At 60.5% G+C, this 55604-nt stretch carries 42 protein-coding genes, 2 tRNA genes and 1 other RNA gene; 19 read left to right on the top strand and 26 right to left on the bottom strand.

Annotated features, from left to right (window positions below; genetic code table 11):
* Positions 1-561: 561 nt before the first annotated feature.
* The 9 genes from rlmB to HMPREF2842_RS00575 all read right to left on the bottom strand — a co-directional run bounded on the left by rlmB (position 562) and on the right by HMPREF2842_RS00575 (position 9034).
* On the bottom strand, positions 562-1548 hold the full coding sequence (gene rlmB / locus HMPREF2842_RS00615; RefSeq protein WP_005507146.1) for a 23S rRNA (guanosine(2251)-2'-O)-methyltransferase RlmB: 987 nt from the start codon (positions 1546-1548) through the stop codon (positions 562-564).
* Between the two features lie 94 nt (positions 1549-1642).
* Positions 1643-3061, bottom strand: coding sequence for a cysteine--tRNA ligase (cysS, locus tag HMPREF2842_RS00610; protein WP_070641845.1), 1419 nt, complete (start codon positions 3059-3061; stop codon positions 1643-1645).
* Positions 3062-3143: 82 nt separating this feature from the next.
* Positions 3144-3626 carry a 2-C-methyl-D-erythritol 2,4-cyclodiphosphate synthase gene (ispF, locus tag HMPREF2842_RS00605; RefSeq protein WP_049354501.1) on the bottom strand — a complete coding sequence of 161 codons (483 nt, stop codon included), beginning with the start codon at positions 3624-3626 and terminating at the stop codon, positions 3144-3146.
* An 88-nt stretch (positions 3627-3714) separates the two neighbouring features.
* A complete protein-coding gene (gene ispD / locus HMPREF2842_RS00600) occupies positions 3715-4458 on the bottom strand; it encodes a 2-C-methyl-D-erythritol 4-phosphate cytidylyltransferase (RefSeq protein WP_070641844.1) in 744 nt (247 codons plus the stop codon).
* Positions 4459-4473: 15 nt separating this feature from the next.
* A complete protein-coding gene (locus HMPREF2842_RS00595; RefSeq protein WP_005507150.1) occupies positions 4474-5157 on the bottom strand; it encodes a response regulator transcription factor in 684 nt (227 codons plus the stop codon).
* Positions 5158-5198: 41 nt separating this feature from the next.
* Positions 5199-6341: a sensor histidine kinase gene (locus HMPREF2842_RS00590; protein WP_246823123.1), complete on the bottom strand. Its 1143-nt coding sequence runs from the start codon at positions 6339-6341 to the stop codon at positions 5199-5201.
* Between the two features lie 167 nt (positions 6342-6508).
* Complete coding sequence (locus HMPREF2842_RS00585) at positions 6509-7246, bottom strand: phosphoglyceromutase (protein WP_005507152.1); 738 nt, start codon at positions 7244-7246, stop codon at positions 6509-6511.
* A 219-nt stretch (positions 7247-7465) separates the two neighbouring features.
* The gene (locus HMPREF2842_RS00580) at positions 7466-7783 is read right to left on the bottom strand and encodes a DUF2516 family protein (protein ID WP_049353395.1); all 318 of its coding nucleotides are present in this window, start codon (positions 7781-7783) and stop codon (positions 7466-7468) included.
* Between the two features lie 48 nt (positions 7784-7831).
* Positions 7832-9034 (bottom strand): trans-sulfuration enzyme family protein, encoded by a 1203-nt coding sequence (locus tag HMPREF2842_RS00575; RefSeq protein ID WP_070641841.1) that lies wholly within the window; start codon positions 9032-9034, stop codon positions 7832-7834.
* A gap of 160 nt (positions 9035-9194) precedes the next feature.
* On the opposite strand from HMPREF2842_RS00575, the gene tmk reads away from it, so the two are divergent.
* Together tmk and HMPREF2842_RS00565 are read left to right on the top strand one after the other, a co-directional pair.
* Positions 9195-9911, top strand: coding sequence for a dTMP kinase (gene tmk, locus HMPREF2842_RS00570; protein ID WP_083309191.1), 717 nt, complete (start codon positions 9195-9197; stop codon positions 9909-9911).
* Positions 9908-11047 (top strand): DNA polymerase III subunit delta', encoded by a 1140-nt coding sequence (locus HMPREF2842_RS00565; protein ID WP_070605025.1) that lies wholly within the window; start codon positions 9908-9910, stop codon positions 11045-11047. The genes tmk and HMPREF2842_RS00565 overlap by 4 nt, the downstream gene beginning before the upstream one ends.
* A gap of 131 nt (positions 11048-11178) precedes the next feature.
* Here HMPREF2842_RS00565 and HMPREF2842_RS00560 read toward each other — a convergent pair whose 3' ends face one another.
* From HMPREF2842_RS00560 to manA, 3 genes are all read right to left on the bottom strand, one after another.
* Positions 11179-12534 (bottom strand): PFL family protein, encoded by a 1356-nt coding sequence (locus HMPREF2842_RS00560; RefSeq protein WP_070641839.1) that lies wholly within the window; start codon positions 12532-12534, stop codon positions 11179-11181.
* A gap of 9 nt (positions 12535-12543) precedes the next feature.
* Complete coding sequence (locus HMPREF2842_RS00555; protein WP_070641837.1) at positions 12544-12813, bottom strand: ACT domain-containing protein; 270 nt, start codon at positions 12811-12813, stop codon at positions 12544-12546.
* A gap of 277 nt (positions 12814-13090) precedes the next feature.
* Complete coding sequence (gene manA / locus HMPREF2842_RS00550) at positions 13091-14278, bottom strand: mannose-6-phosphate isomerase, class I (RefSeq protein ID WP_070641835.1); 1188 nt, start codon at positions 14276-14278, stop codon at positions 13091-13093.
* A gap of 137 nt (positions 14279-14415) precedes the next feature.
* Between manA and HMPREF2842_RS00545 the strand changes: the two genes are divergently transcribed.
* A complete protein-coding gene (locus HMPREF2842_RS00545; RefSeq protein ID WP_070641834.1) occupies positions 14416-15822 on the top strand; it encodes a phosphomannomutase/phosphoglucomutase in 1407 nt (468 codons plus the stop codon).
* 155 nt (positions 15823-15977) lie between these two features.
* Here the strand turns inward: HMPREF2842_RS00545 and HMPREF2842_RS00540 are convergent, their stop codons facing one another.
* The 3 genes from HMPREF2842_RS00540 to HMPREF2842_RS00530 form a co-directional block, all read right to left on the bottom strand.
* A complete protein-coding gene (locus HMPREF2842_RS00540) occupies positions 15978-17159 on the bottom strand; it encodes an FAD-binding oxidoreductase (protein ID WP_070641833.1) in 1182 nt (393 codons plus the stop codon).
* 628 nt (positions 17160-17787) lie between these two features.
* A complete protein-coding gene (locus HMPREF2842_RS00535; RefSeq protein WP_005507162.1) occupies positions 17788-18258 on the bottom strand; it encodes an RrF2 family transcriptional regulator in 471 nt (156 codons plus the stop codon).
* A 371-nt stretch (positions 18259-18629) separates the two neighbouring features.
* On the bottom strand, positions 18630-20480 hold the full coding sequence (locus tag HMPREF2842_RS00530; RefSeq protein ID WP_005507163.1) for a phosphoenolpyruvate carboxykinase (GTP): 1851 nt from the start codon (positions 20478-20480) through the stop codon (positions 18630-18632).
* A 500-nt stretch (positions 20481-20980) separates the two neighbouring features.
* Between HMPREF2842_RS00530 and HMPREF2842_RS00525 the strand changes: the two genes are divergently transcribed.
* The 5 genes from HMPREF2842_RS00525 (at position 20981) to HMPREF2842_RS00505 (ending at position 25816) form a co-directional block, all read left to right on the top strand.
* Positions 20981-21056, top strand: a tRNA-Arg gene (locus tag HMPREF2842_RS00525).
* 353 nt (positions 21057-21409) lie between these two features.
* A complete protein-coding gene (locus HMPREF2842_RS00520) occupies positions 21410-22990 on the top strand; it encodes a DNA repair protein (protein ID WP_070641831.1) in 1581 nt (526 codons plus the stop codon).
* Positions 22990-24255, top strand: a complete 1266-nt coding sequence (locus tag HMPREF2842_RS00515; RefSeq protein WP_070641830.1) for a cell wall biosynthesis glycosyltransferase — start codon at positions 22990-22992, stop codon at positions 24253-24255. Before HMPREF2842_RS00520 ends, HMPREF2842_RS00515 begins: the two co-directional genes overlap by 1 nt.
* 293 nt (positions 24256-24548) lie before the next feature.
* Positions 24549-24869: a 2Fe-2S iron-sulfur cluster-binding protein gene (locus tag HMPREF2842_RS00510; RefSeq protein ID WP_005509285.1), complete on the top strand. Its 321-nt coding sequence runs from the start codon at positions 24549-24551 to the stop codon at positions 24867-24869.
* Positions 24870-24871: 2 nt separating this feature from the next.
* The gene (locus tag HMPREF2842_RS00505) at positions 24872-25816 is read left to right on the top strand and encodes a DUF4232 domain-containing protein (protein WP_070641827.1); all 945 of its coding nucleotides are present in this window, start codon (positions 24872-24874) and stop codon (positions 25814-25816) included.
* A 157-nt stretch (positions 25817-25973) separates the two neighbouring features.
* On the opposite strand, the gene HMPREF2842_RS00500 is transcribed toward HMPREF2842_RS00505, so the two are convergent.
* Positions 25974-26561, bottom strand: coding sequence for a malonic semialdehyde reductase (locus tag HMPREF2842_RS00500; protein ID WP_070634324.1), 588 nt, complete (start codon positions 26559-26561; stop codon positions 25974-25976).
* A 147-nt stretch (positions 26562-26708) separates the two neighbouring features.
* Here HMPREF2842_RS00500 and HMPREF2842_RS00495 point away from each other — a divergent pair, with 147 nt between their 5' ends.
* Positions 26709-32282: a DEAD/DEAH box helicase gene (locus HMPREF2842_RS00495; RefSeq protein WP_070641826.1), complete on the top strand. Its 5574-nt coding sequence runs from the start codon at positions 26709-26711 to the stop codon at positions 32280-32282.
* Positions 32283-32548: 266 nt separating this feature from the next.
* Here HMPREF2842_RS00495 and HMPREF2842_RS00490 read toward each other — a convergent pair whose 3' ends face one another.
* Positions 32549-33133, bottom strand: coding sequence for a TetR/AcrR family transcriptional regulator (locus tag HMPREF2842_RS00490; RefSeq protein ID WP_044150799.1), 585 nt, complete (start codon positions 33131-33133; stop codon positions 32549-32551).
* A gap of 608 nt (positions 33134-33741) precedes the next feature.
* Here HMPREF2842_RS00490 and HMPREF2842_RS00485 point away from each other — a divergent pair.
* The 5 genes from HMPREF2842_RS00485 (at position 33742) to HMPREF2842_RS00465 (ending at position 39386) form a co-directional block, all read left to right on the top strand.
* On the top strand, positions 33742-34875 hold the full coding sequence (locus tag HMPREF2842_RS00485) for a pseudouridine synthase (RefSeq protein ID WP_070641824.1): 1134 nt from the start codon (positions 33742-33744) through the stop codon (positions 34873-34875).
* A gap of 163 nt (positions 34876-35038) precedes the next feature.
* Positions 35039-36301: a glycoside hydrolase family 76 protein gene (locus tag HMPREF2842_RS00480; protein WP_070641822.1), complete on the top strand. Its 1263-nt coding sequence runs from the start codon at positions 35039-35041 to the stop codon at positions 36299-36301.
* A gap of 169 nt (positions 36302-36470) precedes the next feature.
* Entirely contained in the window at positions 36471-37409 is a 939-nt protein-coding gene (locus HMPREF2842_RS00475; RefSeq protein ID WP_070641821.1) for a Dyp-type peroxidase, read from the top strand.
* A 124-nt stretch (positions 37410-37533) separates the two neighbouring features.
* Positions 37534-38844 (top strand): tRNA guanosine(34) transglycosylase Tgt, encoded by a 1311-nt coding sequence (gene tgt, locus HMPREF2842_RS00470; protein ID WP_070641819.1) that lies wholly within the window; start codon positions 37534-37536, stop codon positions 38842-38844.
* 32 nt (positions 38845-38876) lie between these two features.
* Complete coding sequence (locus HMPREF2842_RS00465; RefSeq protein WP_070641818.1) at positions 38877-39386, top strand: SRPBCC family protein; 510 nt, start codon at positions 38877-38879, stop codon at positions 39384-39386.
* A gap of 146 nt (positions 39387-39532) precedes the next feature.
* Here HMPREF2842_RS00465 and HMPREF2842_RS00460 read toward each other — a convergent pair whose 3' ends face one another.
* The 6 genes from HMPREF2842_RS00460 to HMPREF2842_RS00430 form a co-directional block, all read right to left on the bottom strand.
* Positions 39533-40246 carry a hypothetical protein gene (locus tag HMPREF2842_RS00460; protein ID WP_070592999.1) on the bottom strand — a complete coding sequence of 238 codons (714 nt, stop codon included), beginning with the start codon at positions 40244-40246 and terminating at the stop codon, positions 39533-39535.
* A gap of 218 nt (positions 40247-40464) precedes the next feature.
* Entirely contained in the window at positions 40465-41589 is a 1125-nt protein-coding gene (locus HMPREF2842_RS00455) for a phosphoglycerol transferase (RefSeq protein ID WP_070605043.1), read from the bottom strand.
* A 111-nt stretch (positions 41590-41700) separates the two neighbouring features.
* Complete coding sequence (locus HMPREF2842_RS00450; RefSeq protein ID WP_049340311.1) at positions 41701-42213, bottom strand: acyl-CoA thioesterase; 513 nt, start codon at positions 42211-42213, stop codon at positions 41701-41703.
* 346 nt (positions 42214-42559) lie between these two features.
* The gene (locus HMPREF2842_RS00440) at positions 42560-44065 is read right to left on the bottom strand and encodes an amino acid permease (RefSeq protein WP_049350501.1); all 1506 of its coding nucleotides are present in this window, start codon (positions 44063-44065) and stop codon (positions 42560-42562) included.
* 226 nt (positions 44066-44291) lie between these two features.
* The gene (locus tag HMPREF2842_RS00435) at positions 44292-45746 is read right to left on the bottom strand and encodes an amino acid permease (RefSeq protein ID WP_049350500.1); all 1455 of its coding nucleotides are present in this window, start codon (positions 45744-45746) and stop codon (positions 44292-44294) included.
* 107 nt (positions 45747-45853) lie between these two features.
* The gene (locus HMPREF2842_RS00430) at positions 45854-46582 is read right to left on the bottom strand and encodes a queuosine precursor transporter (RefSeq protein WP_070605051.1); all 729 of its coding nucleotides are present in this window, start codon (positions 46580-46582) and stop codon (positions 45854-45856) included.
* A 234-nt stretch (positions 46583-46816) separates the two neighbouring features.
* On the opposite strand from HMPREF2842_RS00430, the gene HMPREF2842_RS00425 reads away from it, so the two are divergent.
* The gene (locus HMPREF2842_RS00425; protein WP_070634307.1) at positions 46817-47869 is read left to right on the top strand and encodes an alpha/beta hydrolase family protein; all 1053 of its coding nucleotides are present in this window, start codon (positions 46817-46819) and stop codon (positions 47867-47869) included.
* A gap of 108 nt (positions 47870-47977) precedes the next feature.
* Positions 47978-48673: a TetR/AcrR family transcriptional regulator gene (locus HMPREF2842_RS00420; RefSeq protein ID WP_005509262.1), complete on the top strand. Its 696-nt coding sequence runs from the start codon at positions 47978-47980 to the stop codon at positions 48671-48673.
* 121 nt (positions 48674-48794) lie between these two features.
* On the opposite strand, the gene HMPREF2842_RS00415 is transcribed toward HMPREF2842_RS00420, so the two are convergent.
* The 3 genes from HMPREF2842_RS00415 to ffs all read right to left on the bottom strand — a co-directional run bounded on the left by HMPREF2842_RS00415 (position 48795) and on the right by ffs (position 49755).
* Positions 48795-49118 (bottom strand): type II toxin-antitoxin system VapB family antitoxin, encoded by a 324-nt coding sequence (locus tag HMPREF2842_RS00415; protein ID WP_005507186.1) that lies wholly within the window; start codon positions 49116-49118, stop codon positions 48795-48797.
* Between the two features lie 120 nt (positions 49119-49238).
* Positions 49239-49327, bottom strand: a tRNA-Ser gene (locus HMPREF2842_RS00410).
* A gap of 331 nt (positions 49328-49658) precedes the next feature.
* Positions 49659-49755: signal recognition particle sRNA small type (gene ffs / locus HMPREF2842_RS00405), an RNA gene on the bottom strand.
* Between the two features lie 191 nt (positions 49756-49946).
* Between ffs and HMPREF2842_RS00400 the strand changes: the two genes are divergently transcribed.
* The 3 genes from HMPREF2842_RS00400 to HMPREF2842_RS00390 all read left to right on the top strand — a co-directional run bounded on the left by HMPREF2842_RS00400 (position 49947) and on the right by HMPREF2842_RS00390 (position 55483).
* Positions 49947-52673: a DNA polymerase III subunit gamma and tau gene (locus tag HMPREF2842_RS00400; protein WP_070641816.1), complete on the top strand. Its 2727-nt coding sequence runs from the start codon at positions 49947-49949 to the stop codon at positions 52671-52673.
* Between the two features lie 179 nt (positions 52674-52852).
* Positions 52853-53995, top strand: coding sequence for a recombination mediator RecR (recR, locus tag HMPREF2842_RS00395; RefSeq protein ID WP_070641814.1), 1143 nt, complete (start codon positions 52853-52855; stop codon positions 53993-53995).
* 192 nt (positions 53996-54187) lie between these two features.
* A complete protein-coding gene (locus HMPREF2842_RS00390) occupies positions 54188-55483 on the top strand; it encodes an aspartate kinase (protein WP_005507189.1) in 1296 nt (431 codons plus the stop codon).
* Positions 55484-55604: the final 121 nt, after the last annotated feature.

Here is a 55604-nt window from a genome sequence, read left to right as displayed (position 1 = left end):
GCGGCAACTCAATCAACTATACCAGCGTTTCGTTTGCCATGCAAATCCGTTTTCCGTGATTCACACCACAATGTTTCTTTCCTAAACTCCTCCAACATCACCATTCAGATGACCTGAGAATCTTCTAAGCAAGAAACCAAAACACTATACAATTGAAAGCCAGTCAAACCGCTTCTGACTAGGAGAAACACCGAAGAAGTTCTTCGTTTTTTCCTCCTCGCCGCGGCGACTCATACAACTATACAGACCCCCAAACACCCCTGCAACCCGAAAACGGGTGAAGTAGCACACAAAAAGGGCCTTGAAAGGGTCTCAAACACCCTCACAGATACCAAAACCCCTAGTCAACGCAGGATAAGCCTCCCAAAAGTTCTTTGAAAAAAGTTTAAAAACCTTCAAAAGAGCCCTAAAATCCCCTAAAACTTCCCCCCCCCGTATAGAAGAACCGGATAGAGGAAAGGGAGAAGAGATAGAAAAGAGAAAAGGAGGGCACCCCCTCACGGGGGCGCCCTCCTTGTACAAGCTACAGAGTACAGGCTGTAGCTCGCAAGCTTCAAAACTCTAGTTCGCGGAAGCGCGACGACGAGAAACATCGTACAGAGTAATGCCCACAGCCATCGCCGCGTTCAAAGACTCCATCGCAGAATCAATCGGAATCGACACAATCTGATCGCAGTTCTCAGTCACCAGGCGGGACAGGCCCTTACCCTCAGAACCAACCACCACGCACAGCGGCTCATTCGCAAGCTCCAGAGCCGGCAACTCAATATCGCCACCGCCATCCAGACCAATCACGAAAATACCCTGCTCCTTAGCCTGCTGAATCACGCGAGTCAGATTAGTCGCCATCGCAACAGGAATACGAGCAGCCGCACCAGCACTAGTCTTCCACGCACCAGCAGTCACAGCAGCCGAACGACGCTCAGGAATAATCACGCCATCACCGCTAAACGCGGACACGCTACGAATAATTGCGCCCAAGTTACGCGGATCAGTAATACCGTCCAAAGCAACAAACAGCGGCGGAGTCGACAGCTTACCCGAGTGCCAACGCTCCATAGTATCCAGCACCAGGTCAGTCGCGTCCGGGTACTTGTACGGCGGAATCTGCATCGCAACACCCTGATGCACAGAACCATCAGTCAAACGATCCAGCTCGCTACGCGGAATCTCCAGCATCGGAATATTGCGCTTATTCGCAATAGTCATGATCTCGCGAACGCGGTCATCCACCTCAACGCGGCTCATGATGTACAAGTGCTTCGAAGGAATCTCAGTACGCAGAGCCTCCAACACCGCGTTACGACCAGTCACCAGCTCATCGCTAGCGCGCTTACCGCCCAGACGAGTCTGGAACTTACGGTTCGTACCGGTAGCAGCACGACGCTCAGCCGCACGCTTCATCTTATACGCCTTGTGATAAACGCGGTCCTCAGCCTTCGGAGTAGGGCCCTTACCCTCAAGCGCCTTACGACCGTGACCACCGGTGCCCTTAGTAGCACCCTTCTTCTTGCTGGTAGCGCCCGGGCGCGAACCTGCCTTAGCCATTCTTCTCTTCCTTCGTCAAAGTTTTGAATACGAGTCTACGCGAGAGAACCCGCGCGACCTAAGCCTTGCGCACAAACGCGGGGCACATCACCCTCTAGCCGACACTCCAAGTCGAACCATTCGCGCCGTCCTTCACCTGCACACCAGCAGACGCCAACAAGTCGCGCATCGCATCAGCCTTCGCCCAGTCCTTCTGAGCACGAGCATCCGCACGCTCCGCCAACACAGCCTGAATCAGCGCATCCAAAGCCTCATGCTCAGCACCCGACGTGCCCTCAGCATTAAAGCTCATCAGCTGCGCCAGACCCAGAACCTCAGCCATAGCCATCACGGCATTAGCCGCCTCCGAAGCATCCTCACCAGCGGCAAGCGCAGCATTACCCGCACGAGTCTGCTCATGCAGAACAGCCAGGGCACGCGGAATGTTCACGTCATCATCCATCGCCTCAGCAAAAGCCTCCGGAACCTCACGACCCGGCTTCAGCAAATCCTGAGTAGCGGCGAGGAACGCCTCAACACGCTCAATAGCGGTTGCTGCCTCCTGCAGAGACGAGGGACGGTAATCCAGCACCGAACGGTAATGCGCGCTACCCAAGTAGTAGCGAACCACCAGCGGACGAGCCATCTCAAGCATCTGCGCCGGCGAAATCGTATTGCCGATAGACTTCGACATCTTCTCACCCTCATAGGTGACCATGCCGTTATGCATCCAGAAATTCGCGAAATCATCGCCGGCAGCAGTCGACTGCGCCAGCTCATTCTCATGGTGTGGGAAACGCAGGTCCAAACCGCCACCGTGAATATCGAAACGCGAACCCAAGTACTTACCAGCCATCGCCGAGCACTCCAAGTGCCAGCCCGGACGGCCGCGACCCCACGGAGACTCCCACGAAGCAGTCAGCGGCTCGCCCTCCTTATACCCCTTCCACAGGGCAAAATCGCGAGGGTCACGCTTACCGCGCGGATCAGCATCCGCAGAATCCTGCATATCCTCAACGCTCTGATTCGTCAGCGCACCGTACTTATCCCACGAACGCACATCAAAATACACGTCACCAGAATCATCCAGCGCCGGGTACGCGTGACCGCGATCAATCAGACGCTGAATCAAAGCAAACATCTCCGGAATATGACCGGTCGCGCGCGGCTCATACGTCGGCGGATTAATACCCAACGCCGCATACGCCTGAGCAAAAACCTTCTCAAAACGGTACGCGAGCGCCCACCACTGCTCATTCGGGAACTCACCCTCAAAACCGGGCTGCATAGAATCAGCAGACTTCGCCAAAATCTTGTCATCAATATCAGTGACATTGCGGACCGTCGTCACCTTCAAGCCACGGTAACGCATCCAGCGGCTCAGCTGGTCGAACACCAGTGCCGAACGGATATGGCCCAGGTGCGGTTCACCCTGCACCGTAGCACCGCAATAGTAGATACGCGCCTCACCGGGCACGACGGGCTCAAACTCGCGAATAGTCGCGGAAGCAGAATCATAAAAACGCATAGTCACACTCTCATTCTACGGGGTCGGTTCAGACACCGGGTCGGTAAATCAGCGATAGGTTACAGAATGGCTCAAAGCAACCAAACACCTACGAACGCGGATACACCAGCGCCGTCGCAATAGCAGCCACGCCCTCACCGCGGCCCGTCAAACCCAAACCATCAGTAGTCGTCGCAATCACCGTCACCGGAGCACCCGCCGCCTCGCTCAGCACGCGGTTCGCCTCCTCACGGCGCGGAGAGAACTTCGGGCGATTACCCACCAGCTGAACACTCACATTACCAATCTCAAAACCAGCCGCACGCACAATCGCCGCAGCCTCAGAAAGAATACGAACACCCGAAGCGCCCTTCATATCCGGGCGGTCCACACCGAAATTAGAGCCCAAATCCCCCGTGCCCGAGGCAGCGAACAGAGCATCAGCAGCAGCATGAGCCACCACATCACCATCAGAATGGCCGCTCAAACCACGCTCACCCGGCCAATGCAGGCCAGCAATATACAGAGGAGTGCCCTCCTCACCAAAAGCATGGACATCAACACCGGTACCAACACGAGGAATAACAGTCATCACAGGACCCTTCAATCGAACAAAATCTTTTCAGCAGCAACGCCCGCCCCACTACAGAGGCAGGTATAGGAGGCGTTAGGCGGCAGGATTAGGAAGCAGAATCACCAAACAGCGCGCGAGCAACCCGCAAATCCATCGGAGTCGTCACCTTAAACGCATCCGCATCACCGGCAACCGTCAGCACCGGCTCGCCCGCCGCCTCCATAGCCATCGCATCATCAGTCAGTAGCTCCGCTTCCTCAGGCGGCAGGGAACGGCTACGCTCATGCGCCGCCAACAGAGCAGCCACCTCAAAACCCTGAGGAGTCTGCACCGCACGCATCTGCGCACGCGAAGGAGTACCCGTCACCAAACCAGCAGAATCCACAGTCTTCACCGTATCCACCACCGGCAACACAGGAATCACCGCACGCACAACACCCTGCGGGCTCTCAGAACCCAAACCCTCAATCACACGGTGATACACCTGCGGCGGAGTAAACGCACGAGCGCAATCATGAATCAGCACATAATCCACCGGAACCTGCGCATCCTTCAAAGCATCCAACGCCGCAACCACCGAAGCAGTACGCGTATCACCACCGGTAGTAATCAACGCACCGGCACGGCGGGCATCCTCCAAAAGCTCCGGGCAACTCGCCGAACAATCAGCAGGAACAGTCACCACCACATGCTCAGCAACACCCGAAGCGAGCGCACCCTCCAACGCATAATCCAGCAAAGTACGACCATGCACACGCACAGCAGCCTTCGGAATCGGCTCACCCAGGCGAGTACCCGAACCAGCCGCCAAAACAATCACAGCAGTATTCGCCGCAGAAGCAGAACTCATCAGTCTCAAGCCCGTCTACGCCTCAAACTTATAACCCAAGCCGCGAACCGTCACCACATACTGCGGGGCAGAAGAATCCGGCTCAATCTTCGAACGCAGACGCTTAATATGCACATCCAGGGTCTTCGTATCACCCACATAGTCGGCCCCCCACACGCGCTCAATCAGCTGGCCACGAGTCATCACACGACCCACATTGCGCAGCAGAATCTCCAGGAGCTCAAACTCCTTCAGCGGCATAGAAATCTCTTCACCATTAACCGTCACCACATGGCGGTCAATGTCCATACGCACCGGGCCGCCCTGCAGCACCGACTCAGTAGCAGAATCAGTCTCCGCCGAACGACGACGCAACACCGCGCGGATACGAGCAATCAGTTCACGCGCAGAATACGGCTTCGTCACATAGTCATCAGCGCCCAGCTCCAGACCCAGCACCTTATCCAGCTCAGAATCCTTAGCGGTCAGCATGATAATCGGGACCGAAGACACCTCACGCAGCTTACGGCACACCTCCATACCGGACATGCCCGGAAGCATCACATCCAGTAGCACCAAATCCGCGCCCTCGCGGTCGAACACCGGCAAAGCATCCAGACCGTTGTCCACAACAATCGTCTGGAAACCCTCACGACCCAGCAAAAACGCAAGGGGATCCGAGAGGGCCTCTTCGTCCTCAACAATCAGAATTTTAGACATCAATAACTTCCTTCGATTCCATAAAACCTATACCGCTAACACTACACTGCGACCGGAAGCTCATTCAGCGGCAACGCCAACGTAAACGTCGAGCCTTCCTGCGGCATCGACCGAACCGTCACGCTACCACCGTGCTGAGTCATCACATGCTTCACAATGCTCAAGCCCAAACCAGTGCCGCCCGTCTGACGCGAACGAGCCGGATCAACCCGGTAAAAACGCTCAAAAATACGCTTCTGCTCGTCCTCCGGAATACCCACGCCCTGATCAGCAACCTCAACCAGCAGCTGATCCGCCACACGGTGCACCCAAATATCCACCTTTGTATGCTCCGGCGAATAACGCACCGCGTTCTCCACCAGGTTCTGCACAGCAATACCGAGCAGCTCGGCGTCTCCGTACACCTCGGGGACCTCCTCGATGCGGGTAGAAATCTGAATATCCTTCTCCTCCGCCACAATATGCGAACGATCCACCGCATCAGCCACCAAAGAAGGCACCGACACCGGACCACCACGCGCAATCACATCGGTCGACTGCAGACGCGAAAGCTCAATAATGTCACGCACCAGCGCAGACAGGCGGCGCGTCTCCTTATGAAGACGACCCACAAAATACTCAATCGCCTCCGGGTCGTCACTCGCCTGCTCAATAGCCTCAGCCAACAGACTCACCGCACCCACCGGAGTCTTCAACTCATGCGACACATTCGCCACAAAATCATTACGCATACGCTGCACACGAGAAATTTCAGTGCGGTCATCCGCGAGCACCAGAATGTACTCATCTCCCAGCGAAGCAACACGCACATCCAAGACCAGCGCCTCACCCTCACCGCGGTCAATCTCAAAAGTACGCTCCGCAAAAATACCGCGATGACGCACCGTGCGAATCATATCCGCCAACTCATCAGACGCCACAGTATGACCACGCACCAAACCCATCGCATACGCACCCGGAGAAGCCTGAACAACGCCGCCCACCTCATCAATCACCAGGTAAGCGCGACCAATCACAGCAAGCACCTGAGCGGCACCATCACGCAGCGCCGGCGCCGACACCAAACTACGCTCCTGCTCCCGCTCACTACGCGCCACCGCGTTCATGCTCAGGACGCCCACCAGCAGACCTATCATGCCCGCAATAAAGGCGATCAGACCGGCATCCATGTACTTCCCTTCCATTCGGGTACCCCATAAGTATAAATGTGGCCGATACCCAGCACTTGGGCGAACGCCCCTCTTCTCAGGCAGGCTCCCCGTACAGAAACCCTGCCGAGAACGCAATGAGCCGCCCACCTCAACGGTGGACGGCTCATCACAATGACAGGGGTGAAACCCTGCCGGAGGTATTACTTACCCTGGTTTGCTACGGCAGCAATAGCGTCCTTAGCAGCCTCGGGGTCCAGGTACTCGCCGGGCTTGACGGGCTGGAAGTTCTCATCCAGCTCGTAGTACAGCGGAATACCGGTGGGGATGTTCAGGCCAGCAATGTCCTCATCGGAAATGCCCTCGAGGTGCTTGACCAGCGAACGCAGGGAGTTACCGTGTGCAGCAACCAGAACGGTCTTGCCTGCTGCGAGGTCGGGCTTGATGTCTGACTCCCAGTAGGGAAGCATACGGCCCAGAACGTCCTTCAGGCACTCGGTGCGAGGAGCGTTCTCAACATCCGCGTAGCGGGGGTCGTGTGCCTGCGAGTAGGGGTCGTTGTCATCCAGCGGGGGCGGCGGAACGTCGTAGGAACGACGCCAAGTCATGAACTTCTCGTCGCCGTATTCCTCGCGGATCTCGGACTTGTTCTTACCCTGCAGAGCACCGTAGTGACGCTCGTTCAGGCGCCAGGTGCGCTTGACGGGAATCCACAGACGGTCTGCTGCATCCAGTGCAAGGTTTGCGGTGTTGATTGCGCGACGCTGCAGGGAGGTGTGAACAACATCGGGGAGGATGTTGCGCTCTGCCAGCAGCTCGCCGCCGCGCTTAGCCTCAGCGCGGCCCTTATCGGTCAGGTTAACGTCCACCCAGCCGGTGAACAGGTTCTTCTCGTTCCACTCGGACTGGCCGTGGCGCAGGAGTACTAGTTTGTAAGTCATACCTCTATTTTTTCATTTACCCGCCGGTTTGTCATGCCTCAAGGCCTAGAAAATATGCATTCTCCCAAAAATTTATAAGGGTCTTTTCTACCAGAACGAAAGGCTCAAAAACCCGGCCAGAAAAGGGCAAAGCCCCGCACACCATCCGACCGGGACAAACCCGCCAGAGGGCACGCGAGGCCTCACACTCTATCGCTCAAAGCGAGTACACAAGCTGCACTAGAAACGGCGGCGACCAACCGAAGGCCACACACCAGCCAGGAACACGCAGCTAATCACAGCAGCAACCAGCTGAAGAATCAGCACAGTATTACCGCCACCAGTCACCGCAGCAAAAACACTAAACAGCGACACCGCGGCAGCACCACCGGTCAAAGCCAGCCAGGTGTTCTTCGGGCGCTTACCGGCAAAATCGTAAGCATTAGCCGGAGACATCCACGCACGCACAAAAGCCAGCACACCAACCACGGCAGCTGCAATAGCCAGCAGCGTATCAACAAAAGTGGTCACATACCAGACCAACAGAATAGGAGACATAGTATTCCTTAGAATCAGCAGCTTCTCTAGACAACCCTAGCAAAGTGCCTAGCGGACAACCTTAAAGGCCTCAACCAAGTCATTGTAAAGGTCATCAACGTTCTCAATACCCACCGACAGGCGCAGCAACGACTCCGGAATCGAATCCGGCTCGTTACCGTGGCGGCGGCGACGCTCCACCAGGGACTCCACACCACCCAGGGAAGTTGCAGGGGTCCACACCTTCAGCGCCTCCACAACGTTACGGGCACCAGCCGCGTCGGTATCCAGGGTGACGCACAGAATCGCGCCGAAACCATCCATCTGCTTCTTCGCAACCTCATGGCCACGGTCGCTCTCCAGACCCGGGTAGCGCACCTCGGTCACGAAGGGGTGCTCACTCAGGCGCTCAGCCAGCACCTGCGCGTTCTGCACCGCACGCTCCACACGCAACGCCAGGGTGCGCAGACCGCGCAGACCAAGCCACGCCTCCACCGGACCGGGGATTGCGCCGTTGGTGATGCGGTGGTGCAGCATCGCCTTGTACAGTTCCTCATTCGAGGTGAGGGTCATACCCAACAGCACATCCGAGTGGCCTGCAAGGAACTTCGTTGCGGAGTGAACCACGACGTCAGCACCCAAATCCAGGGGACGCTGCAGAATCGGGGTCGCGAAGGTGTTGTCCACCGCGGTCACAATGCCCAGGCGGCGAGCGGTAGACAGCAGGGCGGGCAGGTCAGCGACCTCAAGCATCGGGTTGGTGGGGCTCTCCAGCCACGCCAGGACCTTCGGTGCCGAGTAGTTCACGTTCTCGGGGGTCACGCCGGCGCGGGATGCGGCATCCTCCATTGCGGCGATAACGCTCTCGGTATCTTCAATGTCCACGCGAATGAGCTCGATAATGCCGCGGCGTTCCAAATCCTTGCACAGGGTCACCGACGCCATGTACGCGTGCTTCGGAATCAGCACAATGGAACCAACCGGAACCAGGTCAATCACGGCGGCGACAGCAGCCATGCCGGAGGGGAACAGCAGACCCGGCTGGGATGCGTTCTCCAGCTTCGCCACAACCTCTTCCATACCCTCCCAGGTGGGGTTCGAGAAGCGGGCGTACACGCGGTCCTGCTCAATATTGACGGCGTCCACACCGCGGTAGGTGGAAGAAAGAACAATCGGGGGGTTCACCGGCGCGTCATGCTCGTGTGCCGGGCGGCCGCCGGAGACGACGAAGGTCTCGGCGGAGTAATTCATGTCGTGGTTATCTGCACTCATGTCTTTAAGCCTGGCACACCCACGCCCAGAACGCACGCCCACGCCGGTGACGGTACACAGGATTTACATGTTTTTTACCTGTAAGCGCACTCAACGCAGTTCGGACCCGTCGCCGAAGCCACACTGAGGATTTGGGCAGACCCGGTACCCTTAAGAAGTGATGGATACTCTCAGCTACACCCCCGATGCCCAGAATCTTCCCGCCGACCCGACCGGTCGCCGCGGGCTTTTTATCGTGGTCGAAGGAGGCGACGGCGCCGGCAAAACCACCCAGCTCACCCTACTGAATGAGGCACTACGCGACCGCGGATACCGTGTCATCACCACCCGCGAACCCGGCGGCACCGAGATTGGCGAAAAGCTGCGAGCGCTCGTCCTTGAGGCAGGTCAGGGCACCATTGACGACCGCACCGAGGCACTGATTTTTGCGGCGTCCCGCGCGGCACACGCCTCCCAGCTGATTCGCCCCGCGCTCGCTGAGGGTGCCATCGTGCTGAGCGATCGCTATATTGATTCCTCCGCCGCCTACCAGGGCGTAGGCCGTGACCTGGGCGTTGAGACCATTGTCGATTTGAGCCGCTGGGCCACCGCTGACCTGGTTCCCGACGCAACCCTACTGTTGAGCGTGCCGCTGAGTGCCGAGCAGGAACGCATGGACCAGCGCGGCACCGTCGACCGCATTGAGGCTGAAGGTGCGGCGTTCAAGGCGCGTATTCACGGTGCCTTCGAGCAGATTGCCAGTGAGGACGCTAACGGTTCGCACCGCATCATTGACGGCGTGGGCACAATTGATGAGGTACACGAACGTGTGCTTGAGGTGATTGAACCTCTGCTTGCCGCCCGCGACCTGGTCCGCACCCCGCAGGAGGACGCATGAGTCTCTGGGATACCTTGCTGATTCCCGCCGATAAGCTCCAGCAGCTACGCGCAGACGCCGCAGCTGACCGCCCCACGCACGCGTGGCTGTTTACCGGGGCGACCGGCGCGCCTCACCGTGAGGCGGCAAAGGTTTTCGCCGCCGCTCTGCTGTGCGAGCAACCCGACCCGCAGAACCGCGGGTGCGGCCAGTGCAAGGGTTGTGTGACCGTGATGAACGGTTCGCACGCGGATTTTACGCACTTTAGTACCGAGGCGATGCAGATCAGCATTGATGAGGCACGCGAGCTGGTCATGAAGGCTCAGGACCGCCCAACCGTGGGTCGTTGGCGCGTGATTCTGGTCGAGGACACCGAACGCATGCCGGAGCGTACCTCCAATGTGTTGTTGAAGGCAATTGAGGAGCCGCCGCCGCACACGATTTGGCTGCTGACGGCGCCCTCCCCCACTGACGTGCTGGTGACGATTCGTTCGCGTTGCCGTCCGGTTCAGCTGCCAGTTCCGACGGATGCTCAGGTGCACGAGTATTTGCTGGCGCACGGCGTGGCTGATCCGTTGGCGCAGCGTGCGGCCCGTCTGGCTCTGGGTGATGCGCAGGAGGGGTACCGTCTGGCAACCGATGAGCAGGCGATGGCTCGTCGGGAGCTGATTACCTCCCTGATTCTGAATGTTCGTTCTATTTCTTCGGCTTTCAATGCAGCTGAGAAGCTCACTGACCTTGCCGACCAGGACTCACAGGCCGTCTCCGCTCTCAAGGATGAGCAGGAACGCCAGGAGCTGCTGACTCTGTTGGGTATTCGTGAGGGCGAGCGGGTTTCGCCATCTTTGCGAGCGCAGGTTCGCCGTCTGGAGGAGCAGCAGAAGCGCCGCGCTAAGCGCGTTTCCTCCGATACGCTGTTGCGTTCCGTGGCGCAGGTTCAGACGGTACTGCGTGATGCGTTGACGGTGGCTCTGTCGGCGAAGGCTCCGCTGGTCAATGAGCATTTGCGTGAGCCCCTAGAAGCGTTCTGCACCCGCCGTTCCGCCCTGCAGCTACTGGAGGATGTGCAGGCGATTGAGCTGACTCTGCGTCGCCTGCGGACGAACGCAAATGCGCGTCTGGCGCTTGAAGCATTGATGAGCCGCTTCGTGTATTAGAAACGCTCAGACAAGAGTCTTTGGCTCTTCAAGACAGCACAAAATGGGGAGGCACCGAAGAAATATTCTTCGATGCCTCCCCTTTTTCTATTGGTTCTCAGTGCCCCTAGAGTTTAGTTGCGGAATCGAGCTTAGTTGCGGAAACCGTGAACCGGCGACGGAATACGACCGCAGCGGGCGATGAACGCATCCGCGCTCGGGGTATGGGTGGGCATGACGGGTGCTCGACCGAGCAGGCCACCGAATTCGACCATGTCGCCTACGCCCAGGCCGACGGCCGGAATCACGCGGACCGCGGTGGTCTTGTGGTTCATCACGCCGATGGCTGCCTCGTCGGCAATCATTGCGGCGAGGGTGGCGGCGGGGGTGTCACCGGGAACCGCGACCATGTCCAGGCCGACGGAGCAGATGGCGGTCATTGCTTCGAGCTTGTCGAGGCTGATGTGTCCGGCTGCGGCGGATTCAATCATGCCGATATCCTCAGAGATCGGGATGAAGGAGCCGGAGAGGCCACCGACGTTCGAGCACGCCATGAGGCCGCCCTTCTTCACCGCATCGTTGAGCAGTGCGAGGGCTGCGACGGTACCGTGGGTACCGACGGTTTCCAGACCCATTTCCTCGAGGATGTGTGCGACCGAGTCGCCAATCTCTGCGGTGGGTGCCAGGGAGAGGTCGATAATGTTGAACTGCACGCCAAGGCGTTCAGCGGCGAGGGTACCGACCAGCTGGCCGACGCGGGTAATCTTGAAGGCTGCCTTCTTGATTTCTTCTGCGCAGGTGTCGAAGGATTCGCCGCGGACCTTCTGCAGGGCGCGGTGCACCACGCCGGGGCCGGAGACGCCCACGGAGATGGTGGTGTCTGCCTCCTGCACGCCGTGGAATGCACCCGCCATGAAGGGGTTGTCGCTGACGGCGTTTGCGAAGACGACGAGCTTGGCGCAGCCGAAGCCGTGCGCGTCCGCGGTCAGGTCTGCGGTGGCGCGAATAGTCTCGCCCATGAGCTTGACGGCGCTCATGTTGATGCCAGCGCGGGAGGAGCCAATGTCTACGGAGGAGCAGACCACGTCGGTCTCTGCGAGCGCTCGCGGGATGGAGCGAATCAGCTTCTCGTCGGCGGGGGTCATGCCCTTATCGACGAGGGCACTGAAGCCACCGACGAAGTTCACGCCGACTGCCTTGGCGGCAGCGTCGAGGGTGCGGGCGAATTCTACGTAGTCCTCATCTTTGGAGGCGCCTGCCACCAGTGCGATGGGGGTGACGGCGATGCGCTTGTTGACAATCGGGATGCCGAGTTCAGCTTCGATACCTTCGCAAACGCTGACGAGGTTTGCCGCGCGGCTGGTGATCTTGTCGTAAATCTTGCGGCGGGCTACTTCGCCGTCGGAGTCGGCGCAGTCGAGCAGGGAGATGCCCATGGTGACGGTGCGAATGTCGAGCTTCTGCTCCTCGATCATTCGGATGGTTTCTAGAATGTTGGTGTTGAGCATAGTGGTGCCTTAGATGGTGTGCATTGCCTTGAAGATGGATTCTGCCTGAATGCGAATCTGGACCTTCTGTTCGTGCTCGACACCGGTCATGGCTTCCTGCAGGTCGATGAGGTTCTGCTGCTCTTCGTCGAAGGAGCAGTGCATGATCATGGTGAAGTATTCGCCCATGATGGTCTGGGAGACGTCGAGGACGTTGACCTTGCGTTCTGCGAGGGTTGCGGTCACGGCGGCGATGATACCTTCGTGGTCAATGCCTGTGACGGTGAGGATGATCTTCACGGTGTTCTCCTAGCGGTTTGGGGTTGCGTACTCAAGGAATGCGCGCATAAAGGCACAGGTATACGCATATTTATAAGACCAATTATAGGTTACTCAGAACACATTCTGTAGGGGGAACACAAAAAGCCGCCATTACTCACGCTGACGGGGCATAAAAAATCCACGCCTCCCCCACCTTTTAAAATGCGGAGAAGAACGTGGATCTTTATTAATTTCCGTATTTAATTCTTCAGTACTGGAGCACCTTTTTCGGCGCTCCTTTAATACGTAGAAGTTTTTAGACGTAAGAAGCGATGTACAGTTCGCCGCTGCCGCTCAGGGTTGCCACGGAGGGCTCACCCACGTGCAGTACCGACTCGGTGGCACCCAGCACGAACTCTTCGGTGCCGTTGCCGTCTGCTGCGTGAATGGTGATTTCGCCGGATACGCTCAGTGCGGCGCTAATACCCTCGAAGGTGTACTCCTGCGGCTTGCCCTCTTCAACGCGGATGCGGGTCACGCTCATGCGCTCATCCCACATGGCGTAGGTGCCGACGGGTGCGTTATCGGGGGTGGGGCGCTGAATCACGGGTGCGTCCTGGCTTTCGCCGAGAACCTTGATGAGCTCCTCGGTGTCGATGTGCTTTGCGGTCAGGCCCGCGCGCATCACGTTATCGGAGGGGTTCATCAGCTCAATGGCGGTACCCGAGACGTAGGCGTGCACCTGGCCGTCGGGGGTGAATGCGGATTCGCCGGGTGCCAGGTGTACCAGGTTCATGACGAAGGCGACCAGCAGGCCGCGGTCGCCGGGGTACTTGCCGGCAACAATCTGTACGAGCTCAGCGGCATCAGCGATGAGCGCGTTCTCGGAGTCGGTCAGCTGTGCTGCCGCCTCGACGAGCTGCTCAACAGCGGCTGCGGCGGTCTCTTCGGGCATGTGAATAATCTCGGTCAGCAGCTGCTTGGGGGTAAGCTCCACGCGCTCTGCCAGCCAGTCAGCCTTGAACGCCTTCGCCAGTTCTGTCAGCTGCTCGGAGGTGCGCACACCGGTCAGCACGCGCATCTGGGTTAGGGCGATGACGGTTTCGGGCTTGGAGTAGCGGTCCTTGTAGTTGCGGTGCGGCGCGTCAATCGCGATACCGCGTGCCTGCTCATCCTCGAAGCCGGCGATAGCCTGCTCGGGGGTGGGGTGCACCTGAATGGACAGCGGCGCATCAATCGCAAGGATCTTGAAGAGGAAGGGGAACCAGTCGGAGGTACGGTCCGGGCGCAGGAAGCGGGAGGGCTCAGCCTGAATCAGCTCGTTAAGCGGGGATTCGGTGCCGTCAACGGTGGCACGGGAGGGCGCAGCCGGATGCGCGCCAACCCACACCTCAGCCTCGGGCTGTTCGGTGGGGACGGGCACGCCACGCATGCGTCCGAGAATTTCGCGGGAACCCCACGCATAATTCTGAATCTGGTTTTTTAGGGAAAAAATCTCACCCATGGGGGAAAATACCTCTCGACGTGAGTTGTTTGAAGTAAGTGAAGTGATAAAAAACCCATACATTCAGCGGAATTTATAAGGTTTTACCTGCCCATTATAGAGGCTAGTTGCACTTCTTTACCGCTAAAATAAAAGGCGTGACTACTATTAATCTACATGACTCATTCAAAGCGTACGACGTGCGTGGCATCGTCGGCGAGACCATTACCGCAGAGACTGTTCGCGCTACTGGTGCGGCTTTCGTAGACGTTCTGGGCCTGGAGGGCCAGACCATTCTGGTCGGTGGCGACATGCGCCCCTCCTCCCCCGAATTCATGGATGCATTCGCCCAGGGTGCAACCGCTCGCGGTGCAAATATTGAGAAGATCGGCCTGATCTCCACTGACGTTCTGTACTTCGCATGTGGCGTTGAGAACGCTGCCGGTGTTACCTTCACCGCTAGCCACAACCCCGCAGAGTACAACGGCATGAAGATGGCTAAGGCTGGCGCTGTTCCTCTGTCTTCCGAGTCCGGTCTGTTCGATATTCGCGACCTGGCTCAGAAGTACCTGGATGCAGGCGAGATTCCTTCTGTGGAGAAGGTCGGCACCGTTTCTGAGAAGGACATCCTCAAGCCTTACGCAGAGTACCTGCGCAAGCTGGTTGACCTGTCTTCCATCCGCCCCCTGAAGGTTGTTGTTGACGCTGGTAACGGCATGGGTGGTATGACCACTCCCGCTGTTCTGGGCGACACCATCCTGCCGGGCCTGCCCCTGGAAATCGTTCCCCTGTACTTCGAGCTGGACGGTACCTTCCCGAACCACCCGGCTAACCCGCTGGAGCCTGCTAACCTGGTTGACCTGCAGAAGGCTGTTGTTGAGCACGGTGCTGACATTGGTCTGGCATTCGACGGCGACGCTGACCGCTGCTTCGTCATCGACGAGAAGGGTGAGCCCGTCACTCCTTCGGCTGTGACCGCTCTGGTTGCTGAGCGCGAGATTGCTCGTGCGAAGGCTGAGGGCAACGAAGAGCCCGTCATCATCTACAACCTGATCACCTCGAAGGCTGTTCCTGAGCTGGTTGAGAAGCTGGGCGGCCGCGCAGTGAAGACCCGCGTGGGCCACTCCTTCATCAAGGCTGTTATGGCTGAGGAGAACGGCGTTTTCGGTGGCGAGCACTCCGCTCACTACTACTTCAAGGACTTCTTCAACGCAGACACCGGCATGCTCGCTGCAATGCACGTGCTGGCTGCTCTGGGCGGCGGCGACCAGCCCCTCTCCGAGATCAGCGCGAAGTACTCCCCGTACGTTGCTTCCGGTGAGATCAACTCCGAGATCGAAGACAAGGCTGCCGCTGTGGACCGCGTGCGTGCACACTACGCTGACGCTCCCGTGGTTGTTGAGGACTCCGACGGTACCACCTTCACCAACACTGAAGAGGGCTGGTGGGTGAACCTGCGTCCTTCGAACACTGAGCCTTTCCTGCGTCTGAACCTTGAGGCACCGGATGTTGCGACTATGGAGCGCGTCCGTGACGAGGTTCTGGCTCTGGTTCGCCAGGGCTAAGCACTAGCTAGCTGCTAAAGATCCCGCCCCGCAGATTCGTCTGTGGGGCGGGATTTTTATTTTGAGTTCTAAAAACCCGGCCAGGTTCTTCTGTCTAAGAGGAAGAACCTAGCCGGGTTTAAGAAGCCTAGCGGACGAGCCGGCTTACGGGGTTTTTACGCCTCGCGTGCCTGGTCGTGGAGCATCCACTGGTCGGGGCCGAAGATTTCGTAGTTGATGTTCTTGCCGGGGACGCCTGCCTCAACCAGTGCGGAGCGTACGCCCTGCATGAAGGGCAGCGGGCCGCAGAGGTAGACGTTAGCGTTGGCGGGAACGTCCAGCTTGGAGACATCGACGCGGCCGGTGAAGTCGCCGCCCTCGCCCTCGATGAAGGATACGAGGCGTGCGTTGGGCAGCTTGCCGACGAGCTCGGTGAGCTCTTCGCGCAGGGGCCAGGTGTCCAGGCGGCGGTCTGCGTGGACCACGGTTACGGGGCGCTCAGAGCCCTTCTCAACCAGCTCGGAGAGGAAGCTGAGCATGGGGGTGGTGCCGATACCTGCGGAGAAGAGGTACAGGGGTGCCTCGGGGTCGCCGAAGCCTTCCAGGGTCAGGTCACCGTAGGGGTTGGAGATCTCGACGACTGCGCCGACTTCCAGCTCGTGCAGGATGGAGGTCATCTCGCCGTTGGGGTCGAGCTTCACACCGATGCGGCGCTGGTTCTTTTCGCTGGGCAGCAGGGTGTACTGGCGTGCCTGGCGCAGACCGTCGCGTGCGGGAACGATGATGGAGATGTACTGGCCGCCCTTGGACTCGGTCATGGGGGTCTCGTCGGCGGGCTCGAAGGTCAGCACGACGACGTTCTCGCCGGTCTCCTTGCGCTCAACGAGCTTGAAGGGTGCGAACATGACGTCGTTTGCCTGGGAAGCGTACAGGCCCTTCTCCAGCTTGATGAGGGCGTTGCCCATGAGCCAGTAGACCTCGGTCCATGCCTCAACGATTTCGGGGGTAGCCAGGTCGCCCAGGTTAGCGGCGATTGCCTCGAAGAGGTACTTGTAGACGGTGGGGTACTCTTCTTCCTTCAGGCCCAGGGATGCGTGCTTGTGTGCAACGCGGGAGAGGACCTCGTCGGGGTAGGAGTTCGGGTTCTGGACGATGTAGGAGGCGAACACGGCGATGGAGCCTGCCAGCGCCTTGGGCTGGGTGCCTTCGAGCTGGGAGGAGCGGGAGAACATGCCGTCCATCAGGTCGGGGCGAGCGGCGAACATTCGACGGTAGAAGTCGGGGGTGATGTCGTTAATGCGCTCAGCAATAATGGGCAGCGTTGCCTCAATAATGGGGCGGGACTTTTCGGAGAGCATCGGTGCGTGCCTTCTTCCTGTGTGGTCACCGCGGCCGTTGAGGTGGCGCCCCGGTGTGGGTGGGGCGTTCACTCGGGCAGCTTAGTTGGTGACGGAGTGTTGATAAAACACCCTTACCGTAGCATTTTGTGCTGTGTTTGCGCTGAGTGCAGGTCACTCCCTGAGGGGTGTTGAGGGGTCTAGGCGAGACTTATGGTTCAGCTTGACTCAAAGAGAGAGCCCCGCGTCACACTATATATTTTCAGCACTGTTTTTGAGTTCGCCGGGTGACTAGCCCCGAAGTCTGCATAAAAATTCTGGAATGAAAATATATTTACTATGGAAAGTATGCAGTGTGGTGCAAAAATGAATATGGTCACATTTTCTGCATTTGAAAAGCAAATTTGCAATATTCTGTATTTACTGCACAAATTTAGGACTCACGCAGGTTCCAGCAGTCACGCAGGCAGCGGCAAAATACTCCCCACTCCCCTCGAAAACCCTGCAAGAACCCCCTGCAAGAAAGCCGAGAGAACCCCGCGCGAACCGCCCAGCAGCCCCCGCGTCAACCGCAGAAACACCCTAAACTTCGTGTTAAAAACTCTATGGAGCCTCCCACCGGAAAGCTCCACAGGTACCACGTATTCCTTTAGCGTGCAGGCAGCGCATTCTCCGGAGGCGCGAAGCCTAGCTCCACAAATACCGGGCCAACGGGACGTGCACCGGCAGTCAGCTCGCTAATCACAACCGAGTCCACCGAAGCATAGAACGCCTCACGAGCCTTCGCCAGCACATTGCGCAGGCGGCAGAACTTATCGAGGGGGCAGTGGCCGTTCTCATCCTCGCACTCAATCATGGGGATATCACCCTCAGTAGCACGAAGAACAGTGCCGACGGTCGCAGAACGACCAGCATCGGAAAGCATGACGCCACCGGCGCGACCGCGAGTCGAATCCAGGTAACCCATGTTCACGAGGAAAGCCACAGCCTTCGCCACGTGGTTGTAGGGGGTGTCCACTCCCTCAGAGATCTTCTGAGTGGAAAGCTTCTGACCGGGCTCCAGAGCAGACAGGAGCATCAGAACGCGGAGCGAGACATCCGAGAATGCTGTCAAACGCATGGATACTCCTTCTCATCTCTCGTGCCGCCGTCACTTCCACAGAGAACTTCCATAGAGACGGCAACGGATGCGCGAGCCCGGGCGGGTTCGACGCGTTCAAAAATCTTACATTGGAATTGTATAGGGGCGGCAAGAGAGGCAAGAAATTATGGATAGCCACTTCTGCACCAAACCATCCCGGCGAGGATCTTAAAGTATTTCTCAAGAGCAAGTGGACTGCATAGCCTTACACTCACGCCTTTGCAAGAAAACTTATCACTCCCCCAACTGACAGGGATTCAAATTTCCCCCAAACGGAAAGAAGGGGTGGAATCTCACCGAGAGATTCCACCCCTTCAAGGCGCTAAACCTTAGGTATTAGCTGGAGTGTCTTAGTCCTCCAGAGCCTTCGCCAGAGCGTCGCGCTGTTCGCGAACCTCAGCGGGCAGCTTGTCGCCGAACTTCTCCAGCCACTCGTCGATGCCGGGCAGTTCAGCAGCCCATTCTTCCTTCGAGACAGCCAGAGCAGCCTTCAGCTCTTCCTCGGAGATTTCCAGACCGGTCAGGTCCAGGTCTTCCTTGGTGGGAACGGTGCCCAGGAAGGTCTCCTGGCCGCCAGCCTTGCCGTCGAGGCGGTCGAAGATCCACTTCACAACGCGAGAGTTCTCGCCGAAGCCGGGCCACGCGAAGCCACCGTCGGGGGTGCGGCGGAACCAGTTGACGTAGTAGACCTTCGGCATGTTCTCGGTGCCGTGCTTCTTGCCCAGGTCCAGCCAGTGCTTGAAGTAGTCACCAGCGTTGTAGCCGATGAAGGGCAGCATTGCCATCGGGTCGCGGCGAATCACGCCGACAGCACCCTTAGCAGCCGCGGTGGTCTCGGAGGAGAGGGTAACTGCGCGGAAGACGCCCTGCTCCCAGCTCTCGGACTCGGAAACCAGCGGGATGGTGGTCTTACGGCGACCGCCCAGAACGATAGCGCTCAGCGGCACACCCTCGGGGTCGTAGTACTCGGGAGCGAGCATGTCGACCTGGGATGCGGGGGTGCAGAAGCGGGAGTTCGGGTGAGCTGCCGGGCGACCGGACTCGGGGGTCCAGTCCTTACCGGTCCAGTCGGTCAGGTGTGCGGGAGCCTCGTCGGTCTTGCCCTCCCACCAGACAGAGCCGTCGTCGGTCAGAGCAACGTTGGTGAAGATGGTGTTGCCCTTGGCGATAGCCTTCATAGCGTTCGGGTTGGTGGAGTAACCGGTGCCCGGTGCCACGCCGAACAGGCCAGCCTCGGGGTTGACCACGCGTGCCTGGTGGTTCTCGTCGAACTCAATCCATGCGATGTCGTCGCCGACCATCTCAGCCTTCCAGCCGTCAATGGTGGGCTCCATCATTGCGAAGTTGGTCTTGCCACATGCGGAGGGGAACGCTGCGGAGATGTAGCGAACCTTGCCCTCGGGGTTGGTGACCTTCAGGATGAGCATGTGCTCTGCCATCCAGCCCTCGTCGCGACCGATAACGGATGCGATACGCAGTGCGTAGCACTTCTTACCGAGCAGTGCGTTACCGCCGTAACCGGAGCCGAAGGACCAGATTTCGCGGGTCTCGGGGAACTGGACGATGTACTTCTCGGGATTGCAAGGCCAGGGAACATCTTCCTGACCGGGCTCCAGGGGTGCACCAACACTGTGCAGAGCCTTGACGAAGAAGCCGTTGGTCTCGTTCAGCTTGGCAAGAACGTCCTTACCGATGGTTGCCATGATGCGCATGGAGCAGACAACGTATGCGGAGTCGCTGAGCTCAACAGCAATCTTGGGGTTCTTAGCCTTCAGGGAGCCCATGACAAAGGGAATGACGTACATGGTACGACCGCGCATGGAGCCCTCGAACAGACCGGTCAGGGTCTGCTTCATTTCGACGGGGTCGCGCCAGTTGTTGGTCGGGCCTGCGCCTTCTTCAGTCTCGGAGCAGATGAAGGTGCGCTCCTCGACACGTGCAACGTCGTCAGGATCGGAGAAAGCTGCGTAAGAGTTCGGGAATTCGTGATCGCTGAGGCGAACAAAGGTGCCAGCGTCGACCAGTTCCTGAGCGAGGCGGTCGTATTCTTCCTGGGTGCCATCGACCCAGTAGATGTGTGCGGGCTGGGTCAGTGCCGCAACTTCGCGAACCCAGTCCAGAAGGCCCTGGTGGGTAGTGGGTGCGCTCTGCAGCTCCTTTTCGAGCTCAGCAGAGAGAGTACGAGTTGAGGTGTCAGCCATTGACATTTTCCCCTTCAATCGGTGGCCCGGATACTACATTGATCCGGATAGGTCTGCGGTAACAAAGAAGCAGTTAAACACTACAAGCGTGCAAACAATGGTGAATATGCACGCTTGGACAGTCTCCACTTCCTCGTGATGCTTACAGAATAACGCATTAATGGTCTATAGAGCTTTCTATAACGCCATTTCTTAAGTTCTGCGCATCACATTCTTAGAATACGAGAGGATTTCTGTAAAGAATTTTTAGGGCTTACGACGGGATCCTCCGGGGGATTTCAGGGACCTGCAGTGCCGGTTTTAGGGTGCCGAGAAAATATTTTGAAAAAATTTTACGACACGAAAAACCCCGGAATCATGCGGCAAAACGGGGTACTTTCGATTTCTGCGGAGGGGATTTTGGGTCAATTTCGAGTTTTTCGGCTTGCACACCCTTGAGGACATCCGTATAGTAGTACCTGTTGCCGCGACGGGTTGAAGAAATCCGAAGCGAGGAACATGCGCCTGTAGCTCAACGGATAGAGCATCTGACTACGGATCAGAAGGTTGGGGGTTCGAATCCCTTCGGGCGCACCAACGATCCCCGGTTCTTCGGAACCGGGGATTTTTTGTATCCCCAGAAATACGCTCAAAAAGTGCCCCACCGAAAGCGCCGGGTACAGCACAAGGCACCGCACGCGCGGCAGACGGCGCAGCGCGCAGAAACTACAGCGCATAGAGATACCTATGTAGGGGTGCAGCAAGGACGCTCCACCAGCCGCCGCCGCATCCGCACCCAAAAACTGAGCCAAAAGTGCGCCTCAACCTGTGAATCCGCAGATTTACGCTCCCAGATGACGTGCTCCGGGGCACACCCGCCAAAAAACGCCTAGGATGGAAAGAGGACCCTCCACGCATAGGTTGGAGAGTAGACAACGCAAAGGAGCACTATGGCACAGCTATCCATTCCGCAGTCCCTGATAGGTGCGCTCATTGATATTGCTGATTTGGGAACCCTCGATTACTTCCCGCCCACCGAACGATGCGCCCACTGGTCCATCTATGACGCGCAGCGCCAAGAGCTCCTCTGCCCTTGCGCACCCGCCGCCAACACCACAGTAGAAAAGCTCTTTGAGGCCGCGGCGAAGATTCTCTACGAGAATTTCCCGCGATATATCGATTCGCCCGAGGAAATCATTCCTTATACTTCCCGCCAGGAACTCGTTGCCGCCCTACGTCGCGGTGAGGAAGAGCCTGTTGATAAGGAACAGGGCGAGCTGCAAGAGCCGTCAGCTGAAAATACTGTAGAGCCTACGGCTGAGGTTGAAACTAGCCCCGCCGAACCTGCAGTAGTTAAGGGCACGGAAGTGAGCGCTTCTGTTGCGCCCAAGCCTGCGGCCCCGAAGCCCGCGCCCTCCCCCGCGCTCTTTGCCGCCCGCGCGGCGCAGGCACCCGCCCCGACTCCTACCCCGGCTCCCAGCGTGCCGGAAGAAGCGCCCGTGGAGGCACCTGCAGAGGCGACTACAGAAGAGACGGTTCCGACGCCCACCACGGTTGCTCCCGCAGCGCCCAAGCCCGCTGCACCGAAACCTGCAGTACCCAAGCCCGCTGCGCCGAAGCCGGTAGCACCTACTCCCGGTGCTCCCTCCCCCGGTATGTTCCGCAAGTCCACGCTGACCTTCCGTCCGCCGCGCATCGAAGAGTACCTGGAGGGTCTGCGTACCCGCCAACAGGCTACCGAAGCCGCAGAAGCTACCCATACGGCAGTATCTAGCGAGCAGGCGCCTGTTGAAGAGTTGCCCGTACTCAGCCAGTCCCTACCGAGCGCGCCGAAGCCCGGTGCGCCGGTCCCCGCTACTCCGGCTGCCACCAGCGCACCCGCCGCAAAGCCGGTAGCCGCCGAACCGACCGGACCTCGCGCCATTACCGCCGAGGACCGCGAACGCAGCTACCGTCTGCGCCCGAGCCTACGCGCCCGCCTCGAACGAGAAAATATCAGCGAAGAGCTCGTGCGCACCATCCTGCGTGAAGGCGCGGCAGAACGCCTCAACGACTGGACGATTCGCTTCACCCACGACGACTACCGAGTGGACGTAAACACCGCCTCCGCCGAAGTTATCACCGTCATTGACGAATACGACGCCGAATACAACGAAGCGGTACAGGCATCCCTGGCTCAGGGCGAATACACCTCGCTCAACGCCTTGGAGCTCGAATTCAGCGAGCGCGCCCGGACCTTCCTGAAGAAGAACCCGCCGTTCGTTTTCGACCTGATGCTTCAGGCGCTGAGCAGCCCCGAGAGCGTGCGCATGGCTGAAGGCTGGACCCGCATCTACGCGGCGCAGGGTCTGGAAATTGCGGTTTCGCCCGATGAGCGGACCGTTCTTGCCCTGGCGAAGACCCCGGATTTCCATGTTCTGCACGCGGAGAACCTGCGCAAGGCACAGCTCGAAGAGCTCAGCAACACCCTGGCGAAACAGGCAGAAGATAAGGCAGCCCAGGCAGAAAACACCACCGAGGAGGAGAAATAATGTCCGCTAAGCAGATTACCGTTCCTCTCGAGGTGTACGTTCGTCTGCAGGAGCTTGCCTCCCTCGCCGCCTATAGCTACCGCGATGAGCAGGGCTCCGAAGAGAACACTGCAAGCGATAAGCCGTGGGATTTGCTCTCCAAGGATGGCGCCTCCCTACTCGATGAGAACGGCGCGCTCAAGCCCGAAGCGGCAGAGCTCTACTTCACCCTCCTACCGCTCATTGCCCAGGAATTCATGGAGCAGCAGCAGGCACTCGTGGACGCATACCGTCAGGCGCCCAAGCCCGCCGCCGCACGCGCCAAGATTCGCCCCTCCAACCAGCGCCTCATTCCGCTGACCGAGGTGCCGCTGGAGAACCAGCGTATTGCCGCGCGCATCGAGAAGGAATTCTACGGTGACGTGCCGCCGCGCCGCCGCATCTACGGTGTGCTCCCCGGCGTCATGGATTACATGATGCGCCACGGGCTCACCTACGAGCTGCTGCTGGACATCATCGAATCCCCCGCAAGCACGGTGGTTCAAGAAAGCGCGCAGGAGAACCGTTACGGCCGCGAAGTCACCCTCTACACGCATGAGGAAGAAGGCTACCAGGTGGTGCTCAACCCCCTGACCGCCGAGGTGCTCGCGCTACGCCCGCTGCAGGCTCTCGCGGGAGGCTACCAGCTCTCCCCCGAGGCTCAGGCACAGCTGAAGGCGCTCGGCCTGACCGGCGAGTACATTGCCCGCATCCTCGATGAGGCTGAGGACCGCCGCCCGATTCCCGGCAGTAGCCGCACCGTGTACTCGCTCAACGGCTACCAGGTGGAGTTCTCGCACTCCGACCAGCAGGTGATTCGTATTAGCCGCGGCACCGCGCCCAGCCGTAACCCCTTCGAATCGCAGCCGAGGATGAGCGGTACGAAGAGGCAGCGCGGCCGCAAGATTCCGCACGATGTGGATGCGTTCGTGCAGCTACTGCAGGAGCACGGCTTCACCATCACCATGGGCGGTAAACACTACGATATTCGCCATGAGAAGCTGGCTCCGGGTCAGAAGGCGGTCACCTCCGTAACCCCCTCGGATTCGCAGCGCTGGCACCTGAACTCGGCGCGCCAGATCCGCAATACCTTCGGTATCGACCTGCGTTACGCTGATCCGCGCGATAGTGTACGCGGTATTGTGCGCGGCTCGGGACGAAACACCCAGAATACTGATGACCACAGCGCAGAAAAGCAGGACGCCGAGAAGAGCGCGGAGAAGACGGCGGAGAAGGAATCCGAGTAGGTCTTCGTCACAGTTGAAGCATAGCCGTTGAAGCGCGCCCGCGTGCCGGTTCTTTATACTGCCCCCAGCATGTCTTTGCATCTGGGGGCAGTATTCATATGCGCCTATATCCCGCGTTGTCAGGGCAATACGGGGTAGACTGGGGGCAATACAGACATGCTACTCAGCATAAAAATTAATATGCGTTCCCGTGATATGCGTGACGGTAGGGTTGGGGATGCGCCACAAAGTACGGTGAATAACAGCCCCTGCCTCTACAATAGAAACGCATCACTACAGAAGAAGGAGAACGCATGGGCGTAACGATTAAGGTCACTGACGAAGCAGGCGTAAACTACGACATTCAGTGGGAAGACCACCACACCCTCCTGGAAACCCTCCAGGCTAACGGCGTGCCGGTCCTCGCAACCTGCGGTGGTAACGCATCCTGCGCTACCTGCCACGGCTTCATCGACCCCGAGCACTTCGAGGCTTCCGGTGAGCGCACCGAAGCTGAGCAGGACCTGCTCGACATGGTCGATGACGTCGCCAACGAGTACTCCCGCCTGTGCTGCCAGGTCGAGTACGCCCCCGGTATGGACGGAGCAGAAATCCAAATGCAGGCGGCGATGTAATCATGTTTAAATCGGCTCAGGTACTCGCATCAACCACCCTCCTCTGTTGCGTGCTCGCGCTCAGTGGATGCGGCGCGTCCCAGGCCGGTCAGGAAGCTGAAGGCACCTCGGCACAGCCGAGCGCTTCGGCTTCGGTCAAGCCCGGCACGATTCGAGTAGCCTCCGACGGGGCTACCCCTTCGGTGAGCCCGGGTTCCATTACCGTGGTGAACTCCCCCGACGCGGAGCACCACGAGTCTTCCTCTGAGCACTCCGAGTCTTCCTCCCACACCGAGACTCACGAGTCGAAGCAGAGCTCCACTTCTGCCGATTCCCACCACGAGGGTTCCGAGCAGAACAAGTCGGACGACTCTGATTCTCAGCAGGATTCCCAGAAGGGCTCAGACTCGTCTTCGCAGTCGGGCTCTCGCTCTTCGGGTAACTCCTCGAATTCCTCCGGTTCCTCGAACTCGTCGAGTTCTTCCAACTCCTCGAATTCCTCGAGCTCTTCGGAGAAGTCCTCTAACTCCTCCAACAACAACGCTGAGGGACCGACCCAGTGCGATCTGGACGACCTGAACGTTTCGGTTGCCATTGGAGATGGCTCCCCCGGCGCTCGAAACTACACCCTGTACTTCCAGAACTCCTCGAACTCCCCCTGCACCCTGCGCGGCTACCCGCGCGTGGTCCATGCGGGTCCTTCGGGAACCTGGGTTGGTCGTGAGGCTTCCACCTCCGACGAGTACATGAACCCTGCGGGTGTGACCCTCAACCCCGGCGATAGCACCACCGCGGTGCTGCGTTCGGTGTACCCGGCACGCTTCGGTGACGATTGCGGCAGCCGCCCGGTTCAGGGCTTCCTGGTGGGCCTTCCCTCCGGTTCCGGTGGCGTGATTGTTCCGCTGGATACGACCGCGTGTTCCTCGTCTGTTCCGCAGCTGTCGGTGGGTCAGTTTGGTGCCCGCTAACGCGGCATTGCAGATGTGACAACATCTCTGGCACGTTGTGTGCGCATATAGTTCACATATAGTTCAAGGGCGGTTCCCCGTGATGGGGAACCGCCCTTGAACTATCTTTAAGCCTAAATCTAGGGTTTAGCTTTAGCCATGCGGTAGCCGCGCGCTCTTAGAGGGAGCGGGCAACCTCATCGTGGCTGAAGCGTGCACCGCGCGGGTATGCGGGCGCCTCACCGTGACCGAGGTTGACGATCAGGAAGGGGATCTCTGCGTTATCCGCGAAGAATTCCTTCTTGATGCCGGCGAAGTCTGCGCCGGTCATGGGGCCAGCGTCCAGGCCGAGGGCGCGGATTGCGGTGATGAAGTAGCCTGCCTGCAGGTGAGCGCTCAGCTCAGCGGCGGGGGTAGCAAGCTCCTCGGTGGTGTAGAAGCCCTTGATGAAGCTGGCAGCGTTGGGGTTGAAGGTCTCAGCGTGCTCTACCCAGTTTGCGTCTGCGGAGAGAATCGCGGTGACCGGTGCCGCCTGGGTCTTAGCCTTGTTGCCGTCAGCCAGGTGTGCAACGAGGCGCTCGCGTGCTTCGGGGCTCTTAACCCAGGTGATGCGCAGGGGCTGGCTGTTGAAGGCGGTGGGGCCGTAGAAGGTCAGCTCCTGGATGCGGCGCAGCTGTTCGTCGGTGACGGGCTCCTCGGTGAAGGAGGAGACGGTGCGCGGTTCGTGGAAGAGGTTGATGAGCTGTTCGTCGTTCAGACGGGTCATGGTGGTGCTCCTTTGTGTTGTTCTCTCAGCCAATTACTTTACAAGTAAAATATTACGGGCTTGTTCGGAACCTGTCAAGCACATCTTCCTCCCCCAGCCCCCAACAATTCAAGAGGCGCACACCATAAACCCCGCCATAATAGATACATGACCGACGCACTCTCCCACTTCTCCGCCCCCGTACGCGACTGGTTCCGCGCCACCTTCAGCGCGCCCACCGCCGCCCAAGAAGGCGCCTGGGAGAGCATCCGCAACGGCAACAACACCCTCATCATCGCCCCCACCGGCTCCGGTAAAACCCTCGCCGCCTTCCTCTGGGCACTCGACGCCCTCCACCGCGAACACGAAGCCGGCACCGCAGGCGGTACGCGCATCCTTTATATTTCGCCACTCAAAGCACTCGGCGCGGACGTCGAACGCAACCTGCGCGCACCCCTCGCCGGAATCACCCGCCTGAGCGGAAACGAGACGGGCGAACCCAGCATCAGCGTGGGCGTGCGCAGCGGCGACACCCCCGCACGCGAACGCCGCCAACTCATCAGCAACCCGCCCGACATTCTCATCACCACCCCCGAATCCCTCTACCTCATGCTCACCAGCGCCGCCCGCAACACCCTCGCGGGCGTAACCACCGTGATCGTGGACGAGATTCACAACCTCGCCGCCACCAAACGCGGCGCACACCTGGCGGTCTCCCTCGAACGCCTCGACGCGCTCCTTACGAAGCCCGCACAGCGCATTGGGCTCTCCGCAACCGTCGAAAACCCGGAGGCGGTCGCCCGGTTCCTCGGCGGCATTCAGCCGGTGACCATCATGAGCCGCCCGGTCGCCAAAGAATGGGACCTGCGCCTGAGCGTGCCCGTACCCGATATGGCGGCGCTCGGAGGCACCAACGACTACGGGCAGGGGCTCTACGCGCCCTCGGAGGCGCGAGGTAGCGGGGATTCAGCTTCTGCCGGCTCGCCGGTAGGTGCGGCACAGCCTGCCCCCGGCGCCACAAACATCCCGGCGAGCATGCTCTACACCCTGGAAGACGCCATTGGCGTGTTCCCTGGCCAGAAAACTAGTCAGGAAACTGGACAAGAAACCGGGCAGGAGAGCCCGGCGCAGGAGGGCGATAACGCCGCGCCCAAAAATACGCTCACCATCCCAGAAGAGGCATTGCTAGAAGGGGCGCTGCACGAAAAGGCGCTGCGAGACACCCCCGATAGCGAGCGCCCCGAGACTTCCATCTGGCCGCGCGTGCAGGAGCGCATCGTCGACCATATTGAGAACAACCGTTCTACGATTGTTTTCGTTAACTCGCGTGGACTAGCAGAAAAGCTCACCGCGGCACTCAACGATATTCATCTACGCCGCGTGCTCGCAAAGCAGGGAATCAACCCCGAAGACTATGCGGCAGGCATCTGCGACATCGCCGAGGTGCCGCCGCTCGCCCGCGCGCACCACGGCTCCGTGTCCAAGGAACAGCGCACCCTCATCGAGGAGGCGCTCAAGGGCGGAACCCTGCGCTGCGTAGTCGCCACCAGCTCCCTGGAGCTGGGCATCGACATGGGCCACGTGGACCTTGTCATTCAGGTTGCGGCGCCGCCCTCGGTCGCCTCCGCACTGCAACGCGTGGGTCGCGCCGGGCACCGCGTGGGCGAAATTTCGCGCGGATTCTTCTACCCCAAGCACCGCGGCGACCTACTCGGAGCAACCGTCACCCTCGCCGGCATGCGCAGCGGAACCCTCGAACCGCTCGCTATCCCCACCAACCCCCTGGACGTGCTCGCACAGCAGACCGTCGCCGCCTGCGCGTTGGGCCCCATCAGCGTGGACTCCTGGTACGAAGCGCTACGCCGCAGCGCCCCCTACGCCGAGCTACCGCGCGCCCTCTTCGACTCCGTGCTCGAGATGCTCGCCGGACGCTACCCCTCCGACGAGTTCGCCGAACTGCGCCCGCGCATCATCTGGGACCGCACCCCCACCGAGGAGGCTCCCTCCGGCAGTATTGAGGGTCGTCCCGGTGCGCAGCGCCTCGCCGTCACCAGCGGCGGCACGATTCCCGACCGCGGCCTCTTCCCCGTCTACCTGGTTAGCAGCGATGAAGAGCGCGGCCCCAAGCGCGTGGGTGAGCTCGACGAAGAAATGGTGTACGAATCCCGCGCAGGCGAGGTCATCACCCTCGGCGCGAGTAGCTGGCGCATTGAAGAAATTACGCACGACGCGGTGCGGGTCTCCCCCGCGCCCGGTCAGCCCGCGCGCCTGCCCTTCTGGCACGGCGACCGCATGGGCCGCCCCTACGCCTTGGGTGTGCAGACGGGTGCGTTCACGCGCGCCCTCTCCAGCCTGGATGCCACCGATAGCACCGCCGCCCGCCAGCAGCTCGAACAGCTCGGGCTGGACACCTGGGCGGTCGATAATCTGCTCGCCTACCTGCGTGAGCAGCGCGAATCCACCGGTGCGGTTCCCTCCGACACCCGCATGATTGTGGAGCGGCACCGCGATGAGCTGGGCGATTGGCGCGTGGTCTTGCACTCGCCGCTGGGCTACGGGGTGCACGCACCCTGGGCGCTGGCGGTGCGCGCCCGCATTGAGGAGCGGTACGGGGTGGACGCCTCCGTCATGGCGAGCGATGACGGCTTGATTCTCCGTCTGCCCGCCATGGAGGATGTGCCTCCCGGCGCTGACCTGTTCCTCTTCGACCCGGACGAGCTGGAGGCGATTGTCACCGAACGCGTGGGCGATTCTGCGCTTTTTGCGTCTCGGTTCCGTGAGAATGCGGCGCGCGCCCTGCTGTTACCGCGCCGTGATCCGGGTAAGCGCACCCCGCTGTGGCAGCAGCGTCAGCGTGCGGCGCAGCTGCTGGATGTGGCGCGTAAGTACCCTGATTTTCCGGTGCTTTTGGAGACGGCGCGCGAGTGTCTGCAGGATGTGTACGATGTTCCGGCGCTGGTTCAGGTGCACCGTTCACTGCAGTCTCGGGCGGTGTCCATGCTGGAGGTTGAGACGAACGAGCCTTCGCCTTTTGCGCGCACTCTGCTCTTTGAGTACGTTGCCGAGCATCTCTACGACGGCGATGCGCCCGCCGCCGAACGCCGCGCCGCCGCGCTCTCGCTGGACCCGGCGCTGCTTGCTGAGTTGCTGGGTTCGAGCGGTCTGCGTGACCTGCTGGATCCGGCGGTGCTAGTGCAGACTCAGCAACGCCTGCAACGCACCGGTGAGCGTTACCGCGCCTGCGGTGTGGAGGGTGTGGCGGATTTGCTGCGTCAGCTGGGCCCGTTGAGCGCGCGGGAGTTGAGCCTGCGTTTGCGCTCTGACAACCCGCCGACTGAGGCGCCCGGCATTGAGCATGAGGATTCTGAAAACTACGGCGAGGAGTACGGCGAGGAGTACGGCGCGCACGCCAGCGTGGAGCAGGCGTGCGAACTGGCGGAGCAGCTGGTGCGCTCGCGCCGCGCGTTCTCGTTCATGGGAGCTGCCGACATGGGAGCTACCGACGATTCCGCCGAGCCGCAGCTGTACTATGCGGTGGTTGAGGATGCCGCGCGCCTGCGCGATGGACTGGGCATTATGCCCGCCGCGGCGCTTCCTGCTGCCCTTTTGGAGTCGGTCGCGGAGCCTTTAGAGGACCTGGTTTCTCGCTATGCGCGCACCCATATTCCCTTCACGGCGCAGCAGGCGGCGGAGCATTTTTCGCGCCTGACCCCGGTGGGTGTGGGCGTGCTGACCCCGGTGTTGCAGCGTCTTCAGCAGCAGCGCCGCCTAAGCTCTGGCGAGTTCCTGCCCGAGGTGCTGCGCGCCTCCGGGGCGGTCGGTGTTGAGTGGGTGGATACTCAGGTTTTGCGCACGATTCGTGCCCGTTCTCTGGCGGCGCTGCGTGAGGAGATTGAGCCGGTATCGGTGCAGGTCTACGGCGTTTTCCTTCCTTCGTGGCAGAACGTTCGTTCTTTATCCGTGCGGATTGCGCAGACCCTGCCGGAGGCGAGCGCCTACGGTGCGTTCATACCCTCCCGCCGCGCCGCCACAGTGGTGGGCGAGAGGGTGGCACCCCTCGGCTCGGCATCATTCAATCCGACGGCAGAAAACGGCACCACCCATGCGAGCCAGGACTCCACCTCCGCCACGGAGGATTTGCTCACCGCCATCGACCAGCTGGCGGGTGTGCGCGTACCGGCTTCCGCGCTGGAGACGCTGATTCTTCCGGCGCGCGTGCCCGGCTACCAGCCGCACATGCTGGACGAGCTCATGGCCAGCGGCAGGGTGTTCTTCACCGGCGCCGGTCAGCTCGGCGGCGGTAGCGCGCAGAAGTCTGACGGCTGGATTCGCCTGCATTTGAGCGAGAGTTCCTCGCTGACTCTGGGTGAGCTGACCATGGGCGAGGACTACCCGGAGCAGCTGGTGCGCGCGGAGAACCCCGAGCTTTGGGAGGCGCTACAGACTCCTGGCACGCTGGAGCACGCCATCTATGAGGCTCTGGCTCACGGCGGCCTGTTCGTGCCGGCGCTGCGTGAGCGGGTGACGCAGCTGATGAGCGCTGCGGCACCTGCCGGTCAGGTGGTGACTTTCCCGGATGCGGCGGAGGTTTCGGCGGCGCTGTGGCGCCTGGTGTGGTCTGGCGCGGTGACGAACGATAGTTTCGCGCCGGTTCGGGCGATGCTTGCGGGCGTCCGCAGTGCGCATCCGACGCCGGCGGCTCCCGCGCGCCTGTCGCGGGTGGGTCGCCGCGGTGCGGGTCGTATTGCGGCGGCGCGCGCCTCCATGGGTAACGCCATGGCGGGCGGCTACGGCACTGACGGTTATAGTTCCGGCAGCTACTCTGCGCCTGCCGCCGGGCGCGGTCTGCGTTCCCTGCGCGGTCATTCCCTGCGCGGCGGGCTCCATGCCGCCGCTCCCGCCGTTGCCCCGCAGGATAGCGGCCGTTTCTCCCGCGTGGACACGCTCCTGCAGGAGCCGGTGGAGGCGACCGTTGCGGCGCTCGCACGCGCCGACCTGCTGCTGGACCGTTACGGTGTGCTGACTCGCGGGTGCCTGCAGGTGGAGGATTCTGCCGGCGGGTTCTCGCAGCTGTACCGGATTTATTCGGCGGCTGAGGATCGTGCGCTGGTGCGTCGCGGATACTTTATTGAGGGTTTGGGCGCGGCGCAATTTGCCGCCCCAGCGACGGTGGACCTGCTGCGTTCTACCGCCGATAACCTGAGCGTCCCCGCAAGTCCGCAGGGTTTTGGTGCGAGCGCCTACACCCCGCAGCGTACCGATACCGAGCAGGTGTACGGCACATTCACGGTGACCCTGCTGGCGGCGACGGATCCGGCGAACCCGTACGGTGCGGCGTTGAGCTGGCCCGCAATTCCCTCCTTTGCTCACGAGGGTGCGGGCACGGTGAAGCACCGCCCGGCGCGTAAGGCGGGCGCCTGCGTGGTGCTGGTGGACGGCGCCCCGGTGCTGTACGTGGAGCGCGGCGCGAAGACTCTGCTGGCGTTTACCACCGACCCGGTGCTTCTGGAGGCGGCTGCCCCCGCCCTGGCGCGCCTGGTGTCTGCCGGTGGTGCGGAGAAGATTTCGGTGGAGAAGGTCAACGATGTGGAGCTTTTGGGCACCCACACGCTGAACACATCCGCACAGGGCGCAGCCACTGGCGAAGTTACGGAGCACCCTGTGGAGGCACTGCGTGCGGCACTGCAGATGCAGGGTTTCTACGCGACGGTCCGGGGGTTGTCGCTGCGCCGTGCCATTTAGCCAAGCACAACCTAAAGCTCAACCTCAGATTAAATAATTCCTTTAACCTCAACCTGAGCAGCATAATGCCCCACACCCTCGTCAAGGGGGTGCGGGGCATTATGTTTCCCTACTCACGATCCGGGTGGTGTTCCCGGAGTCCGCCACGTCGCATGCGGCGCGGCGGAGGAATAACCGCCCGGATGTCCACGTCGCCTTTGCCGTGGAGCACATAACCAAACATCGGAGCGGGAAGTCCTACGTTGACCTGTCACATCTTACGGCGACTAGTAGCCGCCGGTGAGGGTGTCCACAGCGCCCAGGCACAGGTCGATAGCTTCTTCGAGCCCGAGCCCGCGGGAGCGAACGGTGCGCTGATCGCGGGGGTTGAGCTGCACGACGTGCAGGGCGAAGTAGTCGACGAGCTGCAACCAACCACCGAGAATGACGCGGGTGCGGTCGTTAATCGGCATGCCGGTACGCTTGAGCATCCATTCGAGGTAGTCGGTGGGGTTGTTCGGGAAGTCCTCCCCACCGGGGGTGGGGACACCGGCTACGACGAGGAAGTACGTACGCAGTGCATTGCGCAGGGCCTCTTCGGGGTTTTCGTGATGCTCGCCCAGGGCTTCGAGGACCGCTTTGGCTTCGCGTCGAGTGACGGCGGCAGCCAGGGAGTCCTTGCCGGGGAAGTAGTGGTAAAGCAGGGCACGAGTGATGCCGGCATCGCGAGCGATAGCGCTCATGGAGGCACCCAGCACGCCGCGGCGAGTGAAATGTTCTGCAGCAATTTTCAGAATTTGCTCTTCGCGTTCGTGCGGTTCCATGCGCAGGGCACCGGTACGAGGCTCTGCATTCTTTTGTGAATGTTCCATAACCTCTCCTGCTTTATTTTCCGGTGTTTTAGAATTGTCCGATTGCATCGCTGTCATCGGGGCTGTTCCTTTAATCTCTGCATCCTTGCGCTGTTTCTGTCCCATTTCGACCCCTTCGTCCGACATTTCGAACTTCTGTGCCTTAATCGTACCGCTTTAAGGCTGTTTCCAGCTTTTATTAAGGCGTTTATGACGTAGGATGCCCAGGTTAGCAGGTCTTTACTTGCTTTACATCTTTTATAATTAGAAAAACCACAGGGGCTAAATTGAGGGTTATTAGTTTCTGATTTGACAGCATTTTCGAAAATACCGCACTCAATCGATAGTTTTTGTAAAATTAATGCACTTTTTTTAAATTAAATGTCCAATAATTTCAAAAATTTGTGAAGTTTTCGTTTTCTGTTCCACGTATTCACACAAACATTCATGAGTGTCAGACAAATCAAAATTTCGCAACCCCACACCCAAACCCACGTTAATATTTCCCCCGCCCCCACCCGCACACAGCCCCACCCGTACACAGCTCAGTGCAGCCAGTTCGGCTCGCATATGTTCAGCCCCAATTCTGCCCTGCCCAGACACTAGAGCTCAGGCGGTAGAGTAGAGCCATGCCCGCACAGAACACCACCCGCACGCAGCCCAGTACGCAGCCCGGCGCAAACTACCAGGCGAAGCCTGCACGCCGCACACACCGCCGCCTCCTGACCCCTCCGCTGGCACAGAAGAACGGCATTGACCCGATTCAGCTGATTCTGCCGCACCTGGAGGAGCTCCCCGCCGAGCTTGCCCCAAACGGTAGCTCCGCGACCAGCACCACCCCGACGACCGTCGCGGATTATCTGATTGCGCGTTTCTACCCGAACGACCCGCAGATTATTCACGCCCGCTTTAATACCGGCGAGGTGCGCCTGGATGACGGCACGGTGCTGACCAGCGATAGCCCCTACATGCCGGGCGAGCGCATCTGGTACTTCCGCGAGCTTGCCGATGAGCCGGAGCTACCCTCCGATATGCCGGTGCTCTACGAGGACGAGCACGTGCTGGCGATTGATAAGCCGCATTTTCTGCCGACCACCCCGCGCGGTGCTTATATTGCGCAGACCGCGCTGACCAAGCTGCGGGTGCGTGAGCAGAACCCGCTGCTGATTCCGATTCACCGCCTGGACCGCCCGACCGCGGGCGTGCTACTTTTTGCTAAGACCGTGGAGGCGCGCCGCCCCTTCCAGATGATGTTTCAGCACCGTCGGGTGTCGAAGACCTACCGCGCCGTGGCGCCGGTTCCCGCTGACCCCGCCGCCGCCGAGCGGGCGCTGAGTGCGGAGGGGCTACAGGTGCGTTCACATATTCAGAAGATTCGCGACCAGCTGCAGGTTCAGCAGCTTTCTGAGGAGCAGTGCGCGGCGCAGGGTGTGGAGCCGAATACGCTGACGACCGCGAAGATTCTGCGGACTTTCACTCCGAGCGCGCAGGCGGTTGCTGGTTGGCGTGCGGAACCGAATAGAGAATGGGCGCTCTATGATTTGGCGCCTCACACCGGCAAAACGCACCAGCTGCGGGCGCACCTGAATATGCTCAGCGCCCCCATTCTGGGCGATGTGCTCTACCCGCAGGTGCTACCCGACGCGCCAGACCGCCCGGAGTACCCGCTGCAGTTGCTGGCGTACAGTCTGCATTTTGAGCATCCCATCACCGGCGAGCGAGTGGATCTGTACAGCGGGCGTTCGCTGACTGCCGCCTCCTAACCGGTTTTTGAGTGGAGTTCACTCCGTTCCCTGCGGTGCATCTTCTCGGCGGGCTCTTGAAAAGGAATCACACCCGAGAGCCCGCCCACAGTATTCGGGCGTTCAGAGGGCAAAAAGTGGGATAATTTCAGACGTAATACTTCACCGCTACTACAGAGGGTCCATGAATTCCCAGCCGTCTTCCCACAACGCGCAGTCTCTGGAGTCGATTAGCGAGTACGCCGAGCGCACCTCCTCGCATGCCGCTGCCGCAGCCGCCAGCGTCACCGACACCTTCGTGCACCGTATTCTTGGCGTTCCCGGCGCCCTCATCGGTTCGGTGCAGGTGCCCGACCCGCGCCCGCTGAGCCAGCGCCTGAACGCTTGGCACTACTGGTGGCAGGCGCACCTGCTGGACTGTGTGATTGATGCCGGTCAGCGTCACCTGCGCGAAGGCGATATTACTGCCGCCCAGGAGCAGCTGCACCGCGCCCGCGCACTATTGCGCGGCATTAACGTGCGTAATTACGGCCGCTTCGCAAACGACTACTTTGACGATATGGCGTGGCTGACCCTCGCGGTGGGCCGCATGAACTCCTTCTGCATTGAGCTGACCGGCGCGAATGATGTTGCCGCCCAGGATGCTGGCGCGGCCCTCTTTGAGCAGTTGGCGAAGGGTTTCTCCCCGGTGGGTGGCATGAGTTGGCGCAAGTCCAAGCGTGATTTTGTGAATGCTGCGGCGACCGCGCCGACTGCTCTGGCGTATGCGCGTGCGGGCGACCCGAAGACTGCCGCCGCGCTCATGGACTGGATGAACGAAACCCTCTGGGATGCAGAACGTTCACTCTATATTGACGGAGTGAACGTGCGCGGCGAGGAGTACGAATACGAGCGTAGCGAATTCACCTACAACCAGGGAACCGCCCTGGGCGCGCTGCTGAGTTTGGCGGCCTCCGGTGTGCCCTGCGAGGTAGACCCCGCCGAGCGCGCCGAGCGTCTCATCGTCGGCATCGTCAAGCACATGACCGAAGAGGTGGAGTTCCTCTCCGGTGCGCGCCGCCGCATCCTCATCTCTCACGGCGACGGCGACGGCGGCCTGTTCACCGGCATTCTCGTGCGCTACCTGGGCATGGCGGCGTCCTCGCCGCTGCTCAGTGATGAGGCGCGAGCGCTCGCCTCGACCCTGGTGTACTCGACTGCACGCGCCCTGTGGGAGGGTCGCCGCGAGTTCGACCCCAACCTGCCGATGAACGAGTACGGCATTGACCCGAATGAGATTCGCGGTAAGGCGCTCGTGCAGTTCTCCCCGCGGTTCACCGAGCCGATGAGCAAGGTTGTGAAGCCCGGCGCGCCGGTGGAGCTGTCCGCTCAGGTGCAGGCGTGGACTATTTTTGAGACGGCGGCGCGTCTGGCGCATGCGCGGTACCTCGCCTCCCACAGTTTCTAAGGCACAGTTTCTAAAACCCTGCTGTTCTTTATCCCCAGCCCTAATCTTCTCCCTGCGGTGCGTTCTCGCATCGGCGCATTCTCTCAGTAGCGCAGAAGGTTAGGGCCTGTGCAGAAGGTTAGGGCTAGATTCATTGCAGGGGCGTGCGCACGGGCGTACGGTGAGTTTTATGTTTGCACCAGAATCACAACAGGTCACTGCCAGCCCGAACGCTAACACCATTTTCATGGTGTGGAAGTTCAAGGAAGGCCTCAGCCAGGATGCGCTCATTGAGGGTTTTCAGAACCTCTGCGGGCTCGTCATTAACCTCAACCACACCGCCGCGAACCGCTACTCGCCCGAGAACGCCAGCATTGTGCTGGGTATCAGCCACAGCGCGTGGCTGACCCTGGATCTGCCCAAGCCGCTGCCGCAGGAGCTCGTGGAGTTCGAGGAGATTAGGGGCCATAAGCACACCGCGGTGTCCACTCCCGGCGATTTGCACTTCCACATCCGCGCGACCCAGCCGTCCATCGCCTACGATATGGCGTCCGCTATTACCGCGGCTCTGCGCGATATTGCTGAGGTTGTGGATGAGGTGCACGGCTTCCGCTACTGGGACGGCCGCTCCATCATCGGTTTTGTGGACGGCACCGAGAACCCGCAGACCCCCGCGGCACGCGAATACTTCGGCATCATCGGTGACAGCGACCCCATGTACAGGGGCGGCAGCTACCAGTTCGTGCAGAAGTACATCCACGACATGACCGCGTGGAACGCCCTGCCCGTTGCCGAGCAGGAGAAGGTCATCGGCCGCTCCAAGCACGACGACATCGAGATGAGCGAGGACGAAAAGCCCGCCAACTCGCACTCCGCTATCGCCAATATCGGTGACGATTTCAAGGTTATTCGCGACAACATGCCCTTCGGCACCGTGGGTAACAACGAGCTGGGCACCTACTTCATCTGCTACGCCAGCACCTTCTCGACCGTCCGGAAGATGCTCATGAACATGTTCACCGGCGTGGATGGCGCCAACTACGACCGTCTGCTGGATTTCAGCACTGCGGTGACCGGCACCCTCTTCTTCGTGCCGACCGTGGATATGCTCGGCGATTTCGCCGGCTAAGGCGAGCTAAACCCAGCTACCCTCAGCTAAATTCTCGTGAACCCCGCCTCCGGCAAGAGAGGCGGGGTTTTCCGGTAGGCTAGGGTGTAGACATTCAGACGGAAAGCAAACAATCGAGAGAAGAATGAGCGTTCTAGATAACTCTTTCCCCACCGAGGACTTTGGCTTCACCATCACCAGTCGCCTGGCGGACACCGCCTCCCCCAGCGCTGAACGTGTAGAAGCCAACGGCGGACAGTTCCGCGGACGCACCGGTGTCATCACCACCCCGCACGGACAGATCCAGACCCCCGCCTTCACCCCCGTGGGCACCAAGGCAACCGTCAAGGCGGTCCTACCCGAATCCATGAAGGAGCTCGGCGCTCAGGCTCTGCTCTCCAACGCCTACCACCTGTACCTGCAGCCCGGCCCCGAAATCCTCGACGCGGCAGGCGGCTTGGGCGCATTCATGAACTGGGACGGACCCACCTTCACCGACTCCGGCGGCTTCCAGGTCATGAGCCTGGGCTCCGGCTTCAAGAAGGTGATCGACATGGGTACCGTCGCGGGCGCTAAGGGCGCCGACGGCCGCCCCCTCGGTGACGACGACGTGGCAAAGGGCAAGGAACGCCTCGCCCACATTGACGACGACGGCGTGAACTTCAAGTCGCATATTGACGGCTCGATTCACCGCTTCACCCCCGAGGTGTCCATGCAGGTTCAGCACCAGATTGGTGCCGACGTCATGTTCGCCTTCGACGAGCTGACCACCCTGTACAACTCCCGCGGCTACCAGGAGGAGGCGCTCGAACGCACCCGCCTGTGGGCGCTGCGCTGCATCGCTGAGCACCAGCGCCTCACCGCAGAGCGTGTGGGCAAGCCCTACCAGGCGCTGTTTGGCGTGATTCAGGGTGCCCAGTACGAGGACCTGCGCCGCAAGGCCTGCCAGGACCTCGGTTCCATGCCCTTCGACGGCTTCGGCATCGGTGGCGCGCTCGAGAAGGAAAACCTCGGCACCATCGTGCGCTGGTGCGCCGAAGAGCTGCCCGAGTCCAAGCCCCGCCACCTGCTCGGCATCTCCGAACCCGACGACATCTTCGTCGGCATCGAGAACGGCGTGGACACCTTCGACTGCGTCTCCCCCACCCGCGTGGCGCGCAACGCCGCCGTCTACTCCCCCACCGGCCGCTACAACATCACCAACGCGCGCTTCAAGGCGGACTTCTCGCCCATCTACGAGGGCTGCGACTGCTACACCTGCACCCACTACACCCGCGCTTACCTGCGTCACCTCTTCAAGGCGGACGAGCGTCTGGCGGCAACCCTCGCTTCCATCCACAATGAGCGTTTCATCGTGCGCATGGTAGACGACGCCCGCGAAGCCATCAAGGACGGCACCTACTTCGAGTACCGTGACGAATTCCTCGGCAACTACTACTCCGGCAAGAAGCCCTAAACCCGCTCTTCAACCCGCTTAAGGAGAACCCTATGAGCATCACTCATGTTCCCGATGAGGAGCTTCTCGTCTTCGACCACGAGATCGCAGCCCCGGTCGAGGACGTCTTCGGCGCCTACCTGGACCCCGAACTGCTGGTCCGCTGGTACGGCCCCGCCGGCTGGCACGTGCGCCCCACCGACGTTGTCGTGGAGCCTGTCGTCGGCGGCATGCAGCGCCTGTCCATGATCAACGAGGTTGACCCCTCGGTGTCCTGCATTCTGCAGAGCCGCTTTTTGAGCATTGAACCGTTCAAGGAGCTCGAATACGCCGAGCAGTTGCCCGACCACCTGGGCAACCCCGGTAGCGTGCTGGTGTACCAGCGTCACCGTTTCTTCCCCGAAACCGTGATTACCGCCGACGGCGTGGGTTCCGGTACCCGCATCCTCATTGAGATTGGCCCCATGCCCGCCTCGGTTCACGAGGAGGTGCGCACCACCTGGCGTTCGACCTTCGCCCGCCTGGATGACGTACTCGCCGCCCGCGCACGTGGGGAGCTCTAAAACCTGCCGCGCCAGCTGCCTGAGATAGCTTCAAGACAAAAAGCGCCGCGTTGACGAATCATTCGTCAACGCGGCGCTTGTGTTTAACACCCGTGCCTTGCCGGGTGCACCTTCTGGGGTGTGCCCTGCCGGATGTGAATCGTAAACTAGTTGGTCAGCTTCACGGTAATGACGGTGCTACCACCATCCAGGGACACGCACTCGGGGGTCGCACGATCCGCGCCGTCGCCCGGCTTCCAGTAGCAGCGCGCCGACATGACGGTACGCTCACCATTCGCCTTATCGGTCACCTCGGCGGGGTTCTGCACCACAAACTGGCGGATCAGCTCACGCGCAAACAGGCAATCCACCGCACCCGAGGCCACCTGAACCGTAGCGTTGTGCTTCAGGTAGCCGGTAGCGTCCATGCTGCCGCAGCTACCGCCCGCAGACTGAACATCCGAGTTGGACAGGCTTGCGGTGCTCGACGCCTTCGCCACTGCACTCGCCGAAGTATTCGCCTTAGCCGATGCGGAAGGGCTCGACGCCGCGCTCGCCTGCGCGGTTGCCGTGGGGCTTGCGGTGGTGATGGTTCCGGGGCTCACGGTAGCCACCGCGGTGGGGGTGTGCACGGTACCGGCAGTCGGGGTGCTTTCAGTGACCGTTGCGGTGCGGGTGGGGCTGGCGGTTGCCTTCGCGCTCGTAGCGCTGGGGCTAGGGGTTGCGGTGGCGCTCGGGGAGGCGGTAGTGGCGCCTCCGGAGCATGCCGACAGCGCCAGCAGCAGCGTGGCACCGAGTGCTACGGGGCTGTAGCGCTTAGCGGTGCGGAGGGTAGTAGAACGAGCCTGGATAGAAGTCTGGTGCTTCTGTGCCGGATGCATGGTGACCTTTCTGCGTCATCGGTTCGGGTTCCTAACCAGTATTCTAAAGACGCTACCTGTGAGCTAGCTATACGGCATCTTAGGAACCCACAGGGTGCCCCCGCTAGGACACAGCGGGTAGAGGCACAGCGCAATAAGAGGGGCTCCCCGGCAGTGCGGGAAGCCCCTCCTTGGCTCTTCACAACTCATTGACAGCTCATTAACTCTGACGCGGGCGCTTATCCTTCTCGCCTGCCACCGACCGTAATAGTGCGGCCGTTCCCGTCATGGCAGGTCATCGAGCCAGTCTCAATCTCGCCCAAGCAGGTCAGCTGCTTGCCCTCAGCAACGGGCAAGATCACCACATCCAAGGCGTGCATTATCTTCGTGTTTGCGGTGGTGGTTTCCGCGTGCAGAGCCGAGGACTCATTCACGGTATTCACCTCGCTGGCGCCGGTCAGGAAGTTCATGCGAGTCACCTCCACCGGACCGGCAAAAGTGCGGCCGACAGCACCGTTACCGTTGCCGGTCTGCTCGCCGGTGCGGCGCTCGCACACCAGGGTTCCGTCCGCGGGGTTCAGCTCGCAGAGGGTGCGCTCGTCATCGCTCTTGAAACGGTAGTAGCCGGCACCGGAATCGTAGTAGGAGGGCTCCATGAGGAAGGGAATCTGGGGAGCATCCGGATTGTCCAGGCGAGCCACAAAGGCGACATCCTCACCGATGGTGCACTCGGGGGCGCCGCGATCCTCGCGACGGTTCTCAACCATCTCGTACTGCGGGTTCCAGTAGCAGGTGGCGTCCTGAACCTTCGCAACCTGGTGCTGGGTCGTGTTGTCGTCGGCACGCGGGGTGGTGACGTACTCGGTCAGCACGTCCAGGGCGTGGGCGCAGTCCACGGTACCGCGCAGCACCATGATTTCCGCGCCGGTCTTCAGGTAGCCCTTACGTCCGATGTGTCCGCAGCGCTCGCCGGCGGAGGCGCGCTCAGCCTCCACCTTTTCGGGCGCACGGGGCGTCGCAGCGACAGTGGGGTTTGCGACCGTTGCGGAGGTTGCCTTCGCCTCAGCGGGTGCGGAGGACTCGGACGCCTTCGCCTCGGCGCTCTCTGCGGGGGCTGACACCCGAGTCTCGGTGACGGTCGGCTCGGTCTTCTTCGTCGGTGACGGGGACGCGGTGGAGGAAGGGAGCGGGTACTGCGAGTGGTTAGCCGTGTTGGAGGGGCTGGGGCTCGACGAAGAGTTTTCGCTCTGAGAACCGCCAAAGCAGCCGGTCAGGGCGAGGAGCAGGGCGGCGGCGCATCCGGTGGCGCGCATCGTGCGGCGACCCCGGCTGGCGGAGTCTGCCTGAGTGTGGTGGAACGACATTGTTATCTCTCCCGGGAATGAACCTTTTGCACCCTTTGCAGAAGGTATTTAAAGCATACGCTTGACCCCGTTCAAGACCGGTTTATTACAGCGGAGCGCCGGTATCTACCCCTATTTCTGCGGCAGGTAGGAGCTCAACAGCTCACGCTGCTCGGGGCTCAGACGGGTCAAACGACCCACAACCGAATCCCAGAACGCCAGCACGGTAAAGGCACGCACGCACTCGCGGCCGTCCACCGGGGAGAGAATCGAGTAGCCAATACGCACGGATGCGGCGCTGACCTTCTCCACGCTCAGGCGCACTGGCACGGGCTCACCAGTGTAGGGCAGCTGAGCCAGGTAGCGGATGCCGTGCTCGGCAATGAGTGCCTGCACACCCTCGGCAACCAGGTCGAAAAGCGGAATCGGAGGCTGCGGTGCCACGGTGGGCTTCTGCCCGGAGGAGGGCGGTGGGCCGAAGAGCGCCACGCGGGCTTCTTCCATGACCGAGAGGATGGCAACGTTGTTGACGTGCCCGTAGGCGTCCATATCGCCCCAGCGTGCGGGTACGTGCACCAGCAGTTCGTCGGTGGTACCGGCCTCAGGGGCGGGGGTGTTTTCGCGGTTCTTTTCGTGGCTTTGCATGGTTTTAACTCTACTCCCCCGCCGCTTTGAGGGGGCTATTCGTACGAATCCGCAAGGTACAGCAAATGAATCAGCTGATGATGATTCGGGGGCTAGAAATATATTTGGTAGTTAAAGCGATGAGGCTCGAAAGCTACGATGCTTTCGAGCCTCATCCAACACACAGACATTTGAACGCATACAAGATCATACGGTTCACTGTCTATGATAGACCCCACTCTGAGGGCCAACTGCATTTTTACGGTTTTATTACGAGGAATTCCAGAAATTTTCCGTATTTTTCGTTTATTACTGTGTTGGAGTCTCTGCAGGCCCCAGCACCGGCTCTCCCGGCAGCTACAGAACCTTAACGGCCCAGCTTAGCCGCAGTCTCCAGGGCATGATCAGCGTCGTACTTCATGGCGTCATACTCGGCAGTTGCCTGCTGAGCCTCAACAAAGGTCTGCTCATCAATCATGTGAGTGTGGCGGATACGAGCAAAGTACAGCAGGCTCAGAACCACAAAGTAGCCCACGCCCACAATTGCCGGAACCATAGAACCGCGCACCATGAAGAGCGCAACCCACACCGCGAAGAGCAGCAGAACGCCAACCGCCGCGGTGAACTGGCCACCCCACAGGCGGAAACCATTGGCAGCAGGCTCAACACGCTTGTACACGATGTAGGCGAACAGAATCAGAACCCACACGGTCAGCGCGCACACCATGATCACAAAAATCATGGAGAGGAACGCTTCCTTCGGGCTGTACAGCGCCAGCAGAATAGCAATAACCATGCCGCTGGTCGACGCCCACACGGCGCGAGCCGGAACGCCAGCACGGTTCACCTGAGCCAGCTGGCGAGGCGCCATGCCGTCAGCCGCCAGGGAGTGTAGCAGACGCGCACCCGCGTACAGGTTTGCGTTCGCGCTCGACAGTGCCGCAATCAGCACCACAAAGTTCACGAAGTGCGCCACGCCCTGAATGCCGAGCTGTTCAAAGACCAGAACGAACGGGGAAGCATCCACCGCATCGCCTATGCCCGAGGCCGAACGCCACGGAATGATAGCAACAACAATCAGCACCGCCAGCACGTAGAAGGTCGCCAGGCGAATCATCATCGCCTTCGCCGAGGAACGCACCGAACGAGAGGGATCCTTCGCCTCCGCAGCAGAGATCGAGATCATCTCAATACCGCCGAAGGAGAACATCACAACAGCCAGCGACAGCCACACCGACTGGGGGCCGTTAGGCATGAAACCGCCGTCGTTGAAGAGGTTCGCGGTACCCACCGCAGCGTGACCGGGCAGACCGAAGAAAACCAGGCACAGGCCCACCAGCAGGAAGGCAACAATCGAAATGACCTTAATCGAAGACAGGAAGAACTCCAACATGCCGAAAGACTTCACGCTGGTCAGGTTCAGCACAATCAGCGCCACACCAAACGCGGCAATACCCGCCCACAGCGGAAGCTGCGGCCACCAATAATTCAAGTACATCGCAACCGACACCAGCTCAACACCGGCAATCAGCACAGTCGCCGTCCAGTAGGCGATGCGAGTCAAAAAGCCCGCGAAGGGGCCCAGGTAGCGGGTAGCAATAGTACCGAAACCGCCGCGGACAGGGTAGCGAACCGCCATTTCACCGGTTGCCGCGCCAATCACCGAAGCGAGCGCAGAACCAATAGCGTAGGTGAGAATGACCGCGGGACCAGCCATCGCAATGGCGGTGCCCGAACCCAAGAAGAGGCCCGTACCGAGCGCGGAACCCATCACGATCATGGTCATCTGTCCGTGGGACAGAGAACGCTTCAGGGTGCGCGATCCGGCGGTCCCCGCTGCAGCGTGGCTGCGGGTATCGTCGTTGTGGGACACGAAGGTGCCTTCCGTCAGTACGCCTTAGGGGCGTGATGTGCAATGTGTGCTCGCACCCGGCTTCTGCGGCTTCTAGCCTCGTTGACGGGTACGAATAGTTAACTATTCTACGGGCACACTCACACCGCTCAGAACAGCGCCGTCTAGGGTACAAAAGCGAAAAGGCACCGAACGGGGGTGCTCCCCCATCCGGTGCCTTTTATGTTTTAGCCTCGCGAGGCTTTATTTAGTGCTGTGCCGCGCTGGTGTTCTCGTCGGCGTGCATAGCGTCCAGGTCGGGGCGCTCATAACCGCCCTGAACCTTCGAGGAGATGGCGTAGCCAATAGAAATCAGCACGAAGAAGACGATGCCGACCATGATCGATTCCTGAACGCCCGAGCCAGGCAGCATGAACATTGCCGCCAGGGTCGCCAGAACACCCGCCAGAGCCAGACCTGCGGTGACGCGGCCACCCAGCACGGTGAAGGAGGAGGCGTCCTTCTGGTCCTTCTTGTACGCCTGGTAGGTCAGCAGAATCATGACCCACACAACCAGGATGCACAGGGTCACCAGCGCCATGAGCAGCGCAAAGATGTCGCCAATCTTGGCAACAGCCATCACGGTTGCCACGACAACGCCGGTGAAGGAGATGAGCAGAGCCACGACCGGCACGCCGCGCGAGGAGGTGCGTGCAGCCACTGCGGGAGCCATACGGTCAGAGCCCAGGGCGTGCAGCAGGCGAGTTGCCGCGTACAGGGAGGCGTTAGCGCCAGAGAGCGCAGCAACGAGCACCACGAAGTTCATGATGTCCGCGGCGAAGGGGATACCCAGCTCAGAGAAGACGAGCACGAACGGCGACTCGGTCAGCTCCGAGTTCTGTGCGGCGGTCTGCCAGGGCACCAGGCACAGAATAATTGCCATGGACACCACGTAGAAGGTGGACAGGCGCCAAATCATTGCCTTCACGCTGGTTGCCACCGAGCGTGCCGGGTCTTTCGCCTCCGCTGCGGAGAGAGAAATCATTTCCACACCGCCGAAGGAGAACATGACAACAGCCATCGAAATCCAGATGGATGCCGGGCCGTTGGGCAGGAAGCCACCGTCGTTCACGAGGTTTGCGGTACCCGCCGCGGCATGACCGGGCAGGCCCACGAACACCAGCAGTACACCAATCACCATGAACACGATGACGGCAGAAACCTTAATCGAAGAGAGCATGAACTCCAGGGCGCCGAAGGACTTCACGCTCACCAGGTTCAGCACCAGAATAATTGCGCCGAAGAGGGCGACGAACACAGCCAGGGGAACGTCCGGGAACCAGTACGCCATGTAGTGGCCAACCGCCACCAGCTCAGCGCCAGCCAGCGGCACGGTGCACGCCCAATACGCCCAGCGAGTCAGGTAGCCGCTAAAGGGGTTCAGGTATCGGCTCGCAATGGTGCCGAAACCGCCCTGGACGGGGTGACGCACGGACATTTCGCCCGCGCACGCAGCAATGGTTGCCGCAATCATCGAACCAATAGCGTAAGAGAGGATTGCGCCGGGGCCCGCAATTTTAATGGCGGAGGAGGAGCCCAGGAACAGGCCCGTACCCAGCGCCAAGCCCATCGCAATCATGGTCAACTGGCCGTGGGAGAGGGAACGATTCAACGAGTCGTTCTTCTCCGACTGCTCGGGGGTGTTCCCCTGCAGTTTAGACATAACGTATCTCTTTCTTAGACATGCTGTGTATTGAATAAAGCTGAAATGGCAATGCCGCCCGGTCGTTAGGCCGGGCGGCTCTGCACATCAGCTGTCAGGAGGTTAGCTTATGCCACGTACTCGAGTTCGTGACGCTTGAACCAACCAATAATCGGGTAGCTGATCGGCATGAGGATCACCTCGACCAGGCACTTATAGATATAGCCAATCAGTACGTAGTTGATGAATGCTTCCACGGTGTCGATGCCGAGCACCGGTGCCGCAATGGAGCAGAAGATAACGGTATCGAGCAGCTCACCGACCAGGGTGGAGACGATCATACGCAGCCACAGGAAACGGCCCTTGCTTGCCTTCTTCATTGCCACCATAACCCAGGCGTTCAGGGTCTGACCGAAGAGGTAACCGAGCAGGGAGCCCGTAAAAATCTGCCAGACCGGGCCCAGTACGCTAGCGAATGCCTCCTGGCCGGTGTAGAAGCTCGCAGCGGGCAGGTGCACGATCAGCAAGAAACACAGGGCAGCAAAAGCAGCCGAGCCGAAGGAGGCCACAATCGCGCGGCGGGCACGCTTAAAGCCGTACACCTCAGAAAGAAGGTCGCCAATCACGTAGGCGAGCGGGAAGAGGAAGAAACCACCATCGGTGACAATGGTCGAGCCAATCAGGGGCAGTTCGAAGGGCAGCGGGCCGAACTCCACACCCTTGGTTGCACCAATATTCGAGATGATCAGGATGACGCAGGATGCGCCCAGCAGCAGATCAAAGTAGCCGCGGCGACCAGCCCAGGGCACCGTAACGGTGCTCGTCTGAGCCATAGATTCGCTAACGGGTTTAGCCATTACTTTCCCCAAGTCTTTCTTCATGCGATGTGTTTCTTCACGTAAGGTACGAGCCCTCACGCGTGGTGGGTGAGCGCGCTATGCAGGGCGCTACTCACCGGCTCGTCTGCCACCCGAGCCTATCTAATAGTACCTATATGCCGTGGCGGCGGCAGGTTTACGGGCTTCGTTCAAGAGTGTGGACGCTCATGACCACCCCGCCAGCCTTCCTGACCGCACATTTACAATAAATGTATGAAGAATCTGGGCCACGGAATTCACCGCACTGAGCAGGTGGTATCCCTGCTGGGGGCGGGGCGTGCGCTACGCGCCTCGCTTCGGCGGTCGGTACGGGGTTCTTCACAGCAGGTGCGGAGGCGGCGGCACCGTAACCAGCGGCGGCTGAGCGCGCATATTCCGCGTCTGCATCCGCTGTTCACCTATGCGGCGCAGGCCGTGCGCACCGGAGCTTCCCTGCTAGAGCCAGTGCTTCTGGCTTCGTCTGAGCTGCTCGGTTACCGATCGTTTACGCATCGCGGGCGCAATATCTACTATCGGGTCGATAACCTGTATCTTCTGACCGATTCTGAGTCTGCGCCCGGTGTGCTGTTCTATTTTGATGGTGATCATCTCTCGCGTGCCGGTAGCCGCCTGTTGCGCCGAACTTCCCCCCTGCGTGCCGAGCTGGCGCAGGTGGCGGCTGAGTTCAATATGCTGTCGGTGCCGGTGCTGTCGCCGGGTAGTCTGCGGGAGCCGCGCCTGACCGATGGTGATTCTTATGCGCCTCCGCTGACCTACAACTGGTGGGTTCGCGCCCGCTCAAACGGCAGGATGGTTCGCGCCCTCATTGAGGAGATTGCCCTGGCGTACGGGGTGGATATGAGCCGTATCTGGCTTGCGGGCTATTCGGGTGGCGCCGAGTTCCTCAGCTACGAGCTGCTGTCACACGATATTGAGTGGATTCGTGGAGGTGGCGCCACCTTTATCGGTGGCGGCGGCGCTGACGGCGTGCCCGTGCGGGTGCGTGAACAGGCTGCGCTGAATCCTTCCTCGCATGAGCACCTGTTGATGAGCTGGCATGTGGGTGTGCTGGATGGTCGTTCGCCGTCGGCTCGTCGGCGTATGGCGACGAGTTCTGAGGGGAGTTGGTCGGCGCGGATTGCGGTGCAGGAGGGTAGTGCGTTCTACGAGGGTTTGGGTGCGCGGACTTTGTTGCAGGTGACTCCGGGGCGTGGCCATACGGGGTATCCGATTGCGTCGTTGGTGGGTGCTGATTTGGCGGCGGCTACTCGTTTGGGGTTCTTGTGAGGACTGATTTTTGTCATATTTGTGAAAATTCGCATGGATTACGCAAATTTCTTGGTGACACATTCAATAAATTCGTCATTTGCTGACGATTTGGGGTAGAGTGTCACTATGCCTCGTATTTCTGCAGCAACCAACGCCGCCCAGCGCGAAAACACCAAGCGCGCCATCCTCAACTCCTTCGGCGAGATCCTCTACAACCGCGGCCTCTCCGGCCTGACCATGACCGACGTCGCCAAGAACGCCGGCATCGGCCGCACCGCAGTCTACAACTACTTCGCCGACATGGGCGAACTGCTGGTCGCCTACGCCCTGGACGAAACCGAACGCTTCCTCAACGAGCTGCGCGTCGGCCTGGAGGGCATCGAAAACCCGATTGACCAGCTCGCGGTCTACATTCGCTTGCAGATCAACGACCTGGCGCGCCGCCACCTGCCTCCGGGCCCTGCGATGCGCTCCATGCTCTCCCCCGAGTCCTACGCGAAGCTCGGCAAGCACGTTCACGAGCTGCAGATGGTGCTCGCGCATATTCTTTCTGCCGCCATTGCCGAGAACTACATTCCGAAGAACGACATTCGCGAGCTGGCGATGCTCGTACACGGTTCCCTCTCCTCAAGTGCGGGTCGCGCGGAGGATGCGCCGGATGAGGAGACCCGCGAGCGTCAGATTCTGAATACTATCCGTTTTATTCAGATGGGCCTGGGCGCGCGTTTTGACGCCGAGGGCAACCCGGTTCGCCTGGATTCCGAGGAGTCCCTGCCGGAGCAATCCCCGGTGCAGGAGGCGGGCCTGAAGGTCGCATCCTAAGCGTGGCACCTCTGAACCGTGGAACCTGAACCGCGGAACGTAGCTCAGTTATACGTCACAAAAATGCCGCGGACCTGATGCTTCTCGCATCGGTCCGCGGCTTTTTCTGTATTCGGGGGGGTTACGCGCCGGGCAGCAGTGCCGGAGAGATGGAATCCAGGTCCAGTACGCGCGCGTACATGACGGCGCGGCGGTGCAGGGCGTTACGCAGTGCGCGGTGCACGCCGTCTTCGAGGTATAGTTCGCCGCCCCATTTGACCACGTGCGGGAAGAGGTCACCGTAGAAGGTGGAGTCTTCGGCGAGTAGGGTCTCGAGGTTGAGGGTCTTCTGGGTGGTGATGAGGGTGTCGAGGCGTACCTGCTGCGGCGGGATTCCTCCCCAGTCGGCGTGGGTCATGCCGTGCTGGGGGTAGGGGCGGCTGTCGCCTACTTTTTTGAAGATCATGGTGGTGCTTTCTGCAGGTATGGGGCGCCTGGGCGGCGCGTGGACCCGTGGGGGTTCTGAAGAAATAGTACCAAGGGGTATAAAAAATCCCCGGTCTTAGAATCTAAGACCGGGGATCAGTGGCGGAGGATGGGGGATTTGAACCCCCGAGGGCTGTTAACCCAACACGCGTTCCAGGCGTGCGCCATAGGCCGCTAGGCGAATCCTCCAGCTATGTTTTCTACGCATTGCGTAGGCAACGAATAAAACTTTACTACGCTTTTACCGGGCGCGCAAGCCCTGGATGGGAAAAGTAACAGAAAGCACATTTGTGGGTGCTTGTACTCTTACTTTTGGGCATAGAAAAACCCCTTACGCAACCGCTGAAACCCAGAATTCCGAGCGAGCGAACTGAGGCGCAGGATTCCGAGCGAGCGAGGTAATAAATCCTGCGTCGAAGCCGCCGAGCCCTAACGAGGCGGAATCCTGGGTTGAAGCCGTCGAACGACAGTGAGACGGGTATGACGGGTGCCTGATTGTCTATGTAGCTGATTTTAGGCATAGAAAAACCCCTTACGCACCCGTCATAGCTCGAATACCCTTGCTACCTTCCGGTCCTGGGGGAGTTTTCCAAGATAACGCCACGTAAGAGGCAAGAACCAGTGTACCGGATTTTTGGGTTCTTGGGAATTCGGTGCATCCGCGGTATTTCTGTGGGCGTACGGACTGCCCGATGAGCATCCGTGACGTGTGCGTGTTCGCCGGTGACTGGTGACCACTCGTGCCGAGGGTGGAGCGTCTAAAATGGTAGGGATTGTCCTATCCGCACCCCGAGTTGAAGAGGTTGCCGTGAGCACTGCCCTTTATCGTCGTTATCGCCCCGAGACCTTCGCTGAGGTTATCGGGCAGGAGCACGTGACCGAACCTCTTATGGTCGCTCTGGAGAAGAACCGTGTGAATCACGCGTACCTGTTTTCGGGTCCGCGTGGTTGCGGTAAGACCACGTCGGCGCGTATTTTGGCGCGTTGCTTGAACTGTGCGCAGGGTCCGACTCCGACTCCGTGTGGTGTGTGCGATTCGTGCCGTGAGCTGTCGCGTGATGGTGGCGGTTCTCTTGACGTGATTGAGATGGACGCGGCGAGCCACGGCGGTGTGGATCATGCCCGTGACCTGCGTGAACGCGCTACTTTGGCGCCGGTGCGTGACCGTTACAAGATCTTCATTATTGATGAGGCGCATATGGTGACCCGTGAGGGTTTCAATGCGCTGCTGAAGATTGTGGAGGAGCCGCCGGAGCACGTGAAGTTTATCTTCGCGACGACTGAGCCGAATAAGGTGCTGGGCACGATTCGTTCGCGTACTCACCATTACCCGTTCCGCCTAGTTCCGCCGGAGGTGCTTCTGCCGTTCCTGCAGGGTCTGTGCGATCAGGAGCAGGTGCCGGTTGAGCCGGGTGTGCTGCAGCTGGTGATTCGTGCTGGCGGCGGTTCGGTGCGTGATTCGCTGTCGATTCTTGACCAGCTGATGGCTGGTGCGTCGTCGCAGAACGGTATTGAGTATGACCGTGCGGTGGCGCTGCTGGGTTATACCCATGCGCAGCTTCTGGATGAGGTCATTGATGCGTTGGGTGCGAAGGATGCGCCGACTCTCTTTGGCGCGGTGTCGCGTGTGGTGGCGACCGGTCAGGATCCTCGCCGTTTTGTGGAGGATCTGCTGGAGCGTCTGCGTGACTTGATTGTGGTGAAGGCTGTTCCGCAGGCTGCGGGTCAGATTTTGCAGGGTCTTCCGCAGGATCAGTTGGAGCGTCTGGGTCAGCAGGCTCAGGCTTTGGGTGAGCGTGAGCTGACGGTTGCTGCGGGTACGGCGAATGAGACTCTGAATGGTATGACGGGTGCGGCGAATCCGCAGCTTCAGCTGGAGTTGCTGTGTGCTCGTCTGCTTCTGCCTGCGGTGGAGGGTTCTGCCGGTGGCGCTGAGGTTGCGGCGTTGGCTTCTCGCCTGCAGGTTTTGGAGCGCCGCGTGGCTTCTGGTGCTGCTGGTTCCGCGGGTTCTGCTGGTTCTGCCCCGGCGCAGGGCGGCATGTCTGCGGCTCGCGCGGCGGGTATGGCGGCGGCTGGCCTGGCTCCTAAGACCCAGGTGTCTGCACCCCAGACTTCTCAGGAGCAGGCAGCCCCTCAGCAGAGCGGCTCTCAGCAGGGCAGTTCTCAGCAGGCCAGCGCGGGTGCTCCCCCGCTGGCGGGTGCGCCCCTTAGTGTTGCACCTCTGGCACCGACCGCGCAGGAGTCTGCGGCTGGTGCTCCCCTAGCGGGTAACACCCCGGCGGCACCTCATGCTCCGGCGGCACCGAATGTCCCGGCTTCTCCTGCAGCAGCTGCGGCGGGTACCCCCTCCGCGCCTCTGAAGCTTGACCCGAACGATCCGCTGGCGGCGGTTCAGGGTAATTGGCGCGCCATTCTTAACCGAATGAGCGTTCCCGGTGCGGCGGAGCAGCTGATGAAGGTTCGCCCCGCCCGCATGGACGGCGCAACCCTGTACGTGAGCGCCGACATTGCGACTCTGCGCGCGGTCAAGGGCTTTGTGCCCGAGCTGACCGCCCGCGTGAGTGAGTTCCTGCGCCGTCAGGTGACCATCCACGCTCAGGTGGCGAAGCCCGGTGAGCAGGTCAAGCCCGCAGCTCAGCCTGCTGCTCAGCCCGCAGCGCCCAGTGCGCTCACAGCGCAGCCTGCAGTTCCCGCGACTGTTGCCCCGCAGGCGCCTCAGCAGCCGGCGCCGCTGGCTGATGGTCCGCGCGGCGGTGAGGATGCGTGGCGTCGCCACGGTCAGCCGCTGACCGGCGCAAACACCCCCGAGTCTACGAGCGTGGATGCGCCTCTGGGCGCGTGGGAGGTTGCCCCGATTCCGCAGAGTGCCCCCGAGGAGGCACCTCAGCAGGCTGTCCAGGCGGCAGTGCAGGCACCGGTTCAGGAAGCCCCGGCTGGCCCGCTTGCGCCTGAGCCTCCGGTTGCTCCGCAGGTTCCGGTTGCTCCGGCGGGTGGTTTTGGTGAGCGTGATTCCTTTGCGGCCTCCGGTAGTGGAGTTCCGCTGCAGGAGAGCGCTGCTGAACCCCAGCGTGCACAGGAGCCCCCGTTCGCACAGGAGCCTCCTCACGCGGAGGAACCTCCGTATGAGGAGGAGCCCCCTTTTGAGGATGAGCCCGCCTACGCTGAACCGGTTGAGGCACCCGCTGCGCCCGCAATGCCGACTGCGCCTGTAGCACCGGCTGGTCCGCTTGCTAATCCGGTTGAGCCTGCTGGTCCGTTGGCAGAGACACCGCAGGCAGCACCGGCTGATACTGCTCCGGCAAGCGATGAGAAGCCCGCAGCGCAGGCTTCTAACGCAACCCCAGCACCGACTCCTAGCACACCGACTCCGAGCACGTCGGCGGCACCGGCTCGCCAGGCACGCGCCGCATCCGATGAGGACTACGTCTCTGAGGATGATGAGAAGGTCGAAAACAGCACCTTCATCGGTCTGCGCGCTATCGAAAAAATTATTGGTGGCACCGTCATCGACGAACGCCCCCTGCACCAGCCCTAATCCGGGAATCTAACACCCGGCAGGTGCCGCGCCCGCCATCGCACCGATGGCGGGCGCACTCATTCCAGCACCTACCCGCTACGCGAAACGCCCCTAAACTGTCAGGGGTTGGGTGCATACTCATAACGTCACCCAAGAGCAACGCACCAGCACAGCACACCGCATCAGAAGGAGAAGCCATGTACGAGGGAGCAGTTCAAAACCTCATTGACGAGCTCGGCCGCCTGCCGGGTGTGGGCCCCAAGTCGGCTCAGCGTATCGCCTTCCATATTCTGAATGCGGACGCTGCCGATATGGCGCGCCTAGCCAACGCGATTTCCACGGTGAAGACCAGTGTCAGTTTCTGTGAGGAGTGCGGTAACGTCTCCGAGACGAAGCTGTGCACGATCTGTCGTGATGAGCGCCGTGACCCGTCCGTGCTGTGCGTGGTTGAGGAGTCCAAGGACGTGGTCGCGATTGAACGCACCCGTTCTTTCACCGGCCGCTATCATGTGCTCGGCGGCGCCATTAACCCGCTGGCGGGCGTGGGCCCGGAGCAGCTACGTATTCGTGAGCTGGTGTCCCGCCTGGCGGATGAGCGCATCCAGGAGATTATTCTGGCGATGGACCCGAATCTTGAGGGTGAGGCGACCGCAACCTACCTCTCGCGCATGCTCATGCCGTTGGGTGTGCGCCTCTCGCGTCTGGCGTCGGGTCTGCCGGTCGGTGGCGATCTGGAGTACGCGGACGAGATTACTCTGGGCCGCGCGTTGGAGGGTCGCCGCGTCATTAGCGAGGGCACCGCGGCGGCGCATACTGCCGCCGAGGATTTTGAGCGCGTGAACCGTGAGGAGGAGCAGGAGCGTGAGCAGGCGGCTCAGGTTCAGGCTCAGGAGGCGAAGCAGAGTCGTCGCCGCTGGAATTCGAGCATGTTTGACGACCTGGATTCTGAGGATTCTGCCGTTTCCGACCCGGCGGCGCCCGCCGCTGAGGGTGTGCAGGGCACGGTGGATGAGCAGCTGATCGAGCGGGTTCTGCAGGAGGCTGAGAAATCAGGCGAGGAAGCCTCCCCCACCGATTCTGGTGCGGGCTCTACGCCTGAAGCCACAGAAGCAGAATCCACCCCTGACCTGGGCGAAGACTCCGGCGAGGAGGCTCCGGCGAGCGCTACCTCCGAACCGACTGAAGCACCCGTAACCGAGCAGGCGGAAGATGCGCCGGAGGTGTTCCGCGCCCCGGACTATGAGGAGAAGATCCGCACTATTCAGAACGCCCCGTTACGCACCCCGAAGCCGGACGTTCCGCCGCTGCCGGGCGTGACTTACGTGAACCCGTGGACCTAGCCTTCCACCACTAGTACGTGCGCGGTAGGGTTCGCGCTCCCGGGCCCGCCACGACCCGCGTAACATTCGGTAATATTCCACGAATCAATACATACGGGGGCTTAGTTAGCCGTGCGGACTGAACGCCGTCTACTATAGGTGAGGAACCGGCGCTCTGCCGGTGGCACACAAGTAACTGACCTGGAGATATCAATGAGCCTGATCGTCCAAAAGTTCGGCGGTTCCTCCGTAGCTGATGCGGAGGGCGTAAAGCGCGTTGCCCGCCGCGTCGTGGACACTCAGAAGGCAGGTAACGATGTGGTCGTCGTGGTGTCCGCTATGGGTGACACCACCGATGAGCTGCTCGACCTTGCCGCAGAGGTCACCAGCAATGTCACTCCTTCCCGTGAGCTGGACATGCTGCTGACCGCCGGTGAACGCATTTCAACTGCCATCCTGTCGATGGCTATTAACGACCTGGGTGCTAAGGCCCAGTCTTTCACTGGTTCTCAGGCTGGCATGATTACCGACGGCGTGCACGGTTCTGCACGTCTGGTGGAGGTCAACCCGGAGCGTATCCGTGAGTCGATTGAGGCCGGAAATATTGCGATTGTGGCCGGTTTCCAGGGTATGAACCGTCAGAGCGGCGATATTACGACTCTGGGCCGCGGCGGTTCTGATACGACTGCTGTTGCTCTGGCTGCTGCTCTGAACGCTGATGTGTGCGAGATTTACTCGGATGTGGACGGCGTTTTCACTGCCGACCCGCGCATCGTGCCGACCGCGCACAAGCTGGATACCATCACCAGTGAAGAGATGCTGGAGATGGCGGCGAACGGTGCGAAGATTCTGCACCTGCGCAGTGTTGAGTATGCTCGTCGTTTTAATTTGAAGCTTCACGTGCGTTCTTCGTTCTCTAACCTTGAAGGCACTATTGTGGTTCCGGAGGAGTCCGCGGAACTGACCCCCACCCATCTGAAGGAGATTCCCTTGGAGCAGCCCCTGATTTCTGGTGTCGCGCATGATCGCACCCGCGCAAAGATTACTGTTGTTGGTGTTCCGGATGTTCCCGGTTCGGCAGCTAAGGTGTTCGGTCTGATTAATGAGGCGAAGGTTAACCTGGACATGATTGTTCAGAACGTGCCGACTGACCGCCCCGGCGTGACCGATATTTCCTTCACCCTGGATCAGGATCAGGGCCCCACCGCGCTGAAGGCGCTGGAGGATGCTAAGGCGGAGCTGGGTTTCCAGGAGGTTATTTACAACGAGTCGGTTGGTAAGCTGTCGCTGGTTGGCGCGGGCATGAAGACTAACACGGGTGTTTCGTTCACTTTCTTTGAGGCCCTGTCTAACGCTGGCGTGAACATTGACATGATTTCGACTTCTGAGATTCGTATTTCGGTGATTACTGAGCTGAGCAAGCTGGATGAGGCTGTTCGCGCGGTGCACACTGCGTTCGGTCTGGATGCTGAGGGCGAGGCTACTGTTTACGGTGGTACTGGCCGCTAGGGTTTAGCTCGTTTGTGGGCTGTACGCTTCGGGAGGGGCGGTGCTGGGTTTTCTCAGCACCGCCCCTCCCCTTTTCTGTTTACAAATGAAATAACTGAAACACTTTACAGTTATTTCAGAT

The sequence above is a fragment of the Rothia sp. HMSC069C10 genome (assembly GCF_001812205.1).
GTDB classification, from domain to species: Bacteria; Actinomycetota; Actinomycetes; order Actinomycetales; family Micrococcaceae; genus Rothia; species Rothia mucilaginosa.
Note: the sequence above shows the minus strand (reverse complement) of the source record. Positions and strands in the feature narration are given on the sequence as shown.

Coding starts and splice junctions, on each gene's coding strand:
- HMPREF2842_RS00585 (WP_005507152.1), bottom strand. CDS start 7,246: ATGACTTACAAACTAGTACTCCTGCGCCACGGCCAGTCCGAGTGGAAC.
- HMPREF2842_RS00590 (WP_246823123.1), bottom strand. CDS start 6,341: ATGGAAGGGAAGTACATGGATGCCGGTCTGATCGCCTTTATTGCGGGC.
- HMPREF2842_RS00460 (WP_070592999.1), bottom strand. CDS start 40,246: ATGCATCCGGCACAGAAGCACCAGACTTCTATCCAGGCTCGTTCTACT.
- tmk (WP_083309191.1), top strand. CDS start 9,195: ATGGATACTCTCAGCTACACCCCCGATGCCCAGAATCTTCCCGCCGAC.
- manA (WP_070641835.1), bottom strand. CDS start 14,278: ATGGGTGAGATTTTTTCCCTAAAAAACCAGATTCAGAATTATGCGTGG.
- HMPREF2842_RS00485 (WP_070641824.1), top strand. CDS start 33,742: ATGCCCGCACAGAACACCACCCGCACGCAGCCCAGTACGCAGCCCGGC.
- HMPREF2842_RS00480 (WP_070641822.1), top strand. CDS start 35,039: ATGAATTCCCAGCCGTCTTCCCACAACGCGCAGTCTCTGGAGTCGATT.
- HMPREF2842_RS00455 (WP_070605043.1), bottom strand. CDS start 41,589: ATGTCGTTCCACCACACTCAGGCAGACTCCGCCAGCCGGGGTCGCCGC.
- HMPREF2842_RS00575 (WP_070641841.1), bottom strand. CDS start 9,034: ATGAGTGCAGATAACCACGACATGAATTACTCCGCCGAGACCTTCGTC.
- HMPREF2842_RS00420 (WP_005509262.1), top strand. CDS start 47,978: ATGCCTCGTATTTCTGCAGCAACCAACGCCGCCCAGCGCGAAAACACC.
- HMPREF2842_RS00435 (WP_049350500.1), bottom strand. CDS start 45,746: ATGTCTAAACTGCAGGGGAACACCCCCGAGCAGTCGGAGAAGAACGAC.
- HMPREF2842_RS00415 (WP_005507186.1), bottom strand. CDS start 49,118: ATGATCTTCAAAAAAGTAGGCGACAGCCGCCCCTACCCCCAGCACGGC.
- HMPREF2842_RS00450 (WP_049340311.1), bottom strand. CDS start 42,213: ATGCAAAGCCACGAAAAGAACCGCGAAAACACCCCCGCCCCTGAGGCC.
- HMPREF2842_RS00565 (WP_070605025.1), top strand. CDS start 9,908: ATGAGTCTCTGGGATACCTTGCTGATTCCCGCCGATAAGCTCCAGCAG.
- HMPREF2842_RS00520 (WP_070641831.1), top strand. CDS start 21,410: ATGGCACAGCTATCCATTCCGCAGTCCCTGATAGGTGCGCTCATTGAT.
- HMPREF2842_RS00465 (WP_070641818.1), top strand. CDS start 38,877: ATGAGCATCACTCATGTTCCCGATGAGGAGCTTCTCGTCTTCGACCAC.
- HMPREF2842_RS00425 (WP_070634307.1), top strand. CDS start 46,817: ATGAAGAATCTGGGCCACGGAATTCACCGCACTGAGCAGGTGGTATCC.
- HMPREF2842_RS00595 (WP_005507150.1), bottom strand. CDS start 5,157: ATGTCTAAAATTCTGATTGTTGAGGACGAAGAGGCCCTCTCGGATCCC.
- ispF (WP_049354501.1), bottom strand. CDS start 3,626: ATGACTGTTATTCCTCGTGTTGGTACCGGTGTTGATGTCCATGCTTTT.
- HMPREF2842_RS00475 (WP_070641821.1), top strand. CDS start 36,471: ATGTTTGCACCAGAATCACAACAGGTCACTGCCAGCCCGAACGCTAAC.
- recR (WP_070641814.1), top strand. CDS start 52,853: ATGTACGAGGGAGCAGTTCAAAACCTCATTGACGAGCTCGGCCGCCTG.
- HMPREF2842_RS00390 (WP_005507189.1), top strand. CDS start 54,188: ATGAGCCTGATCGTCCAAAAGTTCGGCGGTTCCTCCGTAGCTGATGCG.
- HMPREF2842_RS00580 (WP_049353395.1), bottom strand. CDS start 7,783: ATGTCTCCTATTCTGTTGGTCTGGTATGTGACCACTTTTGTTGATACG.
- rlmB (WP_005507146.1), bottom strand. CDS start 1,548: ATGGCTAAGGCAGGTTCGCGCCCGGGCGCTACCAGCAAGAAGAAGGGT.
- HMPREF2842_RS00500 (WP_070634324.1), bottom strand. CDS start 26,561: ATGACCCGTCTGAACGACGAACAGCTCATCAACCTCTTCCACGAACCG.
- HMPREF2842_RS00490 (WP_044150799.1), bottom strand. CDS start 33,133: ATGGAACATTCACAAAAGAATGCAGAGCCTCGTACCGGTGCCCTGCGC.
- HMPREF2842_RS00540 (WP_070641833.1), bottom strand. CDS start 17,159: ATGCTCTCCGAAAAGTCCCGCCCCATTATTGAGGCAACGCTGCCCATT.
- HMPREF2842_RS00560 (WP_070641839.1), bottom strand. CDS start 12,534: ATGCTCAACACCAACATTCTAGAAACCATCCGAATGATCGAGGAGCAG.
- ispD (WP_070641844.1), bottom strand. CDS start 4,458: ATGAGTTCTGCTTCTGCGGCGAATACTGCTGTGATTGTTTTGGCGGCT.
- HMPREF2842_RS00535 (WP_005507162.1), bottom strand. CDS start 18,258: ATGCGTTTGACAGCATTCTCGGATGTCTCGCTCCGCGTTCTGATGCTC.
- HMPREF2842_RS00530 (WP_005507163.1), bottom strand. CDS start 20,480: ATGGCTGACACCTCAACTCGTACTCTCTCTGCTGAGCTCGAAAAGGAG.
- HMPREF2842_RS00495 (WP_070641826.1), top strand. CDS start 26,709: ATGACCGACGCACTCTCCCACTTCTCCGCCCCCGTACGCGACTGGTTC.
- HMPREF2842_RS00505 (WP_070641827.1), top strand. CDS start 24,872: ATGTTTAAATCGGCTCAGGTACTCGCATCAACCACCCTCCTCTGTTGC.
- tgt (WP_070641819.1), top strand. CDS start 37,534: ATGAGCGTTCTAGATAACTCTTTCCCCACCGAGGACTTTGGCTTCACC.
- HMPREF2842_RS00510 (WP_005509285.1), top strand. CDS start 24,549: ATGGGCGTAACGATTAAGGTCACTGACGAAGCAGGCGTAAACTACGAC.
- HMPREF2842_RS00430 (WP_070605051.1), bottom strand. CDS start 46,582: ATGGCTAAACCCGTTAGCGAATCTATGGCTCAGACGAGCACCGTTACG.
- HMPREF2842_RS00515 (WP_070641830.1), top strand. CDS start 22,990: ATGTCCGCTAAGCAGATTACCGTTCCTCTCGAGGTGTACGTTCGTCTG.